Source organism: Caballeronia sp. AZ7_KS35, from assembly GCF_023631045.1.
GTDB classification, from domain to species: Bacteria; Pseudomonadota; Gammaproteobacteria; order Burkholderiales; family Burkholderiaceae; genus Caballeronia; species Caballeronia zhejiangensis.
Genome location: NZ_JALQDV010000004.1, coordinates 1 through 57,671 on the forward strand (window position 1 = coordinate 1; position 57,671 = coordinate 57,671).

General features: G+C 60.0%; 50 protein-coding genes and 5 pseudogenes (1 of these 55 running past the window's edge). 45 read left to right on the plus strand and 10 right to left on the minus strand.

What is annotated here, in order from left to right; translation table 11 throughout:
* The first annotated feature begins 109 nt into the window (after positions 1 to 109).
* The 3 genes and pseudogenes from NCT05_RS08350 to NCT05_RS08360 form a co-directional block, all read left to right on the plus strand.
* On the plus strand, positions 110 to 1,543 hold the full coding sequence (locus NCT05_RS08350; RefSeq protein WP_250502045.1) for an efflux transporter outer membrane subunit: 1,434 nt from the start codon (positions 110 to 112) through the stop codon (positions 1,541 to 1,543).
* 862 nt (positions 1,544 to 2,405) lie between these two features.
* Positions 2,406 to 2,966, plus strand: coding sequence for a nitroreductase family protein (locus NCT05_RS08355; protein ID WP_250502046.1), 561 nt, complete (start codon positions 2,406 to 2,408; stop codon positions 2,964 to 2,966).
* Positions 2,967 to 3,207: 241 nt separating this feature from the next.
* Positions 3,208 to 3,790, plus strand: a pseudogene (locus tag NCT05_RS08360) (winged helix-turn-helix domain-containing protein); the annotation flags it as partial.
* Positions 3,791 to 3,897: 107 nt separating this feature from the next.
* Here the strand turns inward: NCT05_RS08360 and NCT05_RS08365 are convergent.
* The 6 genes from NCT05_RS08365 to NCT05_RS08390 all read right to left on the minus strand — a co-directional run bounded on the left by NCT05_RS08365 (position 3,898) and on the right by NCT05_RS08390 (position 10,216).
* Positions 3,898 to 4,242 carry a cupin domain-containing protein gene (locus NCT05_RS08365; RefSeq protein ID WP_250502047.1) on the minus strand — a complete coding sequence of 115 codons (345 nt, stop codon included), beginning with the start codon at positions 4,240 to 4,242 and terminating at the stop codon, positions 3,898 to 3,900.
* 69 nt (positions 4,243 to 4,311) lie between these two features.
* A complete protein-coding gene (argE, locus tag NCT05_RS08370; protein WP_250502048.1) occupies positions 4,312 to 5,514 on the minus strand; it encodes an acetylornithine deacetylase in 1,203 nt (400 codons plus the stop codon).
* Positions 5,514 to 6,458 carry a D-2-hydroxyacid dehydrogenase gene (locus tag NCT05_RS08375; RefSeq protein WP_250502049.1) on the minus strand — a complete coding sequence of 315 codons (945 nt, stop codon included), beginning with the start codon at positions 6,456 to 6,458 and terminating at the stop codon, positions 5,514 to 5,516. Before NCT05_RS08375 ends, argE begins: the two co-directional genes overlap by 1 nt.
* Positions 6,455 to 7,222, minus strand: a complete 768-nt coding sequence (locus NCT05_RS08380) for a class II aldolase/adducin family protein (protein WP_250502050.1) — start codon at positions 7,220 to 7,222, stop codon at positions 6,455 to 6,457. The genes NCT05_RS08375 and NCT05_RS08380 overlap by 4 nt, the downstream gene beginning before the upstream one ends.
* Before the next feature lie 31 nt (positions 7,223 to 7,253).
* Positions 7,254 to 8,582, minus strand: coding sequence for a hydantoinase/carbamoylase family amidase (locus NCT05_RS08385; RefSeq protein WP_250502051.1), 1,329 nt, complete (start codon positions 8,580 to 8,582; stop codon positions 7,254 to 7,256).
* Positions 8,549 to 10,216, minus strand: coding sequence for a peptide ABC transporter substrate-binding protein (locus NCT05_RS08390; protein ID WP_250502052.1), 1,668 nt, complete (start codon positions 10,214 to 10,216; stop codon positions 8,549 to 8,551). Before NCT05_RS08390 ends, NCT05_RS08385 begins: the two co-directional genes overlap by 34 nt.
* Before the next feature lie 214 nt (positions 10,217 to 10,430).
* Here NCT05_RS08390 and NCT05_RS08395 point away from each other — a divergent pair, with 214 nt between their 5' ends.
* The 13 genes from NCT05_RS08395 (at position 10,431) to ehuD (ending at position 24,410) form a co-directional block, all read left to right on the plus strand.
* A complete protein-coding gene (locus NCT05_RS08395) occupies positions 10,431 to 11,630 on the plus strand; it encodes a pyridoxal-phosphate-dependent aminotransferase family protein (protein WP_250502053.1) in 1,200 nt (399 codons plus the stop codon).
* Between the two features lie 323 nt (positions 11,631 to 11,953).
* Positions 11,954 to 13,156, plus strand: coding sequence for a porin (locus NCT05_RS08400; protein WP_250502054.1), 1,203 nt, complete (start codon positions 11,954 to 11,956; stop codon positions 13,154 to 13,156).
* A gap of 80 nt (positions 13,157 to 13,236) precedes the next feature.
* Entirely contained in the window at positions 13,237 to 14,184 is a 948-nt protein-coding gene (locus NCT05_RS08405) for an ABC transporter permease (RefSeq protein WP_250502055.1), read from the plus strand.
* A gap of 2 nt (positions 14,185 to 14,186) precedes the next feature.
* Positions 14,187 to 15,086, plus strand: coding sequence for an ABC transporter permease (locus tag NCT05_RS08410; RefSeq protein ID WP_250502056.1), 900 nt, complete (start codon positions 14,187 to 14,189; stop codon positions 15,084 to 15,086).
* Positions 15,083 to 16,150, plus strand: a complete 1,068-nt coding sequence (locus tag NCT05_RS08415) for an ABC transporter ATP-binding protein (protein WP_250502057.1) — start codon at positions 15,083 to 15,085, stop codon at positions 16,148 to 16,150. Before NCT05_RS08410 ends, NCT05_RS08415 begins: the two co-directional genes overlap by 4 nt.
* Positions 16,108 to 17,196, plus strand: coding sequence for an ABC transporter ATP-binding protein (locus tag NCT05_RS08420; protein ID WP_250502132.1), 1,089 nt, complete (start codon positions 16,108 to 16,110; stop codon positions 17,194 to 17,196). The genes NCT05_RS08415 and NCT05_RS08420 overlap by 43 nt, the downstream gene beginning before the upstream one ends.
* A gap of 42 nt (positions 17,197 to 17,238) precedes the next feature.
* Complete coding sequence (locus NCT05_RS08425; protein ID WP_250502058.1) at positions 17,239 to 18,579, plus strand: LLM class flavin-dependent oxidoreductase; 1,341 nt, start codon at positions 17,239 to 17,241, stop codon at positions 18,577 to 18,579.
* A 70-nt stretch (positions 18,580 to 18,649) separates the two neighbouring features.
* On the plus strand, positions 18,650 to 19,804 hold the full coding sequence (locus NCT05_RS08430; protein WP_284507502.1) for a M24 family metallopeptidase: 1,155 nt from the start codon (positions 18,650 to 18,652) through the stop codon (positions 19,802 to 19,804).
* 85 nt (positions 19,805 to 19,889) lie between these two features.
* The gene (locus NCT05_RS08435; RefSeq protein ID WP_250502059.1) at positions 19,890 to 21,542 is read left to right on the plus strand and encodes a peptide ABC transporter substrate-binding protein; all 1,653 of its coding nucleotides are present in this window, start codon (positions 19,890 to 19,892) and stop codon (positions 21,540 to 21,542) included.
* Complete coding sequence (locus NCT05_RS08440) at positions 21,539 to 22,084, plus strand: flavin reductase family protein (RefSeq protein WP_250502060.1); 546 nt, start codon at positions 21,539 to 21,541, stop codon at positions 22,082 to 22,084. Before NCT05_RS08435 ends, NCT05_RS08440 begins: the two co-directional genes overlap by 4 nt.
* A 171-nt stretch (positions 22,085 to 22,255) precedes the next feature.
* Positions 22,256 to 23,074 (plus strand): transporter substrate-binding domain-containing protein, encoded by an 819-nt coding sequence (locus NCT05_RS08445; protein WP_250502061.1) that lies wholly within the window; start codon positions 22,256 to 22,258, stop codon positions 23,072 to 23,074.
* Between the two features lie 11 nt (positions 23,075 to 23,085).
* A complete protein-coding gene (locus NCT05_RS08450; protein WP_250502062.1) occupies positions 23,086 to 23,748 on the plus strand; it encodes an amino acid ABC transporter permease in 663 nt (220 codons plus the stop codon).
* Positions 23,745 to 24,410 (plus strand): ectoine/hydroxyectoine ABC transporter permease subunit EhuD, encoded by a 666-nt coding sequence (ehuD, locus tag NCT05_RS08455; RefSeq protein ID WP_250502063.1) that lies wholly within the window; start codon positions 23,745 to 23,747, stop codon positions 24,408 to 24,410. The genes NCT05_RS08450 and ehuD overlap by 4 nt, the downstream gene beginning before the upstream one ends.
* A 148-nt stretch (positions 24,411 to 24,558) precedes the next feature.
* Here the strand turns inward: ehuD and NCT05_RS08460 are convergent, their stop codons facing one another.
* Positions 24,559 to 25,128, minus strand: coding sequence for a helix-turn-helix domain-containing protein (locus NCT05_RS08460; protein ID WP_250502064.1), 570 nt, complete (start codon positions 25,126 to 25,128; stop codon positions 24,559 to 24,561).
* A gap of 368 nt (positions 25,129 to 25,496) precedes the next feature.
* Here NCT05_RS08460 and NCT05_RS08465 point away from each other — a divergent pair, with 368 nt between their 5' ends.
* The 9 genes from NCT05_RS08465 (at position 25,497) to NCT05_RS08505 (ending at position 34,574) form a co-directional block, all read left to right on the plus strand.
* Entirely contained in the window at positions 25,497 to 26,660 is a 1,164-nt protein-coding gene (locus NCT05_RS08465) for a M24 family metallopeptidase (protein WP_250502065.1), read from the plus strand.
* 3 nt (positions 26,661 to 26,663) lie between these two features.
* Complete coding sequence (locus NCT05_RS08470; RefSeq protein ID WP_250502066.1) at positions 26,664 to 28,079, plus strand: aldehyde dehydrogenase family protein; 1,416 nt, start codon at positions 26,664 to 26,666, stop codon at positions 28,077 to 28,079.
* 57 nt (positions 28,080 to 28,136) lie between these two features.
* Positions 28,137 to 28,427, plus strand: coding sequence for a (2Fe-2S)-binding protein (locus NCT05_RS08475; RefSeq protein WP_250502067.1), 291 nt, complete (start codon positions 28,137 to 28,139; stop codon positions 28,425 to 28,427).
* Entirely contained in the window at positions 28,424 to 29,803 is a 1,380-nt protein-coding gene (locus tag NCT05_RS08480; RefSeq protein WP_250502068.1) for an FAD/NAD(P)-dependent oxidoreductase, read from the plus strand. Before NCT05_RS08475 ends, NCT05_RS08480 begins: the two co-directional genes overlap by 4 nt.
* Positions 29,803 to 30,972, plus strand: a complete 1,170-nt coding sequence (locus NCT05_RS08485; protein WP_250502069.1) for an NAD(P)/FAD-dependent oxidoreductase — start codon at positions 29,803 to 29,805, stop codon at positions 30,970 to 30,972. The genes NCT05_RS08480 and NCT05_RS08485 overlap by 1 nt, the downstream gene beginning before the upstream one ends.
* A 73-nt stretch (positions 30,973 to 31,045) precedes the next feature.
* Complete coding sequence (locus NCT05_RS08490) at positions 31,046 to 32,176, plus strand: M24 family metallopeptidase (RefSeq protein ID WP_250502070.1); 1,131 nt, start codon at positions 31,046 to 31,048, stop codon at positions 32,174 to 32,176.
* Between the two features lie 18 nt (positions 32,177 to 32,194).
* Positions 32,195 to 32,851: an amino acid ABC transporter permease gene (locus NCT05_RS08495; RefSeq protein ID WP_250502071.1), complete on the plus strand. Its 657-nt coding sequence runs from the start codon at positions 32,195 to 32,197 to the stop codon at positions 32,849 to 32,851.
* A 50-nt stretch (positions 32,852 to 32,901) separates the two neighbouring features.
* Positions 32,902 to 33,672, plus strand: coding sequence for an amino acid ABC transporter ATP-binding protein (locus NCT05_RS08500; protein WP_250502134.1), 771 nt, complete (start codon positions 32,902 to 32,904; stop codon positions 33,670 to 33,672).
* 41 nt (positions 33,673 to 33,713) lie between these two features.
* On the plus strand, positions 33,714 to 34,574 hold the full coding sequence (locus NCT05_RS08505) for a transporter substrate-binding domain-containing protein (protein ID WP_250502072.1): 861 nt from the start codon (positions 33,714 to 33,716) through the stop codon (positions 34,572 to 34,574).
* Positions 34,575 to 34,667: 93 nt separating this feature from the next.
* On the opposite strand, the pseudogene NCT05_RS37185 reads toward NCT05_RS08505, so the two are convergent.
* Positions 34,668 to 34,937 (minus strand): annotated as a pseudogene (locus NCT05_RS37185) (secretin N-terminal domain-containing protein); the annotation flags it as partial.
* A gap of 51 nt (positions 34,938 to 34,988) precedes the next feature.
* On the opposite strand from NCT05_RS37185, the gene NCT05_RS08510 reads away from it, so the two are divergent.
* Complete coding sequence (locus NCT05_RS08510; protein ID WP_250502073.1) at positions 34,989 to 35,255, plus strand: NAD(P)-dependent oxidoreductase; 267 nt, start codon at positions 34,989 to 34,991, stop codon at positions 35,253 to 35,255.
* Here NCT05_RS08510 and NCT05_RS08515 read toward each other — a convergent pair.
* On the minus strand, positions 35,191 to 36,024 hold the full coding sequence (locus tag NCT05_RS08515; RefSeq protein ID WP_250502074.1) for a GntR family transcriptional regulator: 834 nt from the start codon (positions 36,022 to 36,024) through the stop codon (positions 35,191 to 35,193). The two genes, NCT05_RS08510 and NCT05_RS08515, sit on opposite strands and share 65 nt — an antisense overlap.
* A gap of 317 nt (positions 36,025 to 36,341) precedes the next feature.
* Here NCT05_RS08515 and NCT05_RS08520 point away from each other — a divergent pair, with 317 nt between their 5' ends.
* The 12 genes and pseudogenes from NCT05_RS08520 to NCT05_RS08575 all read left to right on the plus strand — a co-directional run bounded on the left by NCT05_RS08520 (position 36,342) and on the right by NCT05_RS08575 (position 49,483).
* Positions 36,342 to 37,670 carry an NAD(P)/FAD-dependent oxidoreductase gene (locus NCT05_RS08520; RefSeq protein ID WP_250502075.1) on the plus strand — a complete coding sequence of 443 codons (1,329 nt, stop codon included), beginning with the start codon at positions 36,342 to 36,344 and terminating at the stop codon, positions 37,668 to 37,670.
* A 2-nt stretch (positions 37,671 to 37,672) separates the two neighbouring features.
* The gene (locus NCT05_RS08525; protein WP_250502076.1) at positions 37,673 to 39,301 is read left to right on the plus strand and encodes an ABC transporter substrate-binding protein; all 1,629 of its coding nucleotides are present in this window, start codon (positions 37,673 to 37,675) and stop codon (positions 39,299 to 39,301) included.
* 80 nt (positions 39,302 to 39,381) lie between these two features.
* A complete protein-coding gene (locus NCT05_RS08530) occupies positions 39,382 to 40,326 on the plus strand; it encodes an ABC transporter permease (RefSeq protein WP_250502077.1) in 945 nt (314 codons plus the stop codon).
* Positions 40,327 to 40,372: 46 nt separating this feature from the next.
* Positions 40,373 to 41,242 (plus strand): ABC transporter permease, encoded by an 870-nt coding sequence (locus tag NCT05_RS08535; protein ID WP_250502078.1) that lies wholly within the window; start codon positions 40,373 to 40,375, stop codon positions 41,240 to 41,242.
* Positions 41,235 to 42,908 carry an ABC transporter ATP-binding protein gene (locus tag NCT05_RS08540; protein ID WP_250502079.1) on the plus strand — a complete coding sequence of 558 codons (1,674 nt, stop codon included), beginning with the start codon at positions 41,235 to 41,237 and terminating at the stop codon, positions 42,906 to 42,908. The genes NCT05_RS08535 and NCT05_RS08540 overlap by 8 nt, the downstream gene beginning before the upstream one ends.
* Before the next feature lie 33 nt (positions 42,909 to 42,941).
* Entirely contained in the window at positions 42,942 to 45,002 is a 2,061-nt protein-coding gene (locus NCT05_RS08545; protein WP_250502080.1) for an NADH:flavin oxidoreductase, read from the plus strand.
* Positions 45,003 to 45,028: 26 nt separating this feature from the next.
* Entirely contained in the window at positions 45,029 to 46,423 is a 1,395-nt protein-coding gene (locus NCT05_RS08550) for an ethanolamine ammonia-lyase subunit EutB (protein ID WP_250502081.1), read from the plus strand.
* Positions 46,420 to 47,235, plus strand: a complete 816-nt coding sequence (gene eutC / locus NCT05_RS08555; RefSeq protein WP_250502082.1) for an ethanolamine ammonia-lyase subunit EutC — start codon at positions 46,420 to 46,422, stop codon at positions 47,233 to 47,235. Before NCT05_RS08550 ends, eutC begins: the two co-directional genes overlap by 4 nt.
* A 30-nt stretch (positions 47,236 to 47,265) precedes the next feature.
* Positions 47,266 to 48,009 (plus strand): annotated as a pseudogene (locus NCT05_RS08560) (electron transfer flavoprotein subunit beta/FixA family protein).
* 2 nt (positions 48,010 to 48,011) lie between these two features.
* Positions 48,012 to 48,222, plus strand: a pseudogene (locus tag NCT05_RS08565) (adenine nucleotide alpha hydrolase family protein); the annotation flags it as partial.
* Between the two features lie 65 nt (positions 48,223 to 48,287).
* Positions 48,288 to 48,603: pseudogene (locus NCT05_RS08570) on the plus strand (transposase); the annotation flags it as partial.
* Between the two features lie 220 nt (positions 48,604 to 48,823).
* Positions 48,824 to 49,483 (plus strand): GntR family transcriptional regulator, encoded by a 660-nt coding sequence (locus NCT05_RS08575; protein WP_250502083.1) that lies wholly within the window; start codon positions 48,824 to 48,826, stop codon positions 49,481 to 49,483.
* A gap of 51 nt (positions 49,484 to 49,534) precedes the next feature.
* Here NCT05_RS08575 and NCT05_RS08580 read toward each other — a convergent pair whose 3' ends face one another.
* A complete protein-coding gene (locus NCT05_RS08580) occupies positions 49,535 to 49,855 on the minus strand; it encodes a hypothetical protein (RefSeq protein ID WP_250502084.1) in 321 nt (106 codons plus the stop codon).
* Positions 49,856 to 50,195: 340 nt separating this feature from the next.
* On the opposite strand from NCT05_RS08580, the gene NCT05_RS08585 reads away from it, so the two are divergent.
* The 7 genes from NCT05_RS08585 to NCT05_RS08615 form a co-directional block, all read left to right on the plus strand.
* A complete protein-coding gene (locus NCT05_RS08585; RefSeq protein WP_284507498.1) occupies positions 50,196 to 50,903 on the plus strand; it encodes a GntR family transcriptional regulator in 708 nt (235 codons plus the stop codon).
* A gap of 86 nt (positions 50,904 to 50,989) precedes the next feature.
* Complete coding sequence (locus tag NCT05_RS08590) at positions 50,990 to 51,784, plus strand: phytanoyl-CoA dioxygenase family protein (RefSeq protein WP_250502086.1); 795 nt, start codon at positions 50,990 to 50,992, stop codon at positions 51,782 to 51,784.
* Between the two features lie 113 nt (positions 51,785 to 51,897).
* Complete coding sequence (locus NCT05_RS08595; RefSeq protein WP_250502087.1) at positions 51,898 to 52,695, plus strand: SDR family NAD(P)-dependent oxidoreductase; 798 nt, start codon at positions 51,898 to 51,900, stop codon at positions 52,693 to 52,695.
* Between the two features lie 40 nt (positions 52,696 to 52,735).
* Positions 52,736 to 53,746: a TRAP transporter substrate-binding protein gene (locus NCT05_RS08600; RefSeq protein WP_250502088.1), complete on the plus strand. Its 1,011-nt coding sequence runs from the start codon at positions 52,736 to 52,738 to the stop codon at positions 53,744 to 53,746.
* Between the two features lie 160 nt (positions 53,747 to 53,906).
* Complete coding sequence (locus NCT05_RS08605; RefSeq protein ID WP_250502089.1) at positions 53,907 to 55,754, plus strand: TRAP transporter large permease; 1,848 nt, start codon at positions 53,907 to 53,909, stop codon at positions 55,752 to 55,754.
* Between the two features lie 148 nt (positions 55,755 to 55,902).
* Positions 55,903 to 57,069: an acetyl-CoA acetyltransferase gene (locus NCT05_RS08610; RefSeq protein ID WP_250502090.1), complete on the plus strand. Its 1,167-nt coding sequence runs from the start codon at positions 55,903 to 55,905 to the stop codon at positions 57,067 to 57,069.
* A gap of 22 nt (positions 57,070 to 57,091) precedes the next feature.
* On the plus strand, positions 57,092 to 57,671 hold the beginning of the coding sequence (locus NCT05_RS08615; protein WP_284507499.1) for an acyl-CoA synthetase. 1,025 nt of this gene lie beyond the right edge of the window; the window shows 580 of its 1,605 coding nt (coding positions 1–580); it begins with the start codon at positions 57,092 to 57,094; the stop codon falls past the right edge of the window.

Consider the following 57,671-nt stretch of genomic DNA (forward strand, 5'->3'; position numbering starts at 1 on the left):
GCGAGCACAATAAACATCCAAAGCCGATCAAGTGGAAGTATGACGATCCTTCACGTCGAATCCGCCAGGTGCCAAATCAATGACGCAGTCGACTAGGAGACTCCGTTTCATGAACATCTTCGCAAGCTTCACCGTTCTTGCCGCGTCTCTCGCCGTTTACGGCTGCGCGGTGGGCCCGGACTTTCAGTCGCCGGCCGCACCCACCGCACAATCTTATACCCGCGACGCTCAGCCGGCGTCCGCGGAGGCGGCGGGCACGAAGCAGACCTTTACACGCGCCCAAGCCGCGCTGCCGATGTGGTGGATGCTGTTCGGCTCCGATGCGCTGAACCGTCTCGTCGACACTGCATTGCGCAACAGTCCCACGCTGGCACAAGCGCGAGCCCGATTGACGGGGGCCCGTGAGAACTATACGGCGCAAGCCGGTGCGACCGAGTATCCTGCGATCGATGCGAATTTTTCCACCACGCGCCAGCAAGTCGATCTGAATTCGTTCGGTATCACATCCGTGCCAAGCCCTGGCCCCTTCACCGTCTACAACGCGTCACTTAGCGTGTCTTATGGGCTGGATATCTTTGGGGGTAACCGCCGCGCGCTCGACGGACTGATGGCTCAGGTCAACTACGAAGCCTACGAGCTGGAGGCGGCGAAGCTTTCGCTGGCCGGCAACGTGGTTGCCAATGCGATCCGTTGGGCATCGCTTAAACAGCAGATCGACTTGACCGAACGCCTCGCTGACATGCAGGCGCAGCAGTTGTCGATCATCGAGCGCAGATTCACGGCAGGCGGCGTGTCGAAGCTCGACGTCAGCAGCCAGCGCACCCTGCTTGCACAAACGCGGGCGACGCTGCCTCCACTGTCGACACAGCTTGCCCAAGCCCACCATCGACTGGCGATATTGCTTGGTAGCGCGCCTTCCGAAGCTGACTTTCGCGACATCACGCTTGACTCCTTGCACCTGCCGTCAACCGTTCCGGTCACGCTGCCTTCGACGCTTGCCCACGAACGCCCCGACATTCGCGCGTCGGAAGCGCTGCTGCGCCAGGCGAGCGCGAACGTTGGCGTGGCAGCGGCGAACATGTATCCGCGGTTTGCAATTTCCGCAGGGATCGGCTCTGAGCGCACGCGGATGGCAGACGTGATCAGTGGAATGAATATCTGGAATGTCGGCCTCAATCTTACGCAGCCGCTGTTTCACGGGGGAGAGCTGCGTGCGAAGAAGCGCGCCGCGCAAGCCGACTATGACGCTGCGCTGGCCGGCTACAAGCAGACCGTTCTTCAGGCACTGCAGGAGGTCGCGGATGCCTTAGAGGCCTTGAACGACGACGCACGGAAGTTAAGCCAACTCAGTGATGCTCAACGAGAAGCCCAGGCGAGCCTTACCATCGCGCAGGCGGAGTATGCGGCAGGTGGGATCAGCCACTTCGGCCTGCTCGATACACAACGCTCTGCGCTACAAACCAAACTTGATCAAAGTCGTGCGGAGGCTGACCGGTTGTCGGATACCGCGACACTGTTTCAGTCGCTTGGACGCGCGTGGTGATTCGTTACGCCACACGAGACTTCTCCACGACTTCTAGGAGATTCAAGGCCTTTGGGTCGTTACTCGTTCACTTCCCCTGCTTTCACTTGCCCAAGCACAACCCGCCAGCGACCAAGCTTAAAGGTTGAAAATTGTGAGCGCGTCGCAACCAACCCAAAAGGCGTCAAAAAGGCCGAGCGGAAGGCTCGCCGTGAGAAGAGAGCGCCGAGCTGAGGAAACTCTAGAATAACTGCTACACCCCCCCCCGGCGACCAGCTTCGATACCCGCCGGACGTCCAGAACGCAGAGAAGAAAGCGAATTCCCAAGGCACCGAAGCAACGGTAACCGCGTCAGAACCCTAATTCCAACTGCAGTATCCCTCGAGTCAACAAGGGCCTTTGTTGGCTTTGTTGGCGACAGCGATCGCGAACATCTGCACAGCTCTACGGGGCAAACCGTTGTCCTGCAATCTCGGCCAACGACACTTTCGGCTTCCGCTCCTACGATTTTCAGCCATTGGGGAAGCGCTAGCTCGCCTCGAGGCGAGGTTACTATTGAACAGGGACGGCACCTGGTCAGCACTGTACCGTTTCCCAGATGGAGCGGTAACCGGTCAGACGCCGCCGAAGTCCGATGTCGCGGAGCAGTCCTACTTTCGGACAGGCGCGCAAGCAGCGTGAACTTGCCGAAAAGCCAATGGATCGGGGACCAAGTGCCGCGGTGCCTGTCCAGAGAGCCTAGCTGGCTCGCAATGAAAATGCACAGAAGTATTATTCCAGTTGAACAAATCGACACTGTCTTTCGAAATCAAAAAAGCCCAATAAAATCGCGCAGAGCAGTAGAGAACAATGTCAGAATAAGGCTTTCATTCGGGAGCAAAGCATGAGCAATGTTCATCCGCTGATCGCGGACCGTCGTAGCCCGCGCGCCTATTCTGACGCGGCTGTATCACACGAACAGGTGATGACGTTGCTTGAGGCCGCTCGATGGGCGCCGTCGGCTTATAACGTGCAGCCGTGGCGTTTCGTCGTCTTCGAAAAATCTGCTGATACCGCTATGTTCGAACGCGCGTTTGCCACATTAGTGCCGTTCAATCAGTCGTGGAATTGGAATGCGCAGGTGCTGATTGCTGTGCTAGCTGACACGCTGACGGCGAAGGGCACCGCGAATCCGACCGCAAGCTATGACGCAGGCGCGGCATCGATGTCGCTTCTGCTGCAAGCCCACGCGCTCGGGTTGGCCGCGCATGCGATGAGTGGCTTTGATGGCGAGGCTTTGCGCGCATCGTTCGAGATTCCGGAGCGCTATGCAGTGCTCAGTATCATTTCGGTGGCACATCATGGCGATGTGGCATCGCTACCTGAGGGACTTGCAGAACGGGAACGCGCACCGAGGGAGCGGTTGGCGATCGAAAAGGTTGCTGGCTTCGGTCGTTGGATATGACTTTTTCCTTCTGAGCGGTCACTCAGAGATTCGGCGTTTGTCCGGATAAACGGTAGGTTCTCTCCGTTAAGAGGTCGCCTGCAGCATAGAAAGCGCTACATTTCGCTGCAATGAACGTGACCCTCGTTGAACACGCACATGCAAGGGGCGCAGCGGTCGCTATTGAGTTTTACTAAACGCATGGCAACCGATTCGCGGCTTGAGCGTTATACGATCATCGCCTTCATGAGGGATGAGGTTCATGGCCAAGATGGACGAAACGACGCGCAAGCGAATGCGAGCCGGCGGCCTCATGCTGGCGGGCAAGACGCCAGCCGAAGCCGCCAAGGCTGTTGGCGTGGCGCGGCAGACGGCATACACATGGAAGGCCCGTTTGGACGAAGGCGGCATTGAGGCGTTACGCGTCATGACCGAGAATCGGCCAGCGCAGCTGGATGTGGGCCAGTTGGAGGGTTTGCGCGTGGCGCTGCTGCAAGGTCCATTGGCATACGGTTTCGGTACCGAGTTGTGGACACTCAAACGCATACGGGCGCTCATCGAGCGACTGTATGGCATCACCTTCAGCGAGGTCCACGTCTGGCGACTGCTCGGCGCGCTGGGCTTCAGTTCGCAAAAGCCAGAGCGCCGGGCCATCGAACGCAATGAGGAAGCTGTGCTGACTTGGAAGCGCAAAACTTAGCCCGCGCTAATAGAAGTGTGCCGCCGAACGACGACTGATCGTGTTCATTGATGAATATGTCCCTGACCTCAATCCGGTCGAGTATTTTTGGGCCCGGCTTAAGCGGCACGCTCTGGCCAGCTTGTGTCCTAATAACCTCGCAGAACGAAGTTCTTCGGACGATCTCGATTAAGTCAAACGTTGCGCAGGAGGCGAGAAATCCGGCACTTGAAAAGTATCTTTAGTAGGACGCCGCCGAAGATAACCATGGTCTTAAACGATCACGAACACCTTTCGGAGGTTGCTTTTGATCTCCCAATATCCTTTGGTCATTGGCGGAAAGAAAAGCGTGTCGCCAGCGCGCATGTCGACCACTTGGCCGTCCTCGCTGGTGAAGCTTGCTTCGCCAGCGAGAATGTGAACGATCTCAGCCTTCTCGACGGTGCGTTTCGACTTTCCAGGCTCGCATTCCCAAATGCCCGCGTCCACGTACTCGCGTCCAGGGATAGCGACATCCAGGGAGGCAGTTTTACATGCGGGGTCACTCAACGGTACGGCAACCGGGCCGGATGATTCGAGGACAGCGTGGGCGCTTTGTTTGATCAGGGTAATTGACATGATTGCGTTAGGTGCCTCTCGGAACATTTGCACGTCGGACTGACGGAGAAGAGCGCATCTTGAGCGGCGCTACATGGACGCAGGCAGGTCAGTTTGGACAGCCGTTGCCATTCCTTGAATAAAATGCAGGCATCGCTGCAACTGCGGGACTTCCACAAATTCGTCGGCCCTGTGCGCATCGGCGATATTTCCCGGTCCGCACACAATGGTCGGGATACCGATACGTTGAAACAATCCGCCTTCAGTACCGAATGAAAGTGTGTCTTCCGTCTCGAGGTCGAGAATGCTCCATGAAAGCTTCTTGAGCCAGACTGCAGCGGGCTCGGTGGCCGATTCGTCGTTCAACGCCGGATAGGACACGAGTTGCTCGAAGCGAATGGATGTATCGACGGACACGTTGTGCATGTCGGGTTCGAGCACATTGACAACATGCGCTCGTACCATATCGACGATGCCGTCCACATCTTCATCCGGCAGATTTCGGATTTCAAAATCGAGCTCTGCGTGATCGGGAATCACATTCAAGGCGATTCCGCCGGTGAGCCGGCCGGTGTGGATCGTGGAATAGGCCGGCACGAAACGCTCGTCGCGTGGCCCTTCATCGCGGGTCTTCTGTGCCGTCTTTCGTAGAAATACCGCGAGTTCAGCGGCGAAGTCCGCTGCGTTCACGCCGAGATGCGTCAAAGCGGAATGTCCTGCCAGCCCTTTCACACAGCAGCGATAGGCTCGCTTGCCCTTGTGTGCAACAGCGAGACGCATGTTCGTTGGTTCGCCGATGACGCACGCACGCGGCTTCGCACTCGACTTCTCGAGTTCGGCCAGCAGCCCTGGGACGCCTTTGCACCCGACTTCCTCGTCATAACTGAAGGCAAGATGGATAGGCGTCGTGCGCGCGGTCTTGATGAAATGCGGAACGCTGGCAAGCACGGCGGCAAGAAAGCCTTTCATGTCAGCGGTCCCGCGGCCGAGCACGCGATCCGCTTTGCGGGTCAGCGCAAATGGCGGCACGGTCCAAGGCTGGCCATCGGCAGGGACGACATCCGTGTGTCCCGAGAAGCAAAGTCCGCCGATGTCGGCCGGGCCGATTGTGGCGTAGAGATTGGCCTTCTCTCCTGTTTCATCGTAAGTGAGCGTTGACTCGATACCATGATCTTTTAAATATCGCGCTATGAAGTCGATCAAGTCGAGATTCGAGTATCGGCTGCTGGTGTCAAACGCAATGAGCGTTTCGAGAATCCGCAAAGCGGATTCGGTCAGTGGATGGTCGTTCATTACGTGACGATTTCATTTATAAGAGGCTGCGAACTGGCCAGGCGCGCGAGGTTCTCTTCGAACTGGTTGATGAAGCGCGCTTCAAATCTGCTGGTCTCGCCGCCGGCGTGCGGCGTGATGATCACGTTGTCTCGAGCCCAGAGAGACGAATCTTCAGCAAGCGGCTCCGCCACAACGCAGTCGATGGCAGCGCCGGCGATGGACCGGCGGTCGAGTGCCCTGACCAAGGCGGTCTCGTTGACGAGGGCGCCGCGCGCGAGATTCACGAGCCACGCATGTGGTGCCATGCACGCAAACGCCGCATCGTCGAACAACTGCCGCGTGTCGTCGGTGAGCGCGCAGGTGAGAAACACGAAGTCTGCTCCTGGAAGCGCCGCGTAGAGCGCCGCGCGATCGATGCGTTGCGTGCCGTCTTTCAATAGGGCCCGAGATATCGTGAGTGCGTGCATGCCAAAGGCTTCGACGAGTTGGCAAAGACGGCTGCCAACCGCGCCCCTGCCGACGATGACGGCCGTACCTCCTCGTACCTCGCGCTCACGAAGCGAACGGTCCGTCACGAGCGGTCGCCAGATTTTTTGGCGCTGTCGGTCGCGTGCAGACGCGAGATGCCGCGAGGCCGACAACATAAGCGCAATTCCGTGCTCCGCTACGGCATTGGCGTTCAGGCCCCTCGCGTTGCAGAGGCGAATGCCGCGTTTTTTGAAAGCAGCGACATCGAACTGGTCGATTCCGGAACTGGTCGCCTGCACGAAGCGCAGTCGTTCTGCCCGCTGCAGCATCTCATGACGCCACAGGCCGGAGACGCACAGGAACTCGACGTCACGTAGTGCGGTTTCCAGTTCCTCTGAGGTCCTGACCGCGAGCATGCTACCCTGATGCCCGCGCGACTTGTATTCTTCTATGAGCTGGTAGCTTTTGTGGGCGAAGCAGATGGTCCCGATCATGTGCGATAGTCAGGTTCGCGACGATCGAGAATACGTTTGAGCGCATCGAAATGATGTTCCGCCCAAGTCTTCGCTCCGATTCGGCCACCGCTACGTGCGTAGCCGTCATTGGCTCGGTCTATGACGGCTTGTGGCAAATGATTCAACTTTTCGTGGGTCCACAAAGCGTACATTTGTACCTGCGCGACCCGCTCAAAATAATACAGGCGGTCGAATGCATGGGCGATGGAACCGAGCGTGAGAATTCCGTGGTTCGCCATTGCGACGATCGTCCTGCCGGGATGCGCCTTGAGCAGTGCGACGAGGCGGTTGCCTTCGCCGGTGTCGGTCGCGGGACCGTGATAGTCGGTGTCATAGACGAGGTGGCGCATTACGCTCAGTTCTGTTTGTCCGACTGGGCGTATGCGCGGGTCGGCAAGCCGGCTCATGGCTGCGGCAAACGGCATGTGCGTATGAAAGACGGCTTCCGCATAGTCGATGCGCTGATGAATGGGCGCATGGATGCCGAAAGCCGATGGCTCCACGTCGCCGGAGCCCTCAAGAACGCAGCCGTCGTATCCGACCTCCATGAAGCAACTAGCATTCACCTCGGACCAGTGCAGGCCAAAGGGAATCTGGTAATAGCGATCTTGTGTGCCTGGCACTCGCGCGGTGAGGTGATTGAAGATTCCCTCTTGCATGTCGTACATGACGGCGAGCCGATGCGCCGCCGCGAGATCGGTGCGCGTACGTACGCGTGCGGCCTCGATAGCTAGATCGTTCACGATGATTTGACTCCTGAGTGCAATGTCCTCGTCATGTGGTCGCCGCCTCTTGCAGGATCCACGCCAGAAGGACACGGCAACCATGGTCAAAATCGTCGAGGCGCATGGCCTCGTGCGGATTATGGCTGCCATTTTGATTAGCAACGAAGACCAACGCGGCGGGTATGCCCGCCTGAGCGAACGCAACGGGATCGTGGCCTCCACCGGAAGGCATTTCAATGCAAGGCACGTCGGCCGCGTGGGCGGCGCGGAGTAGCGCGCGACGCAGTCCGGGGTTCATCGGTACTCCGTCGCTGACGCCTTCGCCGCCAAGTTCGAAACGGACGCGTCGCCGCCCTTCAATGTCGGGAACGATCGCATGCAGATGATCGAACATGGCCTGCACATTGTCCGGATCGATGCTGCGTACATCCAGTTGGAATTGCGCTTGACCGGGGACCTTGGTGAACGACGCCTCTTCTGTCGTTTCGAGAACGCAGAACGTGCAGACGAGCTCGCGCCCCGTGTTGTCGAGGGTCTCCCAGTGCTGGTCCATACGCACTGCAAGTTCTGCGAGGGCGATTGCCGCATCGGCCCGATAGTTGCGGGGCGTGGCACCCGAATGGTTGTATTCGCCAACCACGCGTCCGGCGCGCAGCCTGCGCGACGATGGGATGCCGGTTACGATACCCACGGGGATGCCTTGGGTGTCGAGCACCGGACCCTGCTCGATGTGCAATTCAATATACGCCTTCACGTTGTCAGGACTGAGGAGACGTTCGCCCCGGCGAATGGCGTTAACATCACATCCGGATTCAAGCATGTGATCTGCCAAGGTGCGACCTGTGTCTTTGCGACGTGCCTCCAGCAAATCAAGCGGCAATGTCGCAAGCGCAGCCTTGCTGCCAGGGTAGCCGACCGGAAACCATGAGCCGCTTTCCTCGGCCCGCACGGCAATCACGGTGACGTCGACCGCTGGCCTGATCGCGCCTTCAATCAGTCCGGCAACCACTGCCAAACCCGCGACGACACCCGCAGCTCCGTCATAGTTTCCACCTTGAGCGACCGTATCGAGATGACTGCCAAGAAGAATGCGGGGCGCAGTGCGATCGAGGCCGGGCAGTGTCATATGTAGATTGCCCGCGAAGTCGCTCTTGACTTCCAGTCCGAGCATCAACGCCTCCGTGCGCATCAGCGCGTGCGCAGCGTTTTCACCCGGCCCGTAGGCATCGCGCGTAATGCCTACACCGTCGAAGCCCAGCGTGTAAAGTTCTTCGAACAGGCGGCCGGCCAATTCGACATCCGGACGGCACTGTTTCAGACGGTTTTCGATGTTCATCGCCGCGATCATGCTTTCCAGTACCAGGTGGACGCATTCCATGCGTTCGAGAGCACGTTGACGTTGTTCTTGAAGCCCACCAGCCCCTTGCGATTGCCTTCGATCAGCACTACTTGAAACATCGGCAACATCGCGAGTTCGTCACGCATGATGCCCTGCACCTTGAAGTAATCCTGTTTGCGCTGATCCTGCGAGACAGTTTTCACCGCGTCTTCCAGCAACGTGTCGACGGTCGCGTTCTTGAACTGATACACGTTGGTGCCGGAGCCGCCCTGCGCGGGAATCGAGTGACTGTCAAAACGGTCGATTGCGTTCGGGTCCGACGCGATCGTGCAGTTCGTGTATGTCACGAGGCTATCGAATTCCGAATGCGACCAGAACTTGCCCCAGATAACAGCTCCAGGCATGTTGCGGATGTTCATCGAGACGCCGATTGCTTTCCAGGTCTGGGCGAGCAGCAGTTGCGTCTGCTCTTGTGCAGGATTGCCCGCGACCGTCGAATTGGTGAATTCGAGGCGACGACCGTTTTTCACGCGCACGCCGTCCGGACCGGGTTTCCAGCCGGCGTCGTCGAGCAGCTTCCTTGCCTGGTCGAGCGAGTATTGGTGTTTAGGAAGATCGGCGCGGTAGGCCCAGTTGCCTTCCGGCAGATATGACTCGGTCTGTTTCGGCAACCCGTGGTAGAGCGCATCGATGATCGCGCGCTTGTCTAGCGCGAAGTAAAGCGCTTGTCGCACCGCCTTTTCGGCGAGCACGGGATGACCGAGATTGAACGTCACGTTTTGCACCGCTGGCAGTGGGGAAACGTGAATTTCTACGTCAGGAATTGCTTTCGCCTGTGCATACTGATCTGGCGGGATGCCTTGCAATCCAAGGTAATCAATCGAACCGGAGCGGAACTGGGTGAAGAGTGCGGTCAGATCCGGCACATATTTGAACACTAGACGTTCCAAAAGCGGCCCGGCGCCAAAATAGTCAGGATTGGCGTTCAAGGTCAGATGATCGCCTGCAACCCGTTCGCCCCATTTGAAGGGTCCGGTGCCGACCGGCGCCGTGTTGAGGGTCGAGGAGTTCGGATCGGCGGCGGCGCCCACGACATGTTTCGGAACAATGAAGGTCCAGGAAAGCAGAGATAAATACGGTGCGAAAGGCTGAGAAAGCTGCCAGGTGAGTTCCAGTGGATTTACCACGCGGATATTGCTCACGAACTCGTGTCCAGAGCGGCTCGACGCCCGAAACGCAGGGTTTTTCAAAAGTTCGATCGTGTACTTGACATCTTCAGCGGTGAACGGCTGGCCATCGTGCCATTTCACTCCATCCCGCAAGCGGATTCGCCAAGTCAGACCGTCTGCCGACAGACCGCCGTTTTCCACGCTCGGCATCTCGCGAGCGAGCACGGGTATCGCCTTCCCGTTCTCGTCGAGTTGCCAGAGCGGGCTGAACACGTTCCACCAGACACCCTGATCCACCGACAAGCCTTTGAATAGCGGATTGAACACCGTCGGCTCGTTCGAAAACCCGATCACTGCCTGTCCCTTCGGCGCTTGCCGGATCGCAGCGATTGCAGCGGAAGCCGGAACAAGCGGGCTTACTGCCGCCATGCCGAGCGCGATCAAAAGTCTGCGGCGAGCAAGCGAGGGCTCGAAGGCGATCTTGTAGGCAGTTTTCGACGGCATCGTGAGGAATTTGGGAGGAAGTTAGGGGCAGACAAGCAAAGGTGAAGCAATCGTAGTAATTCAAAAATGAATCTGTCAATAATATATTGAACGAATCTGGGATTCGTTCATAATTGCTCGCACGATGCGACGTGTCGTGTTCAGCGACTCGATTCGAGCCAGGGCGGTAACGGACTGCCTCAGTTCAGTAGTCAGGCCTCTTTTATTTCAATTCATGAAGACAGAATCCCCGCTTTCTTCTGGTCCCGTTCGCGGCCGGCAACTGTTTGCCAGTCCTGGACCGACGAATTTCCCTGACAGCGTGCTCACCGCAATTGCACGCTCCGCGAGCGACTTCAACGATCCCGCGTTCCGTGCTGCCTACGCCGCCACGCGAGAGATGCTTGCAAGGCTGATAGGCACGAGTCAACACCTGTTCATGTACACGTCCTCGGGACACGGCGCGTGGGAAGGGACGATGATCAACCTGTTCGAGCGCGGCGAAAAAGTGCTAATGGTGGAGTCCGGCCTTCACTCCGACGATTGGGCCATCCTGTGTAAAGGAATTGGGCTGGACGTCGAGCATCTGGGAGCCGATCGCCGCAGCGGTGTCGAGATGTCTCACTTGCGAGAGGTACTGGTTGCCGACGTGGGGCATACCATCAAGGCGGTGTGCGTCGTCCACAATGAAACCGCCACGGGGGTCGTTCTGCCCGTAGAGGAGATTCGCGAAACCCTAGACCGGACGGGCCACCCAGCGCTATTGGTGGTGGACGCGGTGTCCTCGATCGCCTGCTGCGCAGTGAAGATGGATGCGTGGGGCGTTGACGCATTGATCGGGAGCTCGCAGAAGGGGCTGATGCAGCCCGTTGGCCTTGGGTTTACGGCGGTGAGCGAGCGGGCGCTCGCCCGGCATCTCGAGATCCACGCCCCGAACGGCTATTTCAACTGGAAGGCCATGCTGGAGCGTCCCCAACGGAGCTTCAGCGGGACCGCGCCGAACAATCTGATCTTTGGACTGAGCGAGGCCTTGAGGCTGATCCACGAGGAAGGCGACGAGCGCCTCTACGCACGCCATGCGCGCCTGGCCGGCGGTGTGCGCGCGGCCGTCATGGCATGGAGCAGGGGAAGCGGCCCTTCCTTGTATTGCCTGCAAACCGAGCGCGCGTCCCAGTCTGTCACAACCGTTGTGATGCCGGACGGGTGGGATGCGGAACCACTCCGCGCGCTGCTCAGGTCGCGCTTCAATGTGCTACTCGCAAGCGGCCTCGGGGATTTGTTTGGGCGCACATTCCGCATTGGCCACATGGGCGACTTGAACGAAGCGATGATTCTCGGTGTGCTTTCCTGCGTGGAACTCGGCCTACGAGCGCTCGACATTCCGCACGGTAAAGGTGGCATTCAATCGGCGCTGGATTATTTTTCCGCGTTCTGAGCGCGGTTTGCACGTGAGCCGGGCGACCGTCGTAGCGTCATCGCGTCAACGTCCGCTGTTCGCTATTTGAAGACTTGACAGTCCGATTTTTGGCCTCATAAGGTATGCAACATAATGAACATCGAGTGAACGGTTCGATGTTACGCAAAATGGTGACGCAACGGGGTTGCGCAGGAATAGGCCGGTAAGGACGTTACTGCAAAGACACGGGCGGCCATGGCAACCCGCATAGATCGGATCTCCGACTGAGCGAGTTTATGGATGCCGGCATGTGATTCTGTCGGTCGAGAGCAATACACCAATTTAAACTGTGGACTCCTAAGGTGAATAAAACCAAACTTCTCGTCGCCATTCTCGCCACGGGTGGCGTCGTGTCAGCCCATGCCGAAAGCAGTGTGACGCTCTACGGGATTGCTGACGCCAGCCTGCAGTACATCAACAATGTTGCGGTTGCTGAGAGTACCGGCGCTGCTGGTCGTCCTGTCCGTTACCAGAATCAGTCCAAATTCGCGATGTACAGCGGCGGCTATTCCGGCTCGCGCTGGGGGCTGCGTGGTGTAGAGGATTTGGGCGGTGGCAACTCGGCCTTCTTTACCTTGGAGAACGGTTTCAGTATCGCGACTGGCGCCTTCTCTACCAGCGGTGTCGAGTTCAGCCGTCAGGCCTTCGTCGGCATCAAGAATGACCGTTACGGCTCAGTGTCGTTCGGTCGCCAATATGAAGCGATCACCGATCTCGTTCAGTCGTATGGCCCCATTGCGTACGGCAACTTCTCCGGAACTTATGCTGGCGATATCTCGAACTACGACAACTACGCCCGCATCAACAATTCGGTCAAGTATCGCTCGCCGGAGATTGCCGGTTTGAGCGGCGAGGTCCTTTACGCGTTCGGTGGTGTGGCAGGTGCAACGAACCAGGACAGCACGCTCAGTGCCGGCCTAAAGTACACGACCGGTCCGTGGGGCATCGCAGTCGCGTATTTGCGCATGGACAACAGCAACTCGACGGCCAATACCTGGAACGGTACAGGTGCGGGCAACTTCAACAGCTCGGTCACGGCGGGTTTCGCCGGTGCGAAGCGCGTGCAAATCGTCGACGCCGCTACGCGCTATGAGCTGGGACCGGTGTCACTCGGTCTGAGCTACGGCTATACCCACTACAACCCGTCGGGCGTGTCGCTGCTGCGCCGCGCTATCTCGTTCCAGTCGGCTGGTGCCAATGCGCTGTGGCACTACTCGCCGTCAGTGGCGCTCGGTGCCGGTTATTCATACACGCTGGGCCAGTCGGTAAATGGAACAGCTTCGCGTCCGCACTATCAGCAAGTGACTCTGACGAGCAGCTACTCGCTGAGCAAGACGACGATGTTCTACGCGACCGGCGCTTACCAGCACGCCTCGGGCAGCACGCTCGATGCGTACGGCAACGTGGTGAATGCAACGGCATCGGTTGGCGATTCGGCAAACGGCAACTCGTCGGCTTCGGCTTCGCAGTTTCTGGTGCGCGCCGGTATCCGCAAGCTGTTCTAAGCAGGCCCGTGCTAACGGCAAGCCGGCTGGCATGGCGGCTTGCTGCGCATAACAAGCTGAGTAACCCCCGGAGGACTGGCATGGCCGCATTTACTCTGCGACGCCTCGCGCAGTACGTTTCCTTGCTATTGATCGTCAGCATGATCGGTTTCGCCGTGCTGCATCTGGCGCCAGGCGGTCCCATGGCACAGATGGGCGGCGGCGACATGAACGCTGGCGACGTCAAACGGATGGAGCAACAACTCGGACTCGGTCGTCCGCTGCCCATGCAGTACATGGAATGGGCGGGCCACATTCTTCGTGGCGATTGGGGACACTCCTATCGCGACGGACAACCCGTACTCGCCGTGATTGGTTCTCATCTCGGCGCCACGATTGAATTGATGGGCACGGCGATGATTCTCGCCGTGGTGCTCGGTGGCGCGATTGGCACTGCTGGGGCAATTTACCGGAACTCCCTGTTCGACGTCTCGACCACCTTTCTATCCATGGTGCTGGTTTCCATTCCAACATTTTGGATCGGCTTCGTCGTCATTTACTTTTTCTCCGTGAAGCTCGGATGGCTGCCGGCCGGTAATCGCGCGACGATCGGCGAACACTCGTTTCTCGATCTACTCTGGCATCTGATCGCCCCGGCAACCGTGCTGGCTGTCGTCAACATGGCGAGCTGGAGTCGCTATATCCGTGCTTCGATGCTGGAAGTCATCGGTCAGGACTATATCCGGACCGCACGCGCAAAAGGCGTGAGCCGCACAGGGATTCTACTAAATCATACGTTGCGCAACGCACTGCTACCCATGATCACGATCTTCGGTCTGCAATTGCCGCAACTGCTGGGCGGTGCGCTCGTCGCCGAGACGGTGTTCACATGGCCCGGCATGGGCCGACTCTTTCTTGATTCGATCAGCTATCGCGACTACCCGGTCATCATGGGCGTGCTCATGTTCGGTGCAGTAGTCGTGCTGGCTGGCAATTTCATGGCCGACGTCCTGTATGGCGTGGTCGATCCGCGCGTTCGCCTGAGGTAGCAATGTCCGACTTCATCGCTTCAGAAGGAGCATGCGCGAACCCGCCGACAGCGCAAAAGCGTGTTGCCCGTAGCGCGGCCCGCCGCTTCATGAAAAACCCTGTGGCGGTCGGTGCGCTGTTTGTAATCCTGCTACTCGCCCTGGCCTGTGCGTTCGGTCCCTATGTGTTGCCTTACGACGACACTTTCATCGATCTCATGAATCGCTTCGCCACGCCGTTTGCGGGACCGCATTTGCTCGGCACGGACGACCTAGGCCGCGATACGCTGGCGCGCGTGCTCATGGCTGGGCGGATCTCACTGTCTGTTGGCATTCTGGCCATGATGATGAGTATGGTTGTTGGTGTGATCGTCGGCGTTATCGCGGGGTTCTATCGCGGCTTGGTGGGTGCAGTACTCATGCGATTCGTCGACGCCATGCTGTGCTTTCCCACTATCTTCCTGCTGTTGACGTTATCCGCTTTTGTGAAGCCTGGCGTGACGTCGATCATCGTACTGGTTGCCAGTACGTCGTGGATGGAAGTGGCGCGCGTCGTCGAAGCACAAATGCGCTCATTGCGCCGCCGCGATTTCGCAGTAGCCGCGGAGGCGCTCGGCGCTTCGGATGCCCGCATCATGTTTTCGGAGCTGCTGCCCAACGCGGTCGCGCCAATCGTCGTATCGGCCACGCTGACCGTGGCACATGCGATTCTGGCGGAGTCCTACATTAGCTTTCTCGGCTATGGCATTCAGCCGCCAATGCCTAGCTGGGGCAATATGCTCAACAACGCGCAGACCTCGCTCACGACTGCACCGTGGCTCGCCATCATACCGGGCGTCATGATCGCGATTGCCGTGACGAGCTTCAATTTTCTGGGCGACGGCTTGCGCGAGGCGCTTGATCCCAAGCAGGGGCGAGCATGACGATCACACATTCGAGTGGAAGCAGCGTGATGAGCGCCGACGACGTGCTCTCAGTACGAAACCTGGGCGTGTGGTTCGACCAGGGCGGAACGCATGTTCCCGCTGTACAAGATGTCTCTTTGCGGGTTGCGCGAGGTGAAACTCTGGCGCTCGTCGGCGAGTCGGGATCGGGAAAGAGCGTGACGAGCCTCGGCATTCTCGGGTTGTTGCCGCAAGGGCGTGCCTGCACCGTACGGGGCGAAGTGCAGTTGCACCGCAAGAACGGACAGGTGATCGACCTGCTGAAACAGCCCGAAGAAGACATGCGCCGCATTCGCGGTGGCGAAGTAGCAATGATCTTTCAGGAACCCATGACGTCGTTCAATCCGGTGAAGACGATCGGTGCGCAAGTCATGGAGGCAATCCTTTGCCATCACGATGTCGGCCGCCGCGCGGCGCGCACGCGTGCTGCGGAATTGCTCCGACTGGTCGGCATTGCCGATCCCGTGAAACGGCTCGACGACTATCCGCACGAAATGTCGGGTGGCATGCGCCAGCGCGCAATGATCGCGATGGCAATCTCGTGCGAACCCAGGCTCCTGATCGCCGATGAACCGACTACCGCGCTCGACGTGACCGTGCAGGCACAGATCCTCGCGTTGTTGCGCAAGATTCAGGAACAGTCGGCCATGGCGATGATTTTCATCACTCACAATCTCGGCGTAGTCGGTCAGGTAGCTGACCGCGTCATGGTGATGTACAACGGCCGCGTGGCAGAGGAAGCGCCGACGCATTCGCTCTTCCTGAAGCCGCGCATGCCCTACACGAGCGGTCTGCTGCGTTCAGTGCCACGTCTTGCGGATCTGGGCGCAGGCGGGCTCGATGAACTGCCTGCCATTCGCGGCTACGTTCCTGATCCGCTCAATCCGCCGCCTGGTTGCGCATTTGCTCCGCGTTGTGACTTTCGCGTGGCCGGCCAGTGCGACATCGCCATACCCGAAATGGTGACCTGTGACGTGGATCATCGCGTTCGTTGCATCCGGTGGCAGGAGATCGAAACCGGTCTGCAAGGAGAGCCCGCATGAAGCGCAAGCCCATTCTCGAGGTAAACGATCTCAGGAAGTGGTACCCCGTCGACGGTCATCTGCTTTCGCGCGGCAAGGAGCACGTCAAGGCGGTCGACGGCGTCAGTTTTCAGGTTTTCGAAGGCGAGGTGCTGGGGCTGGTCGGCGAATCCGGTTCCGGCAAATCGACTATCGGGCGTACCGTGCTGCGTCTGAACGAATCGAGCGGCGGTGCGATCAGCTTCGACGGTCACGACATCACGTCCTTGCCGCGACGCGCGCTCAAGTCGGTGCGCGAGCGCATGCAACTCGTGTTTCAAGATCCGTTCGCGTCGCTCAATCCACGCAAGACGGTTCGTGAAACGCTGCTGGCGCCGTTGAAAATCCACGGCCTCGGTCTGAATCGCGAAGAGCGCGAGAGCCGCGTAACGGAGGCCTTGCGCGTCGTTGGATTGAGGCCGGAACATGCGCACCGTTATCCGCACGAGTTTTCTGGTGGGCAGCGCCAGCGCATCGTGATCGCGCGGGCACTGATGACGGGCCCGAAATTGCTTGTCGCGGACGAACCGGTCGCGGCGCTCGACGTATCGATTCAGGCGCAGGTGATCAACCTGCTTGCCTCACTCAAGCAAAAGCTGGGACTGTCCATTCTTTTTATTTCACATGACCTGGCCGTCGTGGGCCATCTTTCCGATCGCGTCGCGGTGATGTACCTCGGTCGGCTCGTTGAGGTCGCGCCGACGCGCAAACTCTTCAGCCAGCCGCAACACCCATACACCGAGGCGCTGCTGTCGGCCATTCCGGAGATCAGTCCCGTCAGCTGGCGCGAGCAGATCGTGCTGCGAGGTGAGGTGCCAAGCCCGCGCAATCCGCCTTCGGGCTGCGCATTTCGCACGCGCTGCCGCTATGCACTGCCTGATTGTGCCACGCAAACGCCGCATTTGCGCGTCGTCTCGCCCCAGCACTTCAAGGCTTGCATTCGCGACGATCTCGATCTGCAATCGGTAGCGGGAGGGCCGTCGCCCGGCGCGGCCGACCTTGCAACCCCCGTAACGACTGTTAGCTGACGAGCCGCTCAGGCGGCTGAACAAAGAAAGAGGACTCGGAAAATGAACGAGAGACAAATGAAACTCGGGCTGTCGATCTGGCGCCACGGTTATCACGTGGCTGCCTGGCGCCTGCCCGAAGTCGCGCCGGACAGCATGATGAATATCCGCCGCTTCATCGAAGTGGCGCAGGCTGCCGAGCGTGGCAAATTCGATCTGGTGTTCATGGCCGACGTGCTCGGATCGCATTACATCGAAGACGAGAGCCGCTCGAAAACACGTGGACACACCGTAGTGAAGAACGATCCCTTGCAGATGCTAGCGGCGATCGCAGTGTCGACTCAACACATCGGGCTGGTGTCGACCATTTCGACGACCTATGCACATCCATACACAGCGGCGCGAGCATTTGCCACACTGGATCAAATAAGCGGCGGCCGTGCGGGCTGGAATATTGTGACCTCCTACAACATGGAAGAGGCGCGCAATTTCGGTCTGGCCGAACCGGCGAATTCCGCGGTGCGTTACGAGCGAGCGTTCGAATTCATCGACGTGTGCAAGGGTCTTTGGGATAGCTGGGAAGACGACGCATTCCCGGTGGACAAGGCGAACGGCGTGTACGTCGATCGCAGCAAACTGCACGTGCTCGCGCACGAAGGCAAACACTTCAGCGTGCGCGGACCGCTCGACGTGCCGCGCTCGCCGCAAGGGCAACCGGTGCTGATTACCGCTGGCGATTCGGACTCGGCCAAGGAACTCGCTGGCCGCTACACCAGCATTGCTTATGCGGGACAGCCGCAGAAAGAGCGCGCGGCCACGTACGCTCGTGATGTCAAGGCGCGGGCGGTCGCGAACGGTCGCTCGCCGGACGACGTAAAGGTGTTGCCAGGCATCATGGCGTACGTGGGCCGTACTGAGGCCGAAGCGCGCGCCAAAATGGAGCGCGCGCAGGATCTGGTCTCGCCCGACGTGGGCCTGGCGATGCTCAAGCCGTTTTTCGGCGATCTCTCCGCTTACGACATCAACGGGCGGATGCCGCTCGACGTGGAAACACTGTCGTCGAACTGGAACAAGAGCGACTTCAGCAAGATGCTGATCGAACGCGCACGCGAAGAGAAGCTGACGATTCGCGACATGTATCGCATTCTCGCCATCGGCGAAGACTGGCACATCTCAATGGCCGGCACGCCCGAACAGATTGCCGACACGATGGAAGAGTGGTTCATGGACGGCGCTGCCGACGGTTTTAATGTTCAACCGCCCGATACGCCGGGCAGCGTTAGCGACTTCGTCGACATGGTCGTTCCGGAACTGCAGCGCCGCGGGCTGTTTCGCAAGGAGTACGAGGGCACCACGCTGCGCGAGAGCCTCGGCATCGCGAGGCCGGCGCATCCGGCGGCATGAAGCATCGGACGACGCATTTCTCAGCAAGCGTCGCTGTATAGGGTCTTTTTCTTGCGAGTCATATAACTTCATGTCCAGGTATTTCTTTGAACCGGCCGAATTCGCGGACCGGCAGCAACGCGTGCGCGAAGCCATGCGCCAGAAGCACCTCGACGCGCTTATCGTCATCTCGCCGATCAACATCAGCTATCTGATCGGGATGTCGGCAAAGGCTTATCAGGTTTTCCAATGCTTGATCTTCACACTCGAGGACAAACCGCTAACGATGATGTTGCGCCTGGGCGACGTCGCAGAAATGACGGACCTGAGTCTTGCTGCCGACGTGCGCGGCTGGGGCGGCCGTCGGTTCGAGGATCCAATTGATGTGTTTGGCCGGATCATGGCTGAGAAGGGGCTGCTCAGTGCGCGCCTAGGCCTCGAAATGCCGCCGTACTACCTCAGCGTTCACAACTATCTCAAGCTCAAGAACGTGTTGGGCCACGCCACCGTGAGCGACGAGACATCGCTTATCGAGCGGCTCAAGTTCGTCAAGTCGCCTGCGGAGATTGCATATATCCGCGAAGCCGCGCACATTGCCGATGTCGGCATTCAATCGCTGCGCTCGGTCATCAAGCCAGGGCTGACGGAGAAGGAAGTCGCGGCGCATGCGCACGGCGCCATGATGATGGCAGGCGGTGACAGCCCGGCGAGCCCGATGAACTTCGTTTCGGGCGAACGAACCTGCTACGCACACGGTCTGCCGACCGACCGAATGCTTCAGCGGGGCGACTTCCTGCACATTGAATTCGGCGGACAGTATCGCCGTTACTGCTCGACGATTGCCCGCCATTTCAATATCGACGAACCGACAGATCGCGCGCGCTACGTGCATCAGGCGACCTACGACGCGTGTCAGGCCGCCATTGCGATGATGCGTGCCGGCGTGCGCGCCGAAGACGTTCACATGGCTGCGGTTGGCGTGCTGCGTGAAGCAGGCCTCGAGCCATACAACCTTCACACAACCGGTTACGGCATCGCGCCGGGTTATCCGCCGTCGTGGGGTGAATCGGTCAACATGTTCGACAAGAGCGAAGACGTGCTCGAAGCCGGCATGGTGCTGTCGGTCGAGCCGCCGGTGTTCATTCACGGCGAACGTCTCGGTGCGCGGCTGATCGACTGCGTGCTCATCCACGACGACCACGCCGAAGTGTTGTCGAAGTGCTCCGCTGATCTGCTCGTAGTCTGAGGGCGCACCGCGTCGAATGCAAGCCGACGAGCACGGAAAGAGCGGAAGCGTAAATCAGAAGCATCCAGAAACGAACGGGAGTGTCATGTCTGAACTGGAAAATGAGGGACGTCGCTCTCTCTTTCGAATTGCCGGCGCACTGGCAGCCGCCGCAGCCGTTCCGCCCTTGCTTGGCCTAGACCGGGCAGTCGCCGCGCCGCCTTCGCGTCCGACCGGTCAGGTGGTCATCGGGATCACCAACGAAGTCACGGTGTTCAATCCGTTGATGCTGGGCCTGTCGGTCGATCAGGGCGTGTGGTGGAATCTGTTCGACCCACTTTGGGGCATCGATCCCGCAGGCAATCTGATCCCCAAACTCGCGCGGGAAGTGCCGACGGTGGAAAACGGTGGCCTGTCCGCCGATGGCATGACCTACCGCATTAATCTGCGCGACGACGTGAAATGGCACGACGGCACGCCATTCACGGCCGCCGACGTAAAGTACACCATCGAGCTTTTGCAGAACCCGAAGTTTCGCGTGCCGAGCCGCGACGGCCATGAACTCGTCACCAATATTCGTGTGTATGGCGACCATGAGATCGGCTGGCGGATGAAAGAGGCATTTTCTCCATACATGTCGATGCTGGCGTGGACGTTCATGGTGCCGAAGCACGTGCTGGGGGCCAGCAGCGATCCCAACACGGCGCCCTTCAATGCCGCGCCGGTCGGCACGGGCCCGTTCCGCTGGCAAGAGCGGCGGGCGGGCGACTATGTGAGCGTCGTCGCCAACCCGAACTACTACGGCGGTGCGCCCTACGTCGAACGACTCGTGTTCAAGTACGTGCCGGACATGAACGTGCTCTTTACGCAGTTTCAGACTGGCTCGATCGACTATCTCGGCACACTCGGCATTGCGCCGGACCACTACAAGGAAGCGAAGTCGTTGGCGGCCCGGACGATCCATGTCATTCCCGCCGCGGGTGTGGAGAACGTCACTTTTAACGTCGGCCACCCCGCGCTGTCGGAGAAAGCGGTGCGTCAGGCGCTTTACATGGCGATGGACAAGAAAGCGATCATCGACGCTTTTTATCGCGGCTTGCCCAAGCCTGTTGAATCGTATCTGCCCATTGGCAATTGGGCGTACGATCCAAATCTGCCACTGCACCAGTACTCGCCGGATAGGGCCAACCAGATGCTCGATCAGGCGGGCTGGAAACGCGGCGCAGATGGCATTCGCGTAAAAAATGACGTACGGCTAGCATTTTCGAACTCGACGCCGACCGGCAATCACGTACGCGAACAAACGCAGCAATATCTCGCGCAAAGCTGGGGCAAGATCGGTGTGCAGATGACGATCAACAACATGCCGGGCGCCGTGATGTGGGGCAAGTATTGGCAGCAGTCGCAATTCGACAGTTTTCTCACCTATACCGACTGCACGGTCGCATCGGATCCCGATGTGCGTCACCGCTTCGGCAGCGGCTCGATTCCGGCAAAGGGCGGGGTTGGGTCCAACATCTACCAGTTTCAGAACGCCGCTGTCGATCAACTGGTCGAAGATGGCCTGAGAAGCTCAGAACGCAGTCAGCGCAAGACCGATTACTGGAAGCTCCAGGAAATCATGCGTGACCAGCTTGTCATGTTGCCGCTGTTCCAGATCGTCCAGATCGAAGGCACCAAGTCGAATCTCAAGGGTTTTCAACCGAACGTCAACGTGCGCTCCAACGCATGGAACGCCGCCAAATGGTATTGGGCATGACCATATCGAATTCTTTGCTGGGCGACGCGGCACGCCAGCTTCCGTCGGCCGTCGATCCGCTGCATTTCAAAAAGGCGATGCGGCATCTGGCCGCCGGTGTCTGCGCGGTCACAACCTACGACGAAGGCCTGCCGCACGGACTGCTCGTAACTGCCGTAACTTCGGTCTCCGCGGAGCCCACCCCAAGCCTGCTGGTTTGCGTGAATCAGTCTTCGTCGACACATTCGCGCATCCTCAACGCAAAGCGTTTTTGCGTCAATCTGCTTGACGAACGCGATATCGAACTTGCGCGCCAGTTCATGTCGAGCGATCGTCGGGCGCGTTTCGAAGGTGTCGAATGGGAAGCCGGAGTCACCGGCTCGCCGATCCTGTCGCGCGCGCTCGTCAGTTTCGATTGCGACATCGAACAGGCCGTTCAGGCGGGTTCGCACACCATCTGCATTGGTCGGGTGCGCGAAGTCCGCGTGGGTTCCGACGCAGGACAACCGCTGCTGTATTGCGGCGCGTCCTTTGCAGGCGTGCGTCCGACGAGCGGCGTTTGAGCGCCGGTGCCCGTACACCGGTCCTTCAACCATAGAAACCATTACTTCGCCATGTCAACGCTTGCGATTCAGTCTGTCAATCATCGGTGCGACGCGCGTCGCGCTTCGTTCCATGTCGCCGCGGCACGCGGACGTTTGCCTGCGTTGCTTCGCTGCTTGATGGCCGCCGGTATGGCACTGACCATGGTCTGCGTTCACGCTGAAACCATCACCGATCGCATCAGGCGCGGTGCGCCCGTGCGGCAGGCCGTGGCGAACGATTCTCCGTTCGGCTACAACGGCCCGGACGGCAAGGTTATCGGCATCGAAGTCGAACTGGTACAGCGCATTCTTCACGACATGGGCGCGAAAGTGGAAGTGACGTCCACGACTTTCGGCGGGCTGATTCCGGGGATTCAGGCCAGCCGTTTCGACATTGCTTCCGACGGCATGTACATTCGCCCAGAGCGCTGCAAGGTGGCGGATTTCAGCACGCCGGATTTTATGATCGGCGCAGGTGCGTTCATTCGTAAAGGCAACGACACCATTCACGTCTCGACCATGGATGCACTGGCACAGCAGAAAAATCTGCGCTTCGGGAAACTGACGGGCGGCCAGGAAGACAAGGCGTTCGTGGCCGCGGGCGGCGACAGTTCGCAAATCTCCAACTTTACCGACCGCGTGTCGTTGACGGCCGCCGTGAAGTCTAGGCGTATTGACGTGGGCTTGTTGTCCGCGCTCGGCGCAGCGGCTGCTGTCAATAACGACGATGGTCTTCAGCTTGTTTCGCCGCTCAAGCCGCCGATGCAGAACGGCAAACCGTTTGTATATTACGCGGGCTTTGCTTTTGCCAAGAGCGATCCGGCATTTGTGGCGGAGTTCGACAAGCGGCTGAAAGCCATCATTCGGTCGCCGGATTACGCCAGACTGCTGGCGAAGTACAAGGTGCCGGCAGACGTGATTCCCGTCACCGATGTCGACGTCACCTCGCTCTGCAACGAACACAACTGATCTGCCGCGGTATGAAGGAATTGTGGACACAACGCGGTGTCCTGTTGGCCGCAACGGGCACCACGGTGGAAATCTTCGCATGCTCAGCGCTGCTCGCGCTGGCGATCTCGTTTGTGGCCGGCATTGCTGCCGTGTCCTCGAACAAGTGGGCGCGACCGGCGGCGTTGATCTACGGAGAGCTGTTTCGGGGTGTCTCGCTCGTTGTGCAACTCTTCTGGCTTTTCTTCGTTTTGCCGCTGTTCGGCCTGACTATCTCGGCGACGCAAGCCGCAGTGTACTCACTCGGGTTGTGCTTTGGCGCCTACGGAGCGGAAACGGTGCGGACAGCGCTATTGGCGCTCCCGAAAGGACAGCGCCATGCTGCGCAGGCGCTCGGACTCACGCGCTATCAATCGTTTGTTCACGTCGAATTACCGCAGGCCGTGCCGATCCTCGTCGCACCGCTTGGCAACCTGCTTGTGCTGATCATCAAAAGCACCTCGGTCACGGCCCTCGTCACCGTGCCCGAGCTTTCATTCGTCTCCAATGCGTTGAGCGCGAATCTCGGCGTGAGTTTCGCCGTTTTCATCTATGTGATCGCGGTTTATTACGCGCTCGCGCATTGCGTGCTGTCCCTGACCGCGCGAATCGAGAAACGGATGCGCGCGGGGCTGCATATAGAGCAGTCGTCGTGAACTTCGATTGGCATTTTGCGTGGCAGATTTTGCCTTCACTCGCCTCAGGAGCGCGTATCACGCTCGGCGTGACGCTCGCGTCATTCTGTGTTGCGCTGGTAGGCGGCGCGCTGCTGCTCGCGGCATCAGAACTGACGCCGCGCTGGGTCGCCCGACCTCTAAGCCGGATTACTGGCTTCATCCGTGGAACACCGCTGCTTGTCCAGGTGTTTTTCTTTTTCTACATGCTTCCGGAATGGGGTGTGACCTTAGGGCCGTTGTGGACCGGCGTGATTGCCTTCGGACTGCACTACAGTTGCTATCTTCATGACACGTACCGTTCCGCATTGCTATCAGTAGGTCATGCGCAATGGTCGGCTGGCAGGGCGCTCGGGCTGACCGACCGCCAGGTGTTCGTGAATGTCGTGCTACCACAAATGGGCCCGGTCTTCGTGCCCGTCGCCGGCAGTTTTCTGGTCTACATGTTCAAGGATACGCCCGTGCTTGCGGCAATTACCGTGCGCGAAATGATGCAGATTGCATCACAGATCGGCGCCGATAACTTCCGTTACATGGAACCACTGACGATTGTCGGCGTGCTGTTTCTGGTCATGAGTCTGGCGGTTTCGCGCGGTATTCGATGGCTCGAGAAACGGCTCACGCTCTGGCGGTACCCGAACTAAACGTTACCCTCTCTTTTCTCGTACGCTCGTCAATCACTGCACGAATGGAATCGGGCATTCATTCGAGAAGGGCGGGGAAAAGCGGGGAAAGAGACGAGGCATAGGCGGCACGACAGGCAGACTACCGCCGCGCGCCACGCTCGGTGCGCTACATATGAATGGGGCGGAACGACGTCATGATCCACAGCACTACGACGTCGGCATCAGTGTTGTTATAGATGCCGTGCGGGCAGTTTCCTTCGAACTGGAAACTATCCCCCATGTAAAGAACTGACTTACGCCCCTGGATGGAGAGCGTCAATTCTCCTTCGATCACGAGACCGCCTTTCTGTCCTTCCGCAATGACAACGTCCTCGTTTTTTGCGTGCGGCGGCATACGAATAATCATGAACTGCATGCCCTCCGAGCCCGACGGCGAGAGCAGTTCCTTGTAAAGCGGCGCCGACCCCACGTTGAATTTCGGCCGATCGGCCAAGCGACGAATGATGTGACCGTCGTCGTGCGACGTTGCAATCGAACGCGTTGTGTTCGCGACTGGCGAAGCACCCTCGAGAAACGCGCTAAGCGGCACGTCGAGCGCAATGCGCAGCTTGTCGAGAATCTTCAGTGACGGATTGGCCTTGTTGCGCTCGATTTGGCTGATCATGCCTGCCGATACCCCCGCCTTTAGCGCAAGGCCGTTTACAGACAGACCCATTGCCTTGCGGAATGTCTGCAACGTCGCTCCGACGTTCGCTCTGGAAAGACCATCACTCGTAGCTTTGGGTGCCGAAGTAACCCGGGATTGAGTTGCCATAGATGTTCAGAGTCTGGTCTGATTTTCAATATCGTGCACAAGTTGGGGCGCCGATCACGGCCGGGCGCACCTCTGCAAGCGTCGATATTTTAGCAAGCAAATGTTCAAACATCCACCGAATCAGGTTCTGTCAAGGTCCGATGGCGTGCCGAAAAGTCGTGCGAACGTAGCTTGACATAGTTAATTTTGGAGGCTTAGAGTGTATAAAATATTGAACGCTGACGCAGTTGGCCGTGCGCCGCGAACGACTCCAGTCACTCACGTCTGATTACCTCAGGGACCTTGCAGAGATGTATTTCGAACTCGACGAATATAAAACCCGCGTTGCGACAACCCGCGAGCAGATGGCTCGGGACAATCTTGATCTGCTGCTGCTGTTCGGTCAGGAGGCGACGTGCTGGCTGTCCGGCTTCTACACCCATGGTCACTTTGCGTATATCGCGCTCGGTCTGCCGCGCGAAGGCGAACCGTTCCTAGTACTGCGCAAGATGGAAGAGCAGGCGGCCGACGCCACGACGTGGGTCGAGAAGCGCTACATCTATCACGATCATCAAGACCCAATCGAATTCACACGTCAGGCTGTGGTCGAGGCGGGTTTGGGGAGCGCTCGCATTGGCATCGACAAGCACTCGTGGTATCTCACGCTCGAACGTTTCGAACAATTGTCCGCCGCGCTGCCGAACGCGAAGTTCCTCGGTGAAAACCGCATGATGGAAAAGCTGCGCATCATCAAAACGCCGGCGGAGTTGGCGCTGCTGCGCGTAGCAGGTCATGCGGTCGATACCGCGATGGAAGCGGCCATCTGCGCAACCAAGCCCGGCGCCGGCGAGCGTGAGATCGCATCGGCCATGGCTAGTGCGCGAATCATGGCGGGCAGCGATCTGCCGATCGACGGCGTACTCACCACCGGAGCGCGCACACTGCAAGGCCACGGTCCGTGGACCGACAAACGCATTGAAGGCGGCGAACCATTTTATTACGAGTTCCACGGCATCCGATCGCACTATTGGGCGCGCTCGCTGCGCAGTGGCGTTTTGGGCAATGCCTCGCCGCGTCAGGTGATGTTATCGAAACTGCTGATCGACGCGCAGGACGCCGCGATCAACTTGATGAAGCCGGGCGTGGACGCGCGCACCGTGGACACGGCCTGCCGTGAGCCGATCGTTGCCGCCGGTGTTCAGGATCGTGAGACCTACCGCCGTCGTATCGGTTACTGCCTTGGGCTGAACTTCCGCCCGACACCGGGCGAGATGATTCTGGAATTCAAGCCGGATGCCGACTTCAAGCTCGCGCCGGGCATGGTGTTCCTGATGCTCGTAATGGCTGAAGGCGTGGGCATCGGCGATACGGTCGTGGTCACGGAAACCGGTGTCGAATATCTGACCAAACTGCCGCGGGTATTCTTCGACGACGCCGAGCGCGAAAGACTGATCGCCACTGCAGCGACGAAGTGAATCATGCGAGTTAACCGTCAGTACATCGCAGGAGAGTGGCGCGATAGCGCATCGGTTCAGGAACAGGCCGAAGTCTTTTCGCGGCAACCGTTCTCGGTAACGCATCTTTCTGCTCCCGACGACGTCGAGGCTGCGCTCGCCGCAGCGCGTGACGGCGCGCAAAGGATGGACGCCGCGCCGGCGCATCGGCGCGCCCGCTGGCTGCGTCAGGCAGCAGACGCACTCGCCGGCCGAGTCGAGGAATTCGCCGCCATGCTGGTGGCAGAGTCGGGCAAGCCTTTGACGCTGTGTCACAGCGAGATTGGCCGGTCTGTCGAAACCCTGCGCTTTTCGGCGGATGAAGCCACGCGCATTGCCGGTAGTGTTTTGCCGATGGATGCAAGCGAACGCGGCGAAGGGCGGCTCGGTTTCTACGTTCGTGTCCCGGTGGGTGTCGTGTCCGCCATCACGCCGTTCAACGCGCCGCTCAACCTGTTGGCACACAAGATCGGGCCAGCGCTGGCGGCTGGCAACGCGGTGATCGCCAAGCCGGATCCGCGTGCGGCGTCGTGCGCCACGCGGTTGGTCGAATTGTTCGCGGAGCTCGGTTTGCCGCCGGGCGCGATAAATCTCGTGCACGGCGGCCGCGATGTCGGCGAACGTCTGACCGTCGACGACCGAGTGAATCTCATTTCATTTACCGGCAGCAAACAGGCCGCGTTCAACATCGTGCGCCAAGCCGGGCTCAAACGCGTGCAGTTCGAACTGGGGGGCAACGCGGGTAATATCGTTTGCGACGACGCCGACCTCGACGTAGCAGCCAGCGAACTCGCGATTCACGCGTTTGGCCACGCCGGCCAGAGTTGTATTGGCGTTCAGCGAATCCACGTGCATCAGGCGGTTTATCCGCAGTTCATGGAAAAGTTCCTTGGGCGCGTGCGTGCGCTGAAGGTCGGTGATCCGGCCTTGCCCGATACCCAGGTCGGTCCGCTAATTGATGCCGCCACGGCCGAGCGGCTCGAAGGCTGGATCCGTCAGGCAGTCGATGCCGGTGCCGGTCTATTGACCGGCGGTGTGCGCGACGGCGCAATGTTGACGCCGGCGGTTCTCGTCGACGTGGACAAACGCTTGCCAGTCGTTTGCGAAGAGGTGTTCGGCCCAATCGTGACAGTCGAACGGGTGACCGATCTCGAAGCGGCGATCGAGTCGCTGAACGATTCGATTTACGGATTGCAGGCGGGCGTCTTCACCCAGTCCATCAGCACCGCGCTCGAATGTGTGCGGCGCTTGAAAGTGGGCGGGGTGGTGGTCAACGGAACGTCGAACTACCGCGTCGATCATCAGCCGTATGGCGGTGTCAAACAGAGTGGAATCGGGCGCGAAGGGCCGGCGTTTGCCATCGAGGCGATGACTGAAGTTCGCATGGCGGTCATGCAGTGAGCGCGCTGGAGTTTCAGGCAGAGAAATGACAATGGGTAACTTTGAGGGGAATCGGTCATGAGTGGCTTTGTTCGTCTCGACGAACGGCAACGAGCGCCAGTGAATCTGACGTTCGACGGCAACAAAATCACGGCGCTCGAAGGCGACACGTTGCTGGTCGCGCTGCGAGTGAACGGCAAGGTGGCGCGTCAGTCGGAGTTCGGCGACGGTCCTCGCGCGGGATTCTGCATGATGGGCGCCTGTCAGGACTGCTGGGTGACGTTGGCTGATGGCCGGCGCACGCGCGCCTGCACGACTGTCGTGGAGAACGGCATGGCGGTCCTGACACGTTGGCCGGAGGAACTATGAACCAAGGCAAACGCGTAGTAGTGGTAGGAGCCGGCCCGGCTGGCGTGCGCGCCGCCGCCGCGCTCGTGAACGCCGGCTTGCGGCCCGTGATCATCGACGAAGGATCGTGCAGCGGCGGTCAGATCTATCGCCGTCAGCCGCCCGGATTCACCCGCCCGCCGGCCACGCTTTACGGCGCAGAGGCCGACAAGGCCATAGCCGTGCATACGACGTTCGACGCCCTACAGAACCGAGTCGACTATCGTCCGGATACGCTTGCCTGGAACGTGTACGACGGAGTCCTTCACACGATGAAGGGTCAGCTGGCGCAATCCGTCGACTTCGACGCGTTGGTCATTGCCGTCGGCGCGACTGATCGTCTGCTGCCGCTCGAAGGCTGGACTTTGCCCGGTGTCTACACGCTTGGCGCCTCCCAGATCGCGCTCAAGGCACAGGCCTGCGCAATTGGCTCGCGCGTGGTGTTCATGGGCACTGGCCCGCTGTTGTATCTGGTCGCCTATCAGTACATGAAGGCCGGCGCCAACGTGGCGGCGGTGCTCGATACATCCCCGATGTCGCTACGCATCAAGGCGTTGCCAGAACTGCTGTCGCGCCCCGCCACGCTCTTTAAGGGCATGCGCTATGTATCGGCGTTGCGCCGCGCAGGCGTTCGCATGGAAGCAGGCATTACGCCGCTGAAGGTGGAAGGCAACGAAACCGTGACGGCCGTTACCGTCGAGCTCGCCAACGGCCAGCGGGAACAAATCGCGTGCGATGCGCTCGGCATGGGCTATCACGTGCGCTCGGAAGTGCAACTGGCTGATCTCGCGCGATGCAACTTCGCCTTCGACGAAACCACGCGCCAATGGCTACCCGAGGTCGACGATGACGGCCGTACTTCGATCAGGGGAGTCTATGTCGCCGGAGACGGCGCGCGCACGCTTGGTGCTGACGCAGCGGAAATCGGCGGCGAATTGGCCGCGCTGGCCGTACTGAAGGATCTGGGCATGGACGTTTCAGCGAGCCGCGTAGCAGAGCTCAAGCGAGCCCAGCGGACACAGCGACGTTTCGCCACCGGCATTGCGCACGCGTTTCCGCTCCCGGTTCGTCAACTGGAAAGACTGCCCGATCACGCGTTGCTGTGCCGCTGTGAGTCGATTACGGCCGGCGAGTTGCGCTGCTCGGTGAAGGACCTCGGCGCGCCTGAAGTCAATCGCGCGAAGGCGCTGACTCGGGTGGGCATGGGCCGCTGTCAGGGGAGATATTGCGGCTTGGCAAGCGCAGAACTGGTGTCGGCGACGCTCGGCGTTCCCGTGGAGATGGCCGGACGCTTGCGCGCGCAGGCGCCGATCAAACCGTTGCCGATCGCGGCAGAGTCGACGGAGGAGAACGTCTGATGGAACGTGCAGCTGATGTCATCATCGTAGGCGGCGGCTTGATGGGCGCTGCTACTGCATTCTTTCTGCGCCAGCGCGGGCGTTCGGTCATCCTGCTCGAGCGTGGGCTCGTCGGTCAGCAGGCAAGCGGCGTGAACTTTGGTAATGTGCGCGGATCGAACCGCGGACTATATCAATTGCCGCTGGTCAATCGGTCGCGCGCCATCTGGGAGCGCTTGCCAGCGTTGCTTGGCGAGAGCTGCGAATTCCTGCCGACGGGCAGGGTGATCGTCGCTTTCAACGAAGAGCGGCTCGCCATCCTGGAGAAATACACGCGCGATTCGGCGCCCTACGGGCTGCGCATGGAAATGGTGCCCCGCGCGGAAATCAACGCGCGCTTTTCTTTCCTGTCGAATCGTCCGATCGGCGCTGCCTTCGCACCACTTGACGGCCACGCCAATCCGCGACTAACCGCACCGGCTTTCGGGCGCGCCGCAGGGCGTGCCGGCGCGAACGTGTATGAAAACATCGAAGTGCAGACAATCGACAAGGTCGGTGAGGACTTCGTTGTGAGCGCGGGCGAAAAGGGTGCGTTTCGCGCGCCGGTTTGCCTCGTGACGGCTGGCGCCTGGGCCAACGCGTTTTCGTCGAAATTCGGCGAGAGCGTTGATCTCGTGGCGCGCGGTCCGCAGATGTCGGTCACCGAGCCGGTGCCATACCGTATTGGCCCGGCCATCGGCATCTCCACGAGCAATCCCATGGAAGGCATATACGTGCGTCAGGTCGAGCGCGGCAACATCGTGATCGGCGGTGGTCCGCGTGGGCCCGCCTACGCCGATCTGCGCCGTGCCTACGTGATCCCGGAACATACGCTGAATCAGTTGCAACAACTGAAGGCCATCCTGCCGATGACCCGGCCGCTGAACATCATCCGTGTATGGAGCGGTATCGAAAGTTATCTGCCGGATGAAACGCCGATCATGGGGCCGAGCAGCAAGGTTCCGGGGCTGTTCTACGCATTCGGTTTCTGCGGTGAAGGCTTCCAGTTGGGACCGGGCGTGGGCGACGTGATGGCAGAGCTGATAGATACCGGCTCCACCGTCACACCGATCGAGCCGTTCCATATCAGCCGCTTTTTCAAGGAACGGGCAGCCACTTCGCAAACCAATACGGCAATTGATGCGGATTAGCAGCGCAGTCATCATTTTCCATCTTGGCGGTAATTGGGTCCATCCGGTGCCGCATTCTTAAGATACTGATCAAATGAATTTTCCGAAACAAGAGTTCGATGAACGCGTTGCCCGGGTTCGGGCAGGGATGAAAAGCCGCGGCATGGACATGCTGCTTCTGTACGGTCAGGAAGCGATCAACTGGACCTCGGGGTTCTATACGCCCGCGCACTTTGCCTACGCGGCCTTCGGTCTGCCGCTGGAAGGCGAACCGTTCCTCGTCATCCGCTATATCGAAGAAAAAGCCGCACGCGTGACGACCTGGGTGGAAGACATCCGCACGTACTGGGACCACGAGGATCCGGTTGAGGCGACGAAACGCGCAGTGGAAAGCCGTAGTCTGGGAACGGCCCGCATTGCGCTGGACAAGCAGGCCTGGTATCTCACCGCAGACCGCTACGATCGTCTGAAGGCCGCGCTACCGTCGGCAATCTTCGTGGATGAGTCACGGATGATCGACGAGTTGCGCATCATCAAGTCTCCACTCGAACTGGACACCATGCGCAAGTCGGCGCGCATCGTGGAAGCTGCGTTGCAAGGCGCAATTGAAGCGACAAAGGAAGGTGTCACCGAGCGCGACGTGGCCGCGGCAATGGCGTTTGCGCGTCTGAAAGCGGGGAGCGATCTGCCGGTCGACGGCGTGCTGACTACCGGCGAGCGTACCCTCGAAGGTCACGGTCCATGGACCGATCGAGTGCTGCGCCGTGGCGATGCGCTGCATTACGAATTCCACGGCATCAAAAATCATTATTGGACGCGTATTCTGCGTACGGGTGTGCTCGGCGCAGAACCGACGGACGATCAATGGCACACGGCCGACACAATCCTTAAGTCGCAGGACATCGGGTTGAGCATGATGAAGGCCGGAGCCCGCTCGCTCGACATCGACGCCGCGATGCGTGCACCCATGCTGGAGGCCGGGCTCAAGCAACGCGCAAGCTATACGAACCGGCTGGGCTACGGCATGGGCTTGAATTTCCGTCCAAGCCCTGGCGAATTCATTCGTGAATTCACGCCCTCCTGTGACTTCATTCTTGAAGAAGGCATGGTGTTTCACATGATCATGGCGGCAAACGGCCTTGGTTACAGCGACACGGTAGCCGTCACCAAAGACGGTATTGAATTCCTAACGAAGTTCCCGCGAGAATTCGTGGTGTTGAAGTAGGACGAGCAAGGGGGCGGTATGCATTATCAATTCGATTGGCGGGTCGTGGCTGAACCGTCTGCGTGGCTTCATGCATTGGCGATCACGCTGGGATATGCGGCTGGAACCATTGTTGTTGGAATGGCCATCGGTGTGATCTGCGGTTCGCTTCTGTTATCGCGTCGGTGGTGGTTGCGCGGCCCGGCGGCAGCTTATGTTCAGTTTTTCCGCTGCACGCCGTCAATGGTGCAAATCATCTGGTTCTACTACGCGTTGCCGATCTTGACGGGTTTCACACTGTCGTCGTGGGTCGCCGCCGGACTTGGGCTCACGCTTTATATGGGGGCGTTTTGTTCCGAGATTTTCCGCGGCGGCATCATCTCGATCGAGCGCGGTCAGTGGAACGCCGCGCGAGCGCTTGGCATGGCCCACATGCGGATGATGCGTCATGTCATCCTGCCGCAGGCCATGCGGCGTATGGTGCCGCCCTTCGTGAATCAATGCATACTGCAACTCAAAAATACGTCGCTGCTCTATGTGGTTGCCGTACCGGACCTGATGTACACGAGCTACGAACTGACGTCGCAGACTTATCGCCCGCTCGAAGTCTATACGTTCGTCGCCCTGGTTTATCTGGTCATCTTGTTCCCGGTCACCATGATGGCCAAACGACTCGAAGTGAAGGTGCAGCGATGAACTCCGCATTCTCTGAAGCGCCGCGAGGAGCGGTAGCGCAGGCTGTACCCATGATCGAACTTAGCGGCATCGAAAAGCATTACGGCGGTTTTCAGGCCTTGCACGGCGTATCAATGCGCGTGATGCCCGGCGAAGTGCGCGTACTGATAGGACCGAGCGGCTGCGGCAAGTCGACGATGCTGCGAAGCGTCAACCTGCTGGAGTACCCGGATCACGGGACGGTGCGTGTGGGTGACGACATAATCCATGCCGGGCCCGGCCACAAGATGCCCAAAGCGAAGATGCTCGACCGGTTTCGTGCTGGCGTCGGCATGGTGTTCCAGCAATTCGATCTGTTTCCGCACATGACGGCGCTCGAGAACGTCATGTCGGGTCCATGCTTTGTCAAAAACATGGCCAAGGGCGAAGCGAAGGATCTGGCCATGAGCATGCTGAGTAAAGTCGGGCTCGCGGAGCGGGCGGAACAGCGTCCGCAGCAACTGTCGGGTGGGCAGCAGCAACGGGTCGCGATTGCCCGTGCGCTGGCGATGCAACCCAAGGTGATCCTATTCGACGAAGCAACATCGGCACTGGATCCTGAACTAGTGCAGGAAGTACTGTCAGTGATGAAAGCGCTGGCGCGCGAAGGGGCGACGATGGTCATCGTCACGCACGAAATGCGCTTCGCTCGTGAAGTGGCAGACCGCGTTTCGTTCATGGACGGCGGGCGCATCGTCGAAGAGGGGTCGGCCGACGAAGTTATCGGCGCGCCGGGCGAGCCGCGGACTCAGGCCTTTCTCAGCCACTTTCGGCTGATCAGCGGCGCAAAGGTGGCGTTTTGAGGCGACGTGAACAGATAACCATTGATGAAAAGGTGCGATGTATGGCTTTCTTGAAACATCCTGGCGGTTTCTTGCGCTCTTGCGTCGTCGCGCTGTCACTCGCGACCGCGCTGGTCGGAGACGCTCAAGCATCCGACTCGACCTGGCAGGACGTCAAGGCGCGCGGCGTAGTCCGGGTCGGTGTGATTCCGGCGCGTCAATGCTACTACTGGCAATCTCCTGGCAGTGACGAGTGGAAGGGCTTTCCGGTGGCGATGAGCCGCGACGCCGTCGATGCGCTCGGTCAGGCAATGGGCCAGAAGCTTAAGATCGAGTACGTGACGACGAGCTGGGGCACGTCGATTCTCGACGTTCAGTCCGGAAAAATCGATTTTTTCATAGGTCTCGCCGAAACACCGCAGCGCAAGCAAGCAGTCTATATGTTCGGTCCTCTCTGGACTTTGCCTGATGTCGCCGTGGGCCGGCAGGGCTTCAATGTCGACAATACGTGGGCCGCTCTGAACAAACCGGCCACGCGTGTCGCAGTGGCGATGGGTACAACTTCCGAGCAGGCGGCCAAAAAGTACCTTCCCGATTCGCAAATCCGTTCACTGAAGAACTCCAACGATGCGATTCTCGACGTGCAGTCCGGCAAGTCGGACATCACCCTGACTACCGCGATTGCCGGCTTAGCCGCGATGCAGGTGAACCAGAATCTGGCGAACATGGTTGTGCCGCGTCCGCTCAGCGCGATCCCCGCCGACGGCGTGACGCGTCGCGACGGCGACGGGAAGTTCTACGATTTCCTCCAGAAGTGGGCGACGAGATATTACGCCGAGGGAAATACCAAGAAGCGCGTTTTGGAAGCGCTAGGCGAGTGCGGTCTTGATTCGAAGAGGCTTCCCGCCGACATGATTTTCTAGTGCGAGGCGGCTCTCCGGCATGTGCGAACGCTCGGGGCCGGGAGACTACGACCCATCTTTGCGTCGCACGTTTTGATCAACTTGTTAGTGACCTCGCACTACGACCTTTTGCGTCGGGTCGCTATTGCCGATGCCGTTCAGGTCCAGCAGCTTCTCGGCTTGCTGCGCAACGGCGGTCGCATCCGCGTACTTCAGTTGAATGACGGCTGGATGCACCTTCGACGCCTGCGATGACCGAAGCGATTCTTCGCACGTTGTCCGCATAGTCGTTCACGATCAGCGTGTTGTTGCTGGCGTTCGCGCTGATCGTATTGTTGGTTGGTATGAGTGGCCTCAGCTTGGAAGAAGCGTGTTGGCGGACTTCTGAACCCGCTTGGCAAAATGGGGAGGTCCTTATAGGCGGTTCAGTCCAACGTGGCGCGGGCATCGCATGTCGATCACGACGCGCTCGTCGACCTTCTGGATGCGGGGCGCATGTCCGGCGCCGTGCTCGATGTGTTCGACACGGAGCCGTTGTCGACCGGTTCGATTCTATGGAATCACCCGAAGATCATCGTGACGCCGCACATCGCATCGACGGTTTCAGCTCAGGAGCGTGCGCGGAACGCCGCCGAAATCATTTGCGCTCACGTGAAGCAGGAGCCGTTGCCGCATCTCTATGACCGGCAGCGGGGGTATTGAGCGAGCCGTGCGCGCGCGGTGGCGCTTCGAAGACCGCGGGAGCGAAGGGCGGCACGGATGGCGGCGTTTGCCCGCGGGCCCGAAAGCGGAAGATCTTGATCACCTTCTGGATATGTGCCCGAACCGCCGCTTCCGCCACCAATACGTCGCGGTCGATGATCGCCTGCAGTATCGACATGTGCTCCACCATCGGGTTGGACGGCGGAAGCTGCTGCATATAGCGAAGCGTCACGAGATTGACCTTCTCCGACACGCTGATGAGTTGCTGCGTCAACGGAACGTTGCGGCTGAGTTTCGCCAGCGCCCAGTGAAAGTTGTTGGCGATCTCCACGTAGCGCTCGTAGGGCTGGGTGCGGTATTGCTCGTCGTAGTCGAGGATCTGCGTCTGAAGTGTCTGGAGTTCTTCGTCGCTCGCACGTTCGATGCACAGTCTCGCGACCATTTTTTCCAGCGCCTCCCGTATCTGATAGAGATCCTCGATCTCCGCGAGCGTGAAGTCGCGAACCTTGAGCTTTCGTCCTTGCCGCTCGAGAAAGCCGTCCTGTTCCAAACGAAACAAGGCTTCGCGCACGGGGGTGCGGCTGGCCATGTAGCGCTCGCCCAGTTCGGCTTCGTTGAGCACCGAGCCGGGCGGCAGGTGAAGCTGGCCGATTTCCTTGCGCAAGGTCCAGTAGACATCGCGGCTTCGCGATGGGCGCTGCGCGCTTGCCAGGTCGTCGGGCCGCGCGGTTTCAGACATCTCGTCCGGCGTCGGTAGAGGTTGCATCATCGTTTCTGAACACGGTTGGCGGGCGGGCGAATAGCCCGGAGTATCTCATTTCTCTCTGTTTCGGTATACAACCGAGGGTTGGCCGCCCGTTGGGAAGAATCGCGCGCATAGGTCTTCGGACGGCGTCCGGCGATCGTTCCTGGCTTGTGTCGCTCGGCTAGCAAATGAAGTTTTTTATTTTTCAGTACACGGAGTCGAACTATCTGGTGCAGAATGAAATCCCATGAACGCATCAGATAGCTGCAAATAGGCAGTATTATCGGGTGCCACGAAAATTTCGCCATTCCACAAACTGCTTGTTTGTATACTGAAACGCGATGGAACGTTCCCGGCAAGACCACTCGCAACTCGCGCGGACGACGCGTTCAAGTCGTATCGCCGTGGTCGGCGGCGGGGTCGTCGGACTCTCGTGCGCACTATGGCTGCAGCGGGTTGGGCATACCGTGACGGTTTTCGACCGTGCGCTGCCGGAAGATGAATCCAGCTATGCGAAGGCCAGCAGTTACGGCAACGCGTGCACCTTCGCCGTCGGCGCATGCATCCCAGTCGCGTCGCCGGGCATCCTGAAAGCGGTGCCGAAAATGCTGCTGGACCGTTCGGGCCCGCTCTCGATCTACTGGCGCGATCTGCCCGGTCTCATGTCGTGGCTTCTTGCATTTGTGCGCGCCGGTTCGGAGTCCGAAGTTAGCCGCATCGCGGCGGTGCTTGGCTCGCTGATCCGTTTCGCGGAACCCGCGCACCGGTCGCTGATGGAAGAGGCGGGCGCTGCGGGCCTCGCGCGTCACAAGGGTTGTCTTTATCTGTATCGAACCGACGAGCACTTCAAAGAGGCGCGCCGGGAGATCGAGCTAAGAGAGCGTGAAGGCGTGAAGCTGAGCTTCCTGTCGCACGATCAGGTGCGGGAGCGCGAGCCGAATCTCGCGCCGCACTATGCGAAAGGCATGTTGTTCGACGAGGCTTATCAACTAGACAACCCGTATCGGTATCTGCTCGCGCTGACAGCCTTGTTCCGAAGCAAGGGCGGAACGTTCGAGCGCGCCGATATCCGGCACATCCGCTCGGAAAACGACCGCGTGACGCTGGAAGGCAGCGCGCCCGACGCCGGTTTCGACCGGGTCGTAGTCGCGGCGGGGGCGTGGTCGCGCAAGCTGGCATCGACGGTGGGAGACCGGGTTCTGCTGAACACCGAACGCGGCTATCACGTGCTCTTTCCGGAAAGCGGCTCGCTGCTGTCGGCGCCGACCTGCTATCCGGAGTTCGGCTTCTATATGTCGCCGCTGGAAGAAGGGCTGCGCTCGGCCGGCACCGTCGAACTCGGCGGGCTCGATCGTCCGCCGCGCCCCGTGCGTACCGATCGCATCGAAGCCATGACGCGGCGCTTGTTGCCCGGCGTTGGCGCGGCGGGACGCACTTGGCTGGGATTCCGGCCCTCGATGCCCGACTCCTTGCCGGTCATCGGACATAGCGATACCGATCCGCGCGTGGTCTACGCCTTCGGTCACGGTCATATCGGTCTGACGCTGGCAGGCATTACCGGGCGCCTCGTCACCGAGCTTGTCGAGGGCGTCGCGCCGTGTCTGGATATCGGCGCTCTGAACCCCACTCGTTCTTTTACCTCAACCACCCCCGTGAAGCAGGGAGCGTAGCGATGGCGAAGCAGTCCGCAAAAAACCTGGTCCAACTCGATTCGTTCGATGCCGTCCATCTCGAGGATGCGCTGAACGCCGGCGTCAGCCGACGTACGCTCCTTAAATGGCTTTCCGGCATGGGCATCGGCGCCGTCGCGGGCCTGCCGATGATCGACGCGGCCGCGACTTCCGCGGGCGCGAACGCGGTGCCGGTCAACGGCGGCTCCGTGAAGATCGCCAGTGCGGAAACGTCTACGACCGACACGCTCGATCCCGCGCGCGGCTCGAATTCGACCGACTATGCGCGTCACTACATGTTCTACAACGGGCTCACCACGCTCGACGAACATCTTGCCGCGAAGATGACGCTCGCGGAATCGTTCGACACGACCGACGGGCAGAACTGGACTGTCAAGCTGCGCAAGGGCATCACGTTCCACGACGGCTCGCCGTTCACGTCGGCGGACGTGGTTTATTCGCTCACGCGCCACAAGGACGGCGCGGTCGGCTCCAAGGTCAAGGCGCTCGCCATGCAGATGAACACGATCGAAGCCGACGGCGCAAACGGCGTCAGGATCGTGCTGGCGTCGCCGAACGACGACTTGCCGGTCATGCTCGCCGTGTCGCACTTTCTCATCGTCAAGAACGGCGCTAGAGACTTTACGAAGGCGAACGGCACCGGTCCGTTCCGCTGCGAGTCGTTCTCGCCGGGAACGTCGTCGGTCGCTGTGCGCAACGAGAAATACTGGAAGCCGGGGCTGCCGCATCTGGACCGCATCGAGCTGATCGGCATCGTCGATGAAACCGCGCGCGTGAACGCGCTGATCTCGGGGGAGGTCGACATGATCGGCGCGATTTCGCCGACCTCCGCGCGCCAGCTTTCGCGCGTACCGGACGTCGTCATGATGGAGACGAAAGCCGGCAGCTACACGGATATCGTGATGCGCGTCGATCAGACGCCGGGCAATCAGGCCGATTTCGCGCTCGCCACCAAGTACATGCTGAACCGCGAGCAGATCAGCAAGACCGTCTATCAGGGCTATGCGGTCGTCGCCAACGATCATCCCATCTCGCCGTCGAATCCGTACTTCAATTCGAGTCTGCCGCAGCGGCCCTACGATCCGGACAAGGCGCGCTTTCACCTCAAGAAGGCCGGCCTGAGCAGTCCGGGCGTGGAAGTGGTGGTATCGCCGGCGGCGGCGAATTCCGCCGAGATCGCCGAGTTGTGGCAGCAGACCGCCAAGGCGGTCGGCCTCAATCTCTCGCTGCGCCGCGTGCCGGGCGACGGCTACTGGTCGAATCAGTGGATGAAGCATCCCATCACGTTCGGCGCGACCAATGCGCGTCCCACGGCGGATCTGGTCCTGTCGCTCTACTTCCAGTCGGATTCGCCGTGGAACGAGAGCGGCTGGAAGAAGCCGGATTTCGACAAGATGCTGGTGGCCGCGCGCGGCGAGCGCGATCAGTCCAAGCGCATCCAGCTTTACTGGGACATGCAGCAGATGATCTCGAATGAAGGCGGCATCGGCATTCCGGTGTTCCGCTCGGCGCTGGATGCGTTTTCCACCAAGGTCAAGGGCATGAAGCCGATTCCGCTCGGCAACTTCATGGGCTACATGTTCCCCGAGAACATCTGGCTGCAGGCCTGACCCCGGGTCCGTTTCGACACTGCGTCAAACCCGTTTCGAACCGCATCGCGCGATGCTGTTCGAGGAGAAAGTGTGCTGGCATGATCAACCTGATCGCGAAGCGGATCGGCGCTTCAGTGGTGCTGTTGTTGCTGGTGTCGGTTGCCGTGTTCGCGGCCACCGAGATACTTCCCGGCGATGTCGCGCAGACCGTGCTCGGGCAAAGCGCGACACCCGAGGCCGTGGCCGCGCTGCGCGCGTCCATGCACCTGGACCAGCCGGCGGCCACCCGCTATTTCATCTGGCTGGGCGCACTGATGCACGGCGATCTCGGCAACTCGCTCGTCAACAGTCTGCCGGTCGCGCAGCTGATCGGCGAGCGGCTGCCGAACTCGCTGATGCTCGCAGGCATCGCAGCATTGTTCTGCGCGCCGCTGGGCTTGTCGCTGGGCATCGCGTCCGCGATACGCGAGCATTCTGGGTTCGACCGCGCCGTGAACATGTTCACGCTGTCCGTGATCTCGGTGCCCGAGTTTCTGGTCGGCGCGCTCGCGGTGCTGGTGTTCGCTGTGCATTTGCGATGGCTGCCCACTCTGAGCCTTTCGCCCGATCTGCACACGCTGCGCAACGCGTTCCGGTCCTTCACCTTGCCGGTGCTCGGGCTGAGCGGAATCGTCATCGCGCAGATGCTGCGGATGACGCGCGCGGCGCTGCTCGACATCCTGCATCGGCCGTATATCGATCAGGCGCGTCTCAAGGGCGTCGGTCCCGCGGCGCTGGTCCTGCGTCATGCGCTGCCCAACGCCATCGGACCGATCGCCAGCGCGATGGTGCTGAGCCTGTCGCACCTGCTGGGCGGCACGATCATCATCGAGACGGTCTTCAACTATCCCGGGCTTGCGCGTCTGCTGGTGGATGCTGTTTCGACGCGCGACATGCCGCTGGTGCAGAGCTGCGCGATGTTGTTCTGCGTGGCCTACCTGTTCCTCGTCTGCATTGCCGATGTGCTCGGCATCGCGGCGAATCCGAGATTGCGGCTCCGATGATCGCGCTGAATCAACTCCACGACGAAACCGCATGCCGGTGACTCCGATGTCGAAAATCCTCAGCTTCCGCACGGCGAAGTCCCTCTCCCCGGGCGCGCCGAAACCTCGCGGCGCGCGCTCGGCCGTCACGGTGGCGGCAGGCATCGTGCTGCTCTTCTGGCTCGTGATGGCGCTGATCGGCCCGTGGGTGGTCCCGCACGATCCCGCCGCCGTGCTCGATGGCGCGCCATATGGCGGCATGAGCGCAGCCACGCTGTTCGGCACCGACGTGCTCGGCCGCGACGTATTCAGCCGGGTGATGGCGGGCACGCAAGTCACAGTCGGCGTCGCGCTGGCGGCGACCTGCGTGGCCGTGCTGCTCGGCGGCGCGCTCGGCATGTTCGCGGCGGTGCTGGGCGGCGCGGTCGATATTGTTCTGAGCCGTTTCTTCGATGCCGTGGTCTCGCTGCCGGTGCTGCTGATCGGGCTAATCAGCGTCGCGGCGCTGGGTTCGTCGGTGCCGGTGCTGATCGGCACGGCGGGCTTCATCTACATGCCGGGGTCGTATCGCATCTGGCGCTCGCTGGCCGCGGATGTCCACGCGACCGATTTCATCCGGGCGGCGCGCGGGCGCGGAGAAGGCCTCCTGTATCTGGTGTTCCGCGAGATTCTGCCGAACATCGCTCGTCCCGCCGCCGCCGATTTCGGCTTGCGCTTCGTGTTCGTGGTGCTGCTCATCAGCAGTCTCGGCTTTCTCGGGCTGGGCATTCAGCCGCCGCAAGCGGACTGGGGATCGCTCGTGAAGGAAAACATGAGCGGGCTGATGTTCGGCGCGCCCGCCGTGATCTGGCCTGCGCTCGCGCTCGCGACGCTGACCATCGCAGTCAACATGCTGGTCGACGGCTGGAAGCGCAAGGGAGCAGAGCATCATGAATAAGACCGTTTCCGCACGCGCGCAGCATGACGCGCCGTTCGTGAAAATCCGCGATCTGCGCGTGACCGGGCGCGGACAGGACGGCAAGGTCTCGACGATCCTGCACGGTATCGACCTCGATATCGCCCAGGGCGAAGTGCTGGCGCTGATCGGCGAATCGGGTTCGGGTAAGACGACCATCGCCTTGTCGATGATCGGGCAACGGCGCCGCGGCACCCGCATCGAGGCGCAGGAGATCGTGATCGGCGAGCACCGCATCCAGGCGATGCAGACCGCCGAGCTGCGCCGCCTTTACGGACGCGACGTCGCCTACGTGCCGCAGAGCGCCGCCGCATCGTTTAATCCGGCGCTGCCGATCATGCGGCAGGTCGTCGAAAGCGCGCTGCTGCATCGCCTCATGACGCGCGAGCAAGCCGAGCGGCGCGCCGTGCAGTTGTTCCGCGAGATGATGCTGCCGGAGCCCGAGAAGATCGGCGAGCGCTATCCGCATCAGGTGTCGGGCGGTCAGCTGCAGCGCCTCCTCGCGGCGATGGCGCTCGTCACGTCGCCGCGTCTGGTGATCTTCGACGAACCGACCACCGCGCTCGACGTGACCACGCAGGTGGAAGTGCTGCGCGCGTTCAAGAAGGTGGTGAAGGATCACGGCGTGACGGCGCTGTACGTGTCGCACGATCTCGCGGTCGTCGCACAGATGGCCGATCGCATCGTGGTGTTGAAGAACGGCGCGATCGTGGAATCGGCGGGCACGGAGGAAATCATCCACGCGCCGCAGCATCCCTATACGCAATCGCTGATCGCGGCCGCGGAACCGGCCGTGCGCCAGCGCGAAAGCAGGAGCGCGACGCCGCTGCTGCAAATCAACGGTCTGAACGCGGGCTACGGCAGAACGAAGGCTGATGGTCAGCCGGCGGTGCCGGTGCTGCAGGGGCTTTCGCTGTCGATCGCGCGTGGGGCGACCTATGGCGTGATCGGCGAATCCGGGAGCGGCAAGAGCACGCTGGCCTCGGTCATCGCGGGCTATCTGGCGCCCGCGTCGGGAACCGTGCGCTTCGACGGCGAAGTGCTGCCGGGCATGATCGCCAAGCGCACCAAGGCGCAGCTGCGCCGCATTCAATACGTCTATCAGAATGCCGATACGGCGCTCAATCCGTCGCGCACGGTGCGCGAAATCATCGGCCGGCCGCTGCGGTTCTACGACGGCTTGCGCGGCGGCGAACAGGATCAGCGGGTGGCGGACATTCTCGACATGGTGCGTCTCCCGGCATCGCTCGCGGATCGTTATTGCGCGGAGATTTCCGGGGGGCAGAAGCAGCGCGTGAACCTCGCACGCGCTTTGGCGGCAGGGCCGGAACTCGTGCTGTGCGATGAAATCACCTCGGCGCTGGATACGGTCGTCGCCAGCGCCATTCTCGATCTGCTGGGGGAGCTGCAGCGCGAAAAAGGCCTCTCCTACATGTTCGTGAGTCACGACCTGCGCACGGTCGGCTCCTTCTGCGACGACATTCTCGTTCTCCACAAGGGCCGGGCCGTCGAGGAAACCGCGAGCGCGGACCTGCACGTCGGCGCGCATCACGCCTACACGGAGCTGCTGCTGTCGTCCGTTCCGACGCTCGACACTGGCTGGCTCGAACGACATGCATCGACGCGGCAAGGCGCGGTGCAACCCTAAGCGATACCGATTGACCTCTCAGAAAAGAAAGTCATGAACAGCCCCTATCCGCATATTCCGGTGGTGCCCGCTTCGGCCGCGAAAGACCCGCTCCTGCAGCCGCTGACGATCCGCCATTTCACGTTCAGAAACCGCATTCTGAGCACGAGTCACGCCACGGCGATGGACGAAGGCGGCATGCCCAAAGAGCGCTATCAGCGCTATACCGAAGAAAAGGCGCGCGGCGGCGCGGCGCTGGTGATGTTCGGCGGTTCGTCGATGGTTTCGAGCGACACCAGCTGGGGCGGCGGACAAGTCGATATCTCCGACGACCGCATCATTCCTTATCTGCAGCAGTTCTCGACCCGCATCCACGCGCAGGGCGCGGCGCTGATGATGCAGATTTCCCACCTCGGCAGGCGCGGGGACTCGATGTCGTCGAACTGGCTGCCCACGCTCGCGCCGTCGCGGATCCGCGAGACGCGGCATCGCAATTTCCCCCGGGAAATGGATCTGCACGACATCAGGCGGATCGTGCGCGAATACGGCGAGGCCGTGGCGCGGGCGCGCGAAGGCGGCCTCGACGGCGTGGAGACGCTGACCAGCGGCCATCTGATGGGCCAGTTTCTTTCGCCCGCGACCAACCTTCGTACCGATTCCTTTGGCGGATCGCTGGAAAACCGAATGCGCTTCTGTCTGATGGTGCATGAGGAATTGCGCAAGCAGGCGGGCGACGACTTCATCATCGGCCTGCGCATGACGATCGATGAGGAAACCGACGGCTGGCTGTCCTTCGAAGAAGGTCTCAGGATCGCGCAGACCTTCGAGCGCGAGGGCACCATCGATTTCGTCAATGCGATTTACGGCCGCGCCGACAAGGAAATCATTCTGGCCGAGTCGAACATGCCGTACATGTCGGTTCACAGCGCGCCTTATCTCGATCTGGTCGGCGAATTCAAGCGCGGGCTCAAGCTGCCGGTGTTCCATGCTGCGAAGATTCAGGACGTCGCCACGGCGCGCCACGCGCTGCGCGAAGGCCTCGTCGATATGGTCGGCATGACGCGCGCGCAGATCGCCGACCCCTATCTGGTGGAGAAAATCGTCAAGGGCGAGGAGGATCGCATTCGTCCCTGCGTCGGCGCATCGTATTGCATGTACAAGAAGGGGTCGTGCATCCACAATCCGGCCAGCGGTCGCGAGGAGATCCTCCCGCAGACCATCGCGCGCGCAGCGAAGCCCGGTCGCCGCGTGGTGGTGGTCGGCGGCGGTCCCGCTGGGCTGGAAGCGGCCCGTGTCGCGGCCGAGCGCGGTCACCACGTGAGCCTGCTCGAAGCGGCGGACTCGCTGGGCGGCCAGATTCTGCTCGCCGCGCGCACCGTGTGGCGCAAGGAGTTGCTCTCGATCGTGGACTGGCGCATCGCGGAGCTGCAGCGGCTCGAAGTCGACGTGCGGCTCGGCGTCTATGCGGACGAAGCCGATGTCCTCGCCCTGTCGCCGGACTGCGTGATCGTCGCGACGGGCGGCATGCCCGATCTCACGTGGATCGAAGGCCATGAACTCTGCACGAGCACGTGGGACGTGCTGGCCAATCCGAAGGCCGCGGAGCAGGACGTGATCGTCTATGACGCCATCGGCCAGCAGCACGCGCCCACCACCGCGCTGCAACTGCATGCGCAGGGCAGCCGGCTCAAGTTCTTCACGCTCGACGACAAGCTCGCCGTGGAAATGCCGTATTCCGAGCGCGCGGTCATCCGCAAGAAGTTCGTCCAGGCCCGCATTCCGGTCGAGATCGATCAGGTGCTGGTCTTGGTTCGGCGCGATGGCGCGGAACTGGTCGCACGCTTCGAGCACGAGCTTACGGGCGAGTTCTCCGAGCACCGTGCCGCTCAGGTGGTGGTCGAGTACGGAACCATTCCGAACTCCGACGTGTTCGATGCACTGCGCGCGCAATCCGTGAACGACGGCGTAACCGACAACACGCGTCTGCTCGCCGCACTGCCGCAAGTCGACGACCGCGGGCAGGGCTTCGAGCTGCATCGTATCGGCGACGCCGTCACGAGCCGCAATATCCACGCCGCGATTTACGACGCTTTGCGCCTGTGCGCCGCGCTCTGATCTGACTGCCTGAGGAAACATCGAGCATGCCGTTCAGCGAGCGTATCGGGGTTCAGCGTTATCGCTTTCCCGGCTTGAAGACGCTACTCGCGAAGGCGAGTCCGTCGAGATCGGGCGATCAGCTCGCCGGGCTCGCGGCCGCCAGCGAGCAGGAACGCGTGGCCGCGAAGATCGCGCTCGCGAACGTGCCGCTTCGCGCGTTTCTGGACGAAGCCGTCATTCCGTACGAAGCGGACGAAGTCACGCGTCTCATCGTCGATTCGCATGATCCGCTGGCGTTTCAGCCGGTTTCGTCGCTGACGGTGGGCGAGTTCCGCGAATGGATCCTGTCGGAACACACTTCCACCGCGGACCTCGAACGCGCGAGCGCCGGACTCACTCCGGAAATGGTCGCCGGCGTATCGAAGCTGATGCGCAATCAGGACCTTATCGCGGGCGCGCGCAAGCGGCCGGTCGTCACGCGATTCCGGAACACCATGGGCTTGCCCGGGCATCTGGGCGTGCGGCTCCAGCCGAATCATCCGACCGACGATGTCAAAGGCATCGCCGCGTCGATGCTCGACGGTCTGATGTACGGCTGCGGCGATGCGTTGATCGGCATCAACCCCGCGACCGACAGCCTCGAAGCCATCACCACGCTGCTGCGCATGATCGACGACTTCCGCGAACGCTTCGCGGTGCCTTCCCAATCGTGCGTGCTGACCCATGTGACCAACACGATCACCGCGATCGAGCACGGCTCGCCCGTCGATCTGGTGTTTCAGTCGATCGCGGGCACCGAGAAGGCCAATGCGGGGTTCGGCATATCGCTTTCCTTGTTGCAGGAAGCGCACGAGGCCGCGTTGTCGCTCAAACGCAGCACGGTCGGCCAGAACGTCATGTACTTCGAAACCGGACAGGGCAGCGCCTTGTCGGCGAACGCGCATCACGATGTCGACCAGCAAACGTGCGAAGTGCGCGCCTATGCCGTCGCCCGCAAATTTGCGCCGTTTCTCGTGAATACGGTGGTGGGCTTCATCGGCCCGGAATATCTTTACGATGGCAAGCAGATCATCCGCGCGGGCCTCGAAGATCATTTCTGCGGGAAGTTGCTGGGCGTGCCGATGGGTTGCGACGTCTGCTACACCAATCACGCGGAAGCCGATCAGGACGACATGGACACGCTGCTGACGCTTCTTGGCGTGGCGGGCATCAACTTCGTCATCGGCGTGCCGGGTGCCGACGATGTCATGCTGAACTATCAGAGCACATCCTTTCACGATGCCTTGTACGCGCGTGAAGTGCTCGGACTGCGTCGCGCGCCCGAGTTCGAGGAATGGCTCGAAGCCGTCGACGTGACCGACATGAGCGGGCGGCTGCGCGGCGCGCGAACCAGCCTGCCCTTGCTCGACGGTACTCGCGAATGGATGGCGCTTTCATGAAGGACAGGCTCACAGTCGATCCGTGGCAGACGTTGCGGCAGTTCACGGGGGCGCGGATCGCGCTCGGCCGTTCCGGCGCGAGCCTGCCGACTGCGCCGTTGATGGCGTTCAACCTGGCTCATGCGCAAGCGCGCGATGCCGTGCATCATCCGTTCGATGTCGATGCAGTTGATCAGCGACTGCGCGAGGCCGGATACGAAACCTTGAAAGTGGAAAGTGCGGCGCCGGATCGGGGTCACTATCTTCGACGTCCGGACCTGGGTCGTCGTCTGAGCGAAGAAAGCCGCGCGCGGTTGAACCAATGGCAGATGCAGCATCGCAACGCATGCGATGTGCTGTTCGTCGTAGCGGACGGTCTCTCGGCATTTGCCGCGCAGAAGCAGGCGATCCCTTTGCTGAGCGCCGTCGTGCCGAAGCTCGGCGATCTGACAGTCGGGCCGCTGGTGATCGCGTCGCAGGCGCGGGTGGCGCTGGCCGACGAAGTCGGCGAGCTGCTTGGCGCACGCATTGTCGTGATGCTGATCGGCGAGCGGCCGGGCCTGAGTTCGCCCGACAGCCTCGGCATTTACCTCACTTATGAACCACGAGTCGGGCGCAGCGACGCCGAACGGAACTGCATCTCCAACGTGCGTCCCGAAGGCCTACCTCATGGCGCGGCGGCGTTCAAGCTTCACTATCTTCTGACACACGCCTTCCGACTCGGTGTGACCGGCGTGCATCTCAAGGACGGTAGCGCTGCGATCGCGGAGGAAGAGCCGACGGCGTTGCATGGGCCGGATATCGCCGACCAGGCATCGATCGATCGGCGTTAGCCATACAACAACTCATCAACTGTTTCGCTCATGTTCAAACTTCTGGTGCCAGTCAAGCGCGTGGTCGACTACAACATGAAAGTCCGCGTGAAATCGGACCAAACCGGCGTCGAACTCGCCAATGTCAAGATGTCGATGAACCCGTTCGATGAAATCGCCGTGGAAGAGGCGGTGCGTCTGAAGGAGTGGCCACCGAGGTGATCGTTGTGTCGTGCGGCATGATGCAATGTCAGGAAACGCTGCGCACGGCGCTGGCAATCGGTGCGGATCGTGCGGTGCTGGTGGAGACGACGGAAGAACTGCAGCCTCTGGCGGTCGCGAAGTTTTGAAAGCGCTGGTCGATCAGGAGAAGCCCGAGTTGATCATCCTCGGCAAGCAGGCCATTGACGAGGATTCAAATCAGACCGGGCAGATGCTCGCGGCGCTCGCGGGTTTGTCGCAGGCGACGTTTGCATCGAAGGTCTGATCGCGGATGGCAAAGTCACGGTATCGCGTGAACTCGATGGCGGCGCGGAAACGCTGTCGCTGAAGCTGCCGGCTGTTGTCACGACCGATCTGCGCCCGAACGAGCCGCGCTACGTGACGCTGCCGAACATCATGAAGGCGAAGAAGAAGCCGCTGACGACGGCGAAGCCTGCCGATGTCGGCGTGGATGTCGCGCCGCGCCTAAAGACGCTGAAGGTCGTCGAGCCGCCCAAGCGCAGCGCAGGCATCACGGTGCCGGACGTGAAGACGCTGGTCGAAAAACTGAAAACCGAAGCGAAGGGGATCTGAACATGACGATTCTCGTAATTGCAGAACACGACAATGCGTCGATCAAGGCGGCGACGTTGAATACGGTGGCAGCGGCATCGACGATCGAAGGCGACGTGCATGTGCTGGTCGCAGGATCGAACGCGCAAGGCGCGGCCGATGCGGCAGCCAAGATCGTAGATATTGCCAAAGTATTTGCTGGCCGATGCGCTCCAACTCGCCGAGGGCCTCGCGTATGACCATACCTCGATTTCACGTACAGCAGAAATTTGCCAATTTCTCTTTGTACGGAGGTTCTAATGTCAGAGAAGCTAGTGCCAAAGTGGCGGTACACGGACGAGTTCAAAGTCGAGGCCATAAGGCTGCCGAATCAGTCGGGCAGCACGAAGCCGTGCGTAAGCTTGGAGTGTCCGTGGCAACCTTGGGCAATTGGGGTCGACGCAGTCGCAATGCTAAAAGTGTCGGCGAAGTCGACGGTCACGAAGAGTAGCGCACGCGATCGACGCGCCCGATCAACGAACTGGAGGCGGAGAACAGCCGACTTCGGAGAGAACTCGCCAGTGCGAGACTCGATATCGAGATCCCTCGAAAAGCGACGGCGTACTTCGTATAGGGGCGCGGTGAAGTCGAACTCCATTTTTGCGCCGCACTATAATAGGGCTCACCCTGATAAACCTTTGCTTTCAATCTCCGAACGCTCGACCAAATTCTCGGGATTTAAGCGTTGTAACAGTGCAATCGGCCGCTTCCTGAATTCCAGGTGGTTCGCGAACGGGTATGTTGACCTCAGAATATGGAACTAGAGATTGCTCGCGATGCGGTAGAAGATAGTCCGTTGTTCATCAACCTAGTCTTCGACAAACTTCTGACGGACATCGCTCTTTGCGAACTTGCGCCCGGCGAACGGATTCGTCAGTCCGCATTGGCCTCTAGGCTTCAGGTCTCGCGGCAACCCATCAGCCACGCGCTGCAGTTGCTGAAGCACGAGGGGCTACTGCAGGACTCAGGTCGACAGGGGCTCGAAGTCACGCCTATCCGTGCGGACTATATGCGCCTCTTGTACCAGGCTCGACGGCCTCTCGAATCGACGGCCGCTGGTCTGGCCGCACAACGTGTCGCCGACAATCGCGCGTTGGACGAGGAGCGAGCATTTCTCGCGCGCATGCTGGAAGAGGGCCGGCAGAAGATAAGCAACCATGCGTCCGCGCCAGAGGCTGCGTGGGCCGACTATCAGTTCCACGTTGCGATATATCGGTTGTCTGGAAACCAGGTCATCGAACAGATGATGAACGGCCGGTGGGCGCATATCATGCGCGCAATAATCGCCTCTAACAGCGTCGGCACACTCGCGTTGGAATGGGAGGAGCATGCAGCCATCGCCCAAACCATACTGCGAGGCTCCGTGCTCGACGCATCTGAACTAGCGGCGCGCCACGTCCAGCGCGCAGGAGCCAACCTCTACGCGCGCCTCAGCGCCGAGTCTCCGGAAGCATGAGGCAAAGGTAGCCTGATGCGCGGCTGCGGCCTCACGACATCACAGCGAGCCTCATCTCCCTGACCAGGCGCTCGTCGTTACGTGATAAGCCTTCATGAGCACCCCAGCCACTTCAGGCGCCGCCGGGGCGACCAAGTTCGCTTTGGTCCGAAGCGAATGTTCCAGTAAGCCTTTGCCCAGTGCGGTTTCGCCGACGTTGTTTCCAACGCGCTCCAGTGCCTCGCTGATGACATCATGGATGCTCTGCGTGTCCGGATATCCTGCTGAGCGACTCGCGAGCTCCATCAGAGATTGAATGCAGGAATCCACGACTTCGGTGCAGTTAGCTGCCGTCATAGTCAAATCCAGGTCCTTGAAGTGAAAGGCGTCCATCTCCTCGGGTTGCAAGTGCGCCGGCGTATGCTGACGATCGCCGTTGCGAAGCGAATTGGTATTCCGGAATCTGGTCCGAAGAATCGGTGGTCGGCATCGAACGAATTCTGAATTCCGTTTTCGGTAATTTGAGCTCGTTAGCACCTCCGTCAACGTGCCGTTTGAGCGCGTTTACCCTTATTTAATCTCTGTGGAAGAGCAACACTGTCCCTGAGAAAAACATAGAAAAATGTTTTTTCATCTTTAAATCATAGACTTATTATGACATCGACCTTCGCATTCGGGAAGTCCCTACGCCGAAACCGTTGACAACCAAATCCTGCATACCTAATCTTTAATCATGGAATTCGGAATTCAAACCTCCCTCGTCGCGGATAGTCCGCTGCTTACGAACCAAGTGTTCGAGCGGCTCATGGCTTCTATCGCCTTGGGAGAGCTGAAGCCGGGCCAGCGGATCCGCCAGGCCGAACTCGCGAGCGAGTTGAACGTCTCTCGACAGCCAATCAGCCAAGCGTTGCAGCTGTTGAAGCATGAGGGTCTTGTTCGTGACTCGGGACGTCAGGGGTTGGAGGTGACGCCAATCGACCCTGAGTACATGAAGCAGATGTACCAAGCGCGCAAGGCACTGGAAGTGACTGCGGTCGGCTTGGCAGCACAACGTGTTGCGGACCGTATCGTCACGCCAGAAGAAGTTGCAGCGCTAAGGACCGCGTTGGTGCATGGGCAGCAGACGTACAAGAACGATGACCCGCTTCCCATGCTGATTCGCGCTGACCTGCAATTCCACCGAGCGATTTATCGTCTTTCAGGGAACTGCATCATTGAGCAGATGATGAATACCAGATGGGCTCATCTCATGCGCTCGATGCTCATCGTGCTCGACGAGCCAAAGACGCCGGGGCGTGCATGGGAAGAGCATGAGGAAATGACTGAATACGTGCTTTCGGGCAATGTGCTCGAGGGCACCGATTTGGCGGCCCGGCACATGCAGCGGGCGAGCAACGACATGTACCGAAGATTGACGGAAGTCATCGTTAGCGCTGACTGAATTAGCGTGTACCCAGCGGCAACTGACCATCCCAAACACGTCGGGATGTGGGGCCGCTTTTTCTGTAGAAATATGGAGACTTAGAAATGCAACTCACAAAAGAACAACTCGCCGAGTTCGACGAGCTTGGTTACATCTTTCTCCCGGAATGCTTTCCGGCCGACCAGGTGGAAGCACTTCGTGCTGCGGCGAGCGACGTATTTACGCAGCAACGTCCGGAAGTCTGGCGTGAAAAGGACGGTACGCCTCGTATGGCGTTCGCGTGTCAGGAATACAACGACGCGTGCAAAATCCTGTCCACCGACGAGCGCCTCGTCAACCCGGTGGAGCAGTTGTTCGCTGAGCGCTGCTACCTCCATCAGTTCAAAATCAACTACAAGGCTGCGTTCACTGGCGACGTCTGGCAATGGCACCAGGATTTCCCGACCTGGCACAAGGACGACGGCATGCCCGAGCCGCGTGCGATGAATATCGCCATCTTCCTCGACGATGTGATGCCCATCAACGGGCCGCTGATGGTCGTGCCGCGCAGCCACAAGTCCGGAGCACTCGAATCCTCGCACGATGTAAAGACGACTTCGTATCCGCTCTGGACGCTCGACAACGAGACGGTCTCGGAACTCGTCGAGAAGAATGGCATTGCCACGCCGACGGGTAAGAAGGGCGGAGTCTTGATGTTCCATGCAAACATCGTTCACGGATCGTCCGGCAACATCACCCCGTATTCCCGTCGCATTGTCTATCTGACGCTCTCGGCCGTTTCGAACGCTCTCGTGAAGCCCACGCGTCCCGAGTTCGTTGCGCACCGTGACTTCACGCCGGTTGCAACGACGCCGGCGTCCGCCTTCGAACAGTTCGTCGAAAAAGCGGTCACCGCCTAAGCGGTCTCGGAATTTCCGCGTTACCCAAGGGTTAATGATTAGTAATACAAATTGGCAAGTGCTATCTCGGCGGTCCATGTCGTGGACCGTCGCAACGTGGAGAAGGTGACGGCATGTCAGAACGGATGAAGGGAAAAGTGGTGATTGTGACCGGGGCGGGATCTTCGGGACCTGGTTGGGGGAACGGTAAAGCCGCTGCTGCTCTGTATGCCCGTGAAGGCGCAAGCGTTCTGGCTGTCGATTACCGGATCGACGCGGCGCTTGAGACCGCGGAACTGATCAAGGCTGAGGGTGGCCAGTGTGTCGCCGCGCGTGCAAACGTTGCTGACTCCAAGGATGTGCAGGAGATGGCGGCAACATGTATGAAGTATTTTGGTCGTATCGACGTGCTGCACAACAACGTCGGTATCGTAGAGGTGGGTGGCCCGGTGGAGACCGACGAAGAGTCATGGAATCGCGTCATTGCCGTCAATCAGTCGAGCGTGTTTCTGACGTGTAAGTACGTGATTCCGCACATGCTTTCAAAGGGCGCGGGTTCCATTGTGAATATCGCATCGATTGCTGCCACGCGTTGGATCGGTTTCCCGTATCTGGCGTATAGCGCGGCAAAGGCAGCCATGGTCGCGATGACACAGAACATGGCGGTCCAGTACGCACCGCAAGGAGTTCGTGCCAACTGTGTTCTCCCGGGCTTCATGAACACTCCGCTGATTCAAGAGCCGCTTAAGGAGACGTACGGCGGTAACGCGTCCGAGATGATTGATAAGCGCGACAAGCAAGTTCCGACCGGAAAGATGGGTGACGGTTGGGACACGGCCTATGCCGCGCTCTTTCTCGCGTCTGACGAAGCGAAGTACATCACCGGGACCAGTTTGGTGGTCGACGGCGGACTGACTGCTCGCTGCGCCTAAGAGAAACACCCCCCATAAAAACATATTTGGAGACTTTTCCATGGATTCCACTCGCCGTACTCTCATCAAGGCTGGCGCATCGCTGGGTTTGGTTGGCTTCGCTGGCTCGTCTGTCTTCGCGGACACTCCCACGTACACGTATAAGGTGGGCACTAATGTTCCGGTCACGCATCCTATCTACATCCGACTTAAAGAGGCATCGGAGAAGATTAAGGTGGAGACAAGCGGCAAGGTGGAAATCCGGGTGTTCCCGAATGGGCAACTCGGTGGGGACACCGAGATGCTCAGCCAGGTTCGCAGCGGCGGCATCGATTTGCTGACGCTGCCTGGCGTTGTACTTGCGAACCTCGTACCCATGGCGTCACTCAATAGCGTCGGATTCGCTTTCCCCGATTACCCTACTGTGTGGAAAGCGATGGATGGGTCACTGGGCGGCTTCATCCGCGACAAGATCAAAGCCTCCGGGCTTGTTGTGATGGATAAGGTCTGGGACAACGGATTTCGCCAAATCACGTCGAATTCGCCGATCGACAATCCGAGCCAACTCGCGAACATGCGTATTCGGGTGCCGGTGAGCCCGCTGTTGCTTTCCTTATTCAAGTCTCTCGGGGCGGCCCCCACACCTATCAATTTCAACGAGCTTTATTCCTCCTTGCAAACCCGAATCGTGGATGCGCAAGAAAATCCGCTGCCGATTGTAGCAACTGCCAAGCTGTATGAAGTTCAAAAGACTTGCTCGCAGACCTCTCACGTCTGGGACGGTTACTGGATGCTGGCAAACAGTCGGACTTGGCAGAACCTGCCTACGAACCTGAGAGATATCGTCGCGAAGAACCTTGATGCCGCCGCCGACGCGCAGCGCGCGGACAGTGAGAAGCTCGCGGTCTCGCTGGCGCAGGACCTGCAACAGAAGGGGTTGAAGTTCAACAAACCTGACCCGGCGCCTTTCCGCAAAAAACTCGCCGACGCTGGCTTCTACGCCGAATGGAAGAGCAAGTTCGGCTCTGAGGCATGGACTCACCTCGAAACCTACGCCGGAAAGCTAGGTTGACGCTGCCTTGGGACCAGGATTCTAAGCTCAGCTTGCCTGACGTGGGCAAAGTCGCAGCTTCTCATCCTTGACCAACGGTTTGGGTATTTCGTGACAGCGCATAAGGGGAATTTTCATGCGAGTCTCGCAACAAATATCGGCGACGGCCGAGACGCCTTCCATGCAGACGAAGCGCGGTGCGGTGCAAATGCTGACTTCCATTGACAAGCTGATTGGGCGCAGCGTCGAGGCTATCGCGGCGTTCTTGGTGTTGACTGAGGTTGTCTTGCTCATGTCGGGCATCGTTGCTCGATATGCCCTTCACAGTCCTTTGACCTGGTCAGATGAGCTCGCTTCACTGTTGTTCTTGTGGTTGGCAATGTTTGGCGCTGTGGTTGCACTTCGTCGCGGCGAGCACATGCGAATGTCATCTCTCGTGAACCGGATGAAGCCGAATACCGCAGCGCTCTTCGAAGCAATTGCGGTCATTGCTGCCTTGGCGTTTCTGCTGCTCATCATCGTCCCGGCGTACGACTCGGCGGAGAACGATGCAATCATGACGTTGCCGGCGACCGGAGTTTCCATGTTGTGGCGCACTGCCGCGCTGCCGGTGGGTGCTGCGCTAATGGCAGTGACCGCCGTGGTGCGACTTGCCACCACTGTCAAGCCGTCGACTGCCTTCAAGGCGTTGCTCGTCTGCATCGCGATTGGCGGCGTGCTGTTTCTCGCGAGGACCAACCTCGCAGACTTGGGCTCTCTCAACCTCCTCGTGTTCTTTGTGCTGTTGATGGGCGGTGCTGTTCTGGCCGGCGTGCCCATCGCATTCTCGTTTGGCATATCGACGCTCGCTTATCTCACGCTGACCACCTCCACACCGAGCGACATTCTCGTGGGGCGGATGGCAGAAGGGATGTCGCATCTGATTTTACTGTCCGTTCCGCTCTTCGTGTTTCTCGGCTTGCTTATCGAAATGACCGGCATGGCGCAACGCCTGGTCGCGTTCCTCGTAGCGCTGCTCGGACACACTCGCGGCGGACTTTCCTATGTCCTGATTGGGGCCATGTATCTCGTGTCGGGAATCTCGGGCTCAAAGGCTGCAGACATGGCCGCTATCGCACCCGCTCTGTTTCCCGAAATGCGCAAACAGGGCTGCAAACCCGGGGAGCTTGTGGCTTTGCTCTCTGCGTCAGGTGCCCAGACGGAGACTATTCCACCGAGCCTTGTGCTCATCACGATTGGCTCTGTTACTGGCGTGTCTATCACGGCATTGTTCACGGGCGGCATCGTACCTGCCATTGTTGTTGGCATTCTGTTGTGTGGAATGGTTTGGTACCGAAATCGCAACGCCGTCAATGCGGCGGTCGCAAAGGCCGACTCCAAGACGATTGTTCGCACCTTCATCGTCGCATTGCCCGCCATTTTCTTGCCTTTCCTGATTCGTTTCGCTGTGGTGGAGGGCATCGCGACCGCGACTGAAGTGTCCACGATTGGTATCGCTTATTCGGTGCTTGCTGGGCTGCTCATCTACCGACAGTTCAAATGGAAGCAAATTGTTCCGATGCTCGTCGACGCAGCTTCTTTGTCAGGCGCCATCCTCCTCATCATCGGAGCCGCTACTGGGATGGCATGGGCATTGACCCAGTCGGGTTTCTCCGATGCCCTTGCACAAGCGGCACAGGCGTTGCCTGGGGGCAAGTGGAGTTTCCTTGCAGCGTCCATCATCGGCTTCATCGTGCTCGGTAGCGTACTCGAAGGCATTCCTGCAATCGTGCTGTTTGGCCCGCTGCTCTTTCCTGTGGCGCAGACAGTCGGTGTGCACGAGGTCCACTACGCGATGGTGGTCATCCTCTCGATGGGCATCGGCCTGTTTATGCCGCCGTTCGGTGTCGGCTACTACTCGGCTTGCGCAGTCGGCAAGGTTAATCCGAGTGACGGTGTAGGCCCCATGTCGCGCTATGCAGTAGCACTCTTTGTGGGCGTCGTCATCATTGCTTTCGTCCCCTGGTTCTCCATCGGCTTCCTCAAGTGAGGCGAGAGCGTCGAGCGTGAAGCGCATGAAGCTGCCAGTGCGCCGAGGGGATTCGCTCGACCACGTACTTTAAGCGCCCGGGACCTATGACGGTCCGGGCTTGCGGCACGGAACTAACGTATCTACAGAAACAAAGGAGAATCAAAAAATGGAACCATCAATCATCGGCTGGAGCCATCTACAGTTCGGCAAGCTCGACGCGCTCGAACCCGAGGAGATGATAGCAGACGTCGCTGCCAAGGCGCTCGCACACGCTGGCGTCGACGCATCGCAGGTCGACTCGGTTCATATAGGCACTTTCAACGCAGGCTTTGTCTACCAAGACTTCCCGTCGGCACTCGTCTTCAATTCCATTCCAGAATTGCGCTTTGCTTCGACTGTAAGGTGCGAGAACGCGTGTGCGACAGGTTCTGCGGCAATTTACTCCGCCTTGGACGCAATCAAAGCGGGCCGCTCTCGTTACGCTTTGGTCGTTGGCGTCGAAAAGATGACCGGGTTGCCCACGAAGGAAGTTGGCGACGTTCTCCTCAAGTGCTCGTACGCTCGGGAGGAGTTAGGTGTTCCGGGCGGATTCGCGGGTCTGTTCGGCAAGATTGCCGAAGAGTACTTTTTGCGCTACGGCGACCAGTCGGATGCTCTCGCCGCCATCGCGGTGAAGAACCATCAGAACGGGCTGGCCAATCCGTATGCCCACATGCGCCGGGACTTCAGTTTCGATTTCTGTCGCAACCCGTCGGAAAAGAATCCGTTCGTCGCCGGCCCGCTCAAGCGCACCGACTGCTCGCTGGTATCGGACGGCGCCGCTGCACTTCTTATCGCAGTGGATGATGCGGCTCGCGATGCGCCGCGTGCAATCACGTTCCGAACCACCACGCAAATCAGCGACTACCTGCCTCTTTCGAAGCGAGACGTCACACACTTTGCGGGTGCCGAGAAGATTTGGAAGACAGGGTTGGCGCAGGCCGGAATGTCATTGGACGACCTTTCATTTGTCGAAACCCACGACTGCTTCACGATCGCAGAGCTGCTCGAGTACGAAGCCATGGGGCTCGCGGAGCAGGGTAAAGGCGCTCGAGTCATCCTCGACGGTGTGACGACCAAGCAGGGACGCCTACCCGTCAATCCGTCTGGTGGCCTCAAGTCAAAAGGGCACCCGGTAGGTGCAACGGGCGTGTCGCAGCACGTGATGGCTGCGATGCAACTCGCACAAGACGCGGGCGACATGCAAATCTCGAATGCGACGGTGGGCGCAGTGTTCAACATGGGCGGCGCTGCAGTCACCAACTATCTTTCCATCCTCGAACGTCGGGCCTGAGTCCGGGAAGAGGCAATCGAACATGCTTACGAAAGTTATGAACCTTGGCAACCTCCTGGCGCAGGTTGCTCGTCGCCACCCGGAAGAACCCGGCTTCATCACCCCGTCACAAACGCACACCTGGGCCCAAATCAATCACCGCGTCGACGCGGTCTGCACGGCGCTCCGCGCGCAGGGTGTGCGCAAAGGCGACAAGATTCTTATTCACTCCCGCAACAACCTGCCGCTGTTTGAGAGCGCCTATGTTGCGTTCAAGCTCGGCGCTGTATGGGTGCCGACGAACTACCGGATTGCTCCGCCCGAGGCAGCCTACTTGGCCAAGTCCAGCGGTGCCCGAGTCATGCTGTATGACGCTGGATTCGAGCGGTACGTCGATGCCGTTCGAGAAGCGTCGAACGCCCTCGAAACCGTCGTTGCGCTCGGCAAGCCTCGTAATGGAGAGCTCGCGTACGACGATTTGTTGAAGACGGACTGCCCTTGGTCTTTCGACGCGGAAGAAGTCGACCGTGACGACCCGCTTTGGTTCTTCTACACATCCGGTACGACGGGCTTTCCGAAGGCAGGCACGCTCACTCACGGCCAAATGGCCTTTGTAGTCACGA

Excerpts from the sequence above, each read along its gene's own strand:
- NCT05_RS08430 (WP_284507502.1), top strand. The coding sequence starts at position 18,650 with ATGTCCAGGTATTTCTTTGAACCGGCCGAATTCGCGGACCGGCAGCAA.
- NCT05_RS08390 (WP_250502052.1), bottom strand. The coding sequence starts at position 10,216 with ATGCCGTCGAAAACTGCCTACAAGATCGCCTTCGAGCCCTCGCTTGCT.
- NCT05_RS08435 (WP_250502059.1), top strand. The coding sequence starts at position 19,890 with ATGTCTGAACTGGAAAATGAGGGACGTCGCTCTCTCTTTCGAATTGCC.
- NCT05_RS08495 (WP_250502071.1), top strand. The coding sequence starts at position 32,195 with ATGCATTATCAATTCGATTGGCGGGTCGTGGCTGAACCGTCTGCGTGG.
- NCT05_RS08520 (WP_250502075.1), top strand. The coding sequence starts at position 36,342 with ATGGAACGTTCCCGGCAAGACCACTCGCAACTCGCGCGGACGACGCGT.
- NCT05_RS08395 (WP_250502053.1), top strand. The coding sequence starts at position 10,431 with ATGAAGACAGAATCCCCGCTTTCTTCTGGTCCCGTTCGCGGCCGGCAA.
- NCT05_RS08365 (WP_250502047.1), bottom strand. The coding sequence starts at position 4,242 with ATGTCAATTACCCTGATCAAACAAAGCGCCCACGCTGTCCTCGAATCA.
- NCT05_RS08410 (WP_250502056.1), top strand. The coding sequence starts at position 14,187 with ATGTCCGACTTCATCGCTTCAGAAGGAGCATGCGCGAACCCGCCGACA.
- NCT05_RS08450 (WP_250502062.1), top strand. The coding sequence starts at position 23,086 with ATGAAGGAATTGTGGACACAACGCGGTGTCCTGTTGGCCGCAACGGGC.
- NCT05_RS08470 (WP_250502066.1), top strand. The coding sequence starts at position 26,664 with ATGCGAGTTAACCGTCAGTACATCGCAGGAGAGTGGCGCGATAGCGCA.
- NCT05_RS08550 (WP_250502081.1), top strand. The coding sequence starts at position 45,029 with ATGCCGTTCAGCGAGCGTATCGGGGTTCAGCGTTATCGCTTTCCCGGC.
- NCT05_RS08475 (WP_250502067.1), top strand. The coding sequence starts at position 28,137 with ATGAGTGGCTTTGTTCGTCTCGACGAACGGCAACGAGCGCCAGTGAAT.
- NCT05_RS08350 (WP_250502045.1), top strand. The coding sequence starts at position 110 with ATGAACATCTTCGCAAGCTTCACCGTTCTTGCCGCGTCTCTCGCCGTT.
- NCT05_RS08590 (WP_250502086.1), top strand. The coding sequence starts at position 50,990 with ATGCAACTCACAAAAGAACAACTCGCCGAGTTCGACGAGCTTGGTTAC.
- NCT05_RS08480 (WP_250502068.1), top strand. The coding sequence starts at position 28,424 with ATGAACCAAGGCAAACGCGTAGTAGTGGTAGGAGCCGGCCCGGCTGGC.
- NCT05_RS08515 (WP_250502074.1), bottom strand. The coding sequence starts at position 36,024 with ATGATGCAACCTCTACCGACGCCGGACGAGATGTCTGAAACCGCGCGG.
- NCT05_RS08525 (WP_250502076.1), top strand. The coding sequence starts at position 37,673 with ATGGCGAAGCAGTCCGCAAAAAACCTGGTCCAACTCGATTCGTTCGAT.
- NCT05_RS08540 (WP_250502079.1), top strand. The coding sequence starts at position 41,235 with ATGAATAAGACCGTTTCCGCACGCGCGCAGCATGACGCGCCGTTCGTG.
- NCT05_RS08425 (WP_250502058.1), top strand. The coding sequence starts at position 17,239 with ATGAACGAGAGACAAATGAAACTCGGGCTGTCGATCTGGCGCCACGGT.
- argE (WP_250502048.1), bottom strand. The coding sequence starts at position 5,514 with ATGAACGACCATCCACTGACCGAATCCGCTTTGCGGATTCTCGAAACG.
- eutC (WP_250502082.1), top strand. The coding sequence starts at position 46,420 with ATGAAGGACAGGCTCACAGTCGATCCGTGGCAGACGTTGCGGCAGTTC.
- NCT05_RS08385 (WP_250502051.1), bottom strand. The coding sequence starts at position 8,582 with ATGGAATGCGTCCACCTGGTACTGGAAAGCATGATCGCGGCGATGAAC.
- NCT05_RS08355 (WP_250502046.1), top strand. The coding sequence starts at position 2,406 with ATGAGCAATGTTCATCCGCTGATCGCGGACCGTCGTAGCCCGCGCGCC.
- NCT05_RS08545 (WP_250502080.1), top strand. The coding sequence starts at position 42,942 with ATGAACAGCCCCTATCCGCATATTCCGGTGGTGCCCGCTTCGGCCGCG.
- NCT05_RS08595 (WP_250502087.1), top strand. The coding sequence starts at position 51,898 with ATGTCAGAACGGATGAAGGGAAAAGTGGTGATTGTGACCGGGGCGGGA.
- NCT05_RS08600 (WP_250502088.1), top strand. The coding sequence starts at position 52,736 with ATGGATTCCACTCGCCGTACTCTCATCAAGGCTGGCGCATCGCTGGGT.
- NCT05_RS08610 (WP_250502090.1), top strand. The coding sequence starts at position 55,903 with ATGGAACCATCAATCATCGGCTGGAGCCATCTACAGTTCGGCAAGCTC.
- NCT05_RS08500 (WP_250502134.1), top strand. The coding sequence starts at position 32,902 with ATGATCGAACTTAGCGGCATCGAAAAGCATTACGGCGGTTTTCAGGCC.
- NCT05_RS08490 (WP_250502070.1), top strand. The coding sequence starts at position 31,046 with ATGAATTTTCCGAAACAAGAGTTCGATGAACGCGTTGCCCGGGTTCGG.
- NCT05_RS08580 (WP_250502084.1), bottom strand. The coding sequence starts at position 49,855 with ATGGACGCCTTTCACTTCAAGGACCTGGATTTGACTATGACGGCAGCT.
- NCT05_RS08535 (WP_250502078.1), top strand. The coding sequence starts at position 40,373 with ATGTCGAAAATCCTCAGCTTCCGCACGGCGAAGTCCCTCTCCCCGGGC.
- NCT05_RS08530 (WP_250502077.1), top strand. The coding sequence starts at position 39,382 with ATGATCAACCTGATCGCGAAGCGGATCGGCGCTTCAGTGGTGCTGTTG.
- NCT05_RS08415 (WP_250502057.1), top strand. The coding sequence starts at position 15,083 with ATGACGATCACACATTCGAGTGGAAGCAGCGTGATGAGCGCCGACGAC.
- NCT05_RS08445 (WP_250502061.1), top strand. The coding sequence starts at position 22,256 with ATGGCACTGACCATGGTCTGCGTTCACGCTGAAACCATCACCGATCGC.
- NCT05_RS08605 (WP_250502089.1), top strand. The coding sequence starts at position 53,907 with ATGCAGACGAAGCGCGGTGCGGTGCAAATGCTGACTTCCATTGACAAG.
- NCT05_RS08505 (WP_250502072.1), top strand. The coding sequence starts at position 33,714 with ATGGCTTTCTTGAAACATCCTGGCGGTTTCTTGCGCTCTTGCGTCGTC.
- NCT05_RS08465 (WP_250502065.1), top strand. The coding sequence starts at position 25,497 with ATGTATTTCGAACTCGACGAATATAAAACCCGCGTTGCGACAACCCGC.
- NCT05_RS08440 (WP_250502060.1), top strand. The coding sequence starts at position 21,539 with ATGACCATATCGAATTCTTTGCTGGGCGACGCGGCACGCCAGCTTCCG.
- NCT05_RS08405 (WP_250502055.1), top strand. The coding sequence starts at position 13,237 with ATGGCCGCATTTACTCTGCGACGCCTCGCGCAGTACGTTTCCTTGCTA.
- NCT05_RS08375 (WP_250502049.1), bottom strand. The coding sequence starts at position 6,458 with ATGATCGGGACCATCTGCTTCGCCCACAAAAGCTACCAGCTCATAGAA.
- NCT05_RS08485 (WP_250502069.1), top strand. The coding sequence starts at position 29,803 with ATGGAACGTGCAGCTGATGTCATCATCGTAGGCGGCGGCTTGATGGGC.
- NCT05_RS08585 (WP_284507498.1), top strand. The coding sequence starts at position 50,196 with ATGGAATTCGGAATTCAAACCTCCCTCGTCGCGGATAGTCCGCTGCTT.